Consider the following 56418-nt stretch of genomic DNA (forward strand, 5'->3'; position numbering starts at 1 on the left):
AAAGAGAGCTTCGCCGCCGTGCTGAAGCTGCGCCACTGGCTGAACCCGGTGCAGTGGGTGCCGGGCTGGCAGAGTGCCGCCGCGCCTGTGCTGTTCCGCCGTCTGGCGGTCATCGAGCTGGCGGTGCTGGTGGTGATTGTGATTTCACGAGGAGCCTGACATGAGTCTGTTACTGGCAATTCTTCAGGCGCTGGTGCTGTTCGCCGCTGCGCCGCTGCTTTCCGGGGTGAGCCGCGTGGCGCGCGCCCGGATGCACAACCGTCGCGGGCCTGGCGTGCTTCAGGAGTACCGCGATCTCTTCAAACTGCTCTCGCGTCAGAGCGTCGCCCCGGATGCTGCAGGCTGGGTCTTCCGCCTGACGCCGTTTGTGATGGTGGGCGTGATGCTGACCATCGCCACCGCGCTGCCGGTGGTGACGGTGGGCTCGCCCCTGCCTGCGCTCGGGGATCTGATTACGCTGATCTACCTCTTCGCCATCGCCCGCTTCTTCTTCGCGATTGCGGGTCTCGACACCGGGAGCCCGTTTACCGGCATCGGTGCCAGCCGCGAGGCGATGCTGGGCGTGCTGGTTGAGCCGATCCTGCTGCTGGGGCTGTGGGTCGCCGCCCAGGTCGCGGGTTCAACCCATATCAGCTTTATCACCCACACCGTTTACCACTGGCCGCTTGCCCGCTCCATTCCGCTGGTGCTGGCGCTCTGCGCCTGCGCGTTCGCCACGTTTATCGAGATGGGCAAGCTGCCGTTCGATCTGGCCGAAGCGGAGCAGGAACTGCAGGAAGGGCCGCTCACGGAATACAGCGGCTACGGCTTCGCGGTGCTGAAGTGGGGCATCAGCCTCAAACAGCTGGTAGTGCTGCAGATGTTTGTCGGCGTCTTCTTCCCGTGGGGGCAGATGACGCACTTCTCCGCGGGCAGTCTGGTACTGGCCGTGGTGGTGGCCGCCCTCAAGCTGCTGGTCGGCGTGCTGGTGATTGCCCTGTTTGAAAACAGCATGGCGCGCCTGCGTTTTGTGGAAACGTCGCGCATCACCTGGGCCGGTTTTGGTTTTGCATTTTTAGCGTTCGTCTCCTTGCTGGTGGCGTGATTAAAGAGAGTTTTTATGTCTGAAGAAAAGAAAGGTCAGCAGTATCTCGCCGCGTTGCATCAGGCTTTCCCCGGCGTGGTGCTGGAGGAGTCCTGGCAAACCAAAGACCAGATAACCATCACCGTAAAAGTGAACTCTCTGCCGGAGGTGGTGGAGTTTCTCTATTACCAGCAGGGCGGCTGGCTGTCGGTGCTGTTCGGTAACGACGAGCGTCAGCTGTGCGGCAATTACGCTGTGTACTACGTGATGTCGATGGAGCAGGGGGAGAAGTGCTGGCTCACCGTGCGCGTGGAAGTCGATCCAAATAAACCGGAATACCCGTCCGTCACCCCGCGCGTACCTGCCGCCGTCTGGGGCGAGCGCGAAGTGCGCGACATGTACGGCCTGGTGCCGGTCGGCCTGCCGGATGAGCGCCGCCTGGTGCTGCCGGACGACTGGCCGGATGAACTTTATCCCCTGCGCAAAGACAGCATGGACTACCGTCAGCGCCCGGCGCCGACCACCGACAGCGAAACCTACGAGTTTATCAACGAGCTGGGCAGCAAGAAGAACAACGTGGTGCCGATCGGCCCGCTGCACGTCACCTCCGATGAGCCGGGCCACTTCCGCCTGTTCGTTGACGGCGAAAACATTATCGACGCCGACTACCGCCTGTTCTACGTCCATCGCGGTATGGAAAAGCTGGCGGAAACCCGCATGGGCTACAACGAAGTCACGTTTCTTTCTGACCGCGTGTGCGGCATCTGCGGCTTCGCCCACAGTACCGCCTACACCACTTCGGTGGAGAACGGCATGGGGATTGTGGTGCCGGAGCGCGCGCAGATGATCCGCGCCATTCTGCTGGAGGTGGAACGCCTGCACTCCCACCTGCTGAACCTCGGCCTGGCCTGCCACTTCGTCGGCTTTGACTCCGGGTTTATGCAGTTCTTCCGCGTGCGCGAAGCGTCGATGAAGATGGCGGAGATCCTTACCGGGGCGCGTAAAACCTACGGCCTGAACCTGATCGGGGGGATCCGCCGTGACCTGCTCAAAAACGACATGATCCAGACCCGCCAGCTGGCGCAGCAGATGCGCCGGGACGTGCAGGAGCTGGTGGATATGCTGCTCAGCACGCCCAATATCGAACAGCGCACCGTGGGAATCGGCCGTCTTGACCCGGAAATTGCCCGCGATTTTAGCAACGTCGGCCCGATGGTGCGCGCCAGCGGCCACGCCCGCGATACCCGCGCCGATCACCCGTTCGTCGGCTACGGTCTGCTGCCGATGACTGTGCACAGCGAGCAGGGCTGCGACGTCATCTCCCGCCTGAAGGTGCGTATCAACGAGGTGTTTACCGCGCTGAATATGATCGACTTTGGGCTCGATAACCTGCCGGGCGGCCCGCTGCTGGTGGAGGGGTTCACCTATATTCCGAACCGCTTCGCGTTGGGCTTTGCCGAAGCGCCGCGCGGGGATGACATCCACTGGAGCATGACCGGCGACAACCAGAAACTCTACCGCTGGCGCTGTCGTGCGGCGACCTACGCCAACTGGCCAACCCTGCGCTACATGCTGCGCGGCAACACCGTTTCCGACGCGCCGCTGATCATCGGCAGCCTCGATCCATGCTACTCCTGCACCGACCGCATGACCGTGGTGGACGTGCGCAAGAAGAAAAGCCAGGTGGTGCCGTACAAAGAGCTTGAGCGCTACAGCATCGAGCGTAAGAACTCGCCGCTGAAATAAGGACTCGCCATGTTTACCTTTATCAAAAAAGTGATCAAAACCGGTGTGCAAACCAGCCGCTATCCGCTGGAGCCGATGCCGGTCGATAAAAACTTTCGCGGCAAGCCGGAGCATAACCCGCAGCAGTGCATCGGCTGCGCGGCCTGCGTCAACGCCTGTCCCTCGAATGCCTTAACGGTGGAAACGGATCTTCAAACCGGCGAGCTGGCCTGGCAGTTCAACCTCGGGCGCTGCATCTTCTGCGGCCGCTGCGAAGAGGTCTGCCCGACGGTCGCCATTCGTCTGTCGCAGGAATACGAGCTGGCGGTATGGAAGAAAGAAGATTTCCTCCAGCAGTCGCGCTTTGACCTGTGCCACTGCCGCGTCTGCAGGCGTCCGTTCGCCGTGCAAAAAGAGATCGACTACGCCATCGCGCTGCTGCAGCACAACGGTGACGCCCGCGCGGAGCATCATCGGGAAAGTTTTGAAACCTGTCCGGACTGTAAGCGGCAGAAATGCCTGCTGCCGTCCGACCGCATTGATATTACCCGCCATATGAGAGAGGCCAGCTGATGGACAATTTACTCGGCCCGCGCGACGCGAACGGCATCCCGGTGCCAATGACGGTGGACGAATCTATCGGCCTGATGAAGGCGTCGCTGCTGAAAAAAATCAAACGCTCGGCCTACGTCTACCGCGTGGACTGCGGCGGCTGCAACGGCTGCGAGATTGAGATCTTCGCCACCCTGTCACCGCTGTTTGACGCCGAGCGTTTCGGCATCAAAGTGGTGCCTTCTCCGCGTCATGCGGACATCCTGCTGTTTACCGGGGCGGTGACCCGCGCCATGCGCTCGCCGGCGCTGCGGGCCTGGCAGTCCGCGCCGGATCCGAAAATCTGCATCTCGTACGGGGCCTGCGGCAACAGCGGCGGTATCTTCCATGACCTCTACTGTGTGTGGGGCGGTACCGACAAAATCGTGCCGGTGGATGTCTACATTCCGGGCTGCCCGCCGACGCCTGCCGCAACGCTGTACGGCTTTGCGATGGCGCTTGGCCTGCTGGAGCAGAAAATCCACGCCCGCGAGCCGGGCGAGCTCGACAACCAGCCTGCGGCCATTCTGCACCCGGACATGGTGCAGCCGCTGCGGGTGAAGGTCGACCGCACGGCGCGCAGGCTGGCGGGCTATCGCTATGGCCGCCAGATTGCCGACGATTATCTGCGCCTGCTGAGCCAGGGCGAGCATCAGGTCGCACGCTGGCTGGAGGCGGAAAACGATCCGCGTCTTAATGAGATTGTGGCGAACCTGAACAGCGTAGTGGATGAGGCGCGTATCCGATGAGTGAAACGGTGGTGTTCAGTCAGCTGAGCCGTAAGTTTATTGATGAGAACGATGCCACGCCGGATGCGGCGCAGCAGGTGGTCTATTACAGCCTGGCGATTGGGCATCACCTCGGGGTGATTGACTGCCTGGAAGCGGCGCTGAGCTGCCCGTGGTCAGACTATCTGGCGTGGATTGCCACGCTGGAGGAGGGCAGTCCGGCGCGGCGCAAAATGGAAGGCGTGCCGAAGTACGGTGAGATCGTCATCGACGCCAACCACATTGCGATGCTCGCCAACGCCTTTGACGCGGCGCTGAGCAGGCAAACCCCCGGGCAGCAGGCATGGAGCAAAACGCTGCTCGGCATGCTGCATGATATTCATCAGGAGAGCGCCATCTACCTGATGGTGAGGAGATTACGTGACTGACGTTTTACTGTGTGTCGGCAACAGCATGATGGGCGACGACGGCGCGGGCCCGCTGCTGGCGGAGATGTGCGCCGCGAACCCGCAGGGCAACTGGGTGGTGATAGACGGCGGCAGCGCGCCGGAAAACGACGTGGTGGCCATTCGCGAGCTGCGCCCGGAGAGACTGTTAATCGTCGATGCCACCGATATGGGGCTCAATCCCGGCGAGATCCGCCTGATTGACCCGGACGATATCGCAGAGATGTTTATGATGACCACCCACAATATGCCGCTGAATTACCTGGTGGATCAGATCAAGGACGACGTGGGGGAGGTACTATTTCTGGGCATTCAGCCGGACATTGTCGGGTTCTATTACCCGATGACGCCGCCAGTGAAAGAGGCGGTAGACGTGGTGTATTCACGGCTTGCCGGGTGGGTGGGGAATGGTGGGTTTGAACCCCTCACCCCGGCCCTCTCCCCATAGGGGAGAGGGTGTGTTTTGTCCCCTCTCCCCTATGGGGAGAGGGTTAGGGTGAGGGGGTTATTCCAGATCCGCCCCGTTGCTCGCAATCACCTTCTTATACCACCAGAACGATTTTTTGCGCTTTCTGTCCAGCGTGCCGTTGCCGGCATCGTCGCGGTCGACGTAGACAAACCCGTAGCGCTTGCTCATCTCCCCCGTTGAGGCCGACACCAGGTCAATGCAGCCCCAGGTGGTGTAACCCATCAGCGGCACGCCGTCCTCAATCGCGTCGCCCATCGCGCGGATATGCTCGCGCAGATAGCTGATGCGGTAGTCGTCGTTAATCTCGCCGTTTTCATCAATGACGTCTTTCGCTCCGAGGCCGTTTTCCACCAGGAACAGCGGCTTCTGATAGCGGTCGTACATCATGTTCATGGTGATGCGCAGGCCGAGTGGGTCGATGCCCCAGCCCCATTCGCTCACCTCAATGTGCGGGTTGCGCAGGGATTTCACGATGTTCGCCGCGCTGGTGTTGCCCGCGTTCATGTCTGCCGACGCGCAGCGCGAGGCGTAATAGCTGAACGAGACAAAATCGACGGTGTTTTTCAGCAGTTCGTCATCGCCCGGATCTTTAACAATCACCACCCCTTTTTCGCGGAACACGCGGGCAGAGTAGGCCGGATAGCGGCCGCGCGCCTGCACGTCGATAAAGAACAGGTTCTCGCGGTCTTTCTCCAGCGCCATCCACACGTCTTCCGGCTTGCAGGAGTAAGGGTAGAAGTTCCCACCCGCCAGCATGCAGCCGACCTGGTTTTCCGGGTTCACCTCATGGGCGATTTTGGTCGCCAGCGCGCTTGCCACCAGCTCGTGGTGCGCGGCCTGGTATTTCACCTGGTCTTCGTTTTCACCTTCCTCAAACACCAGCCCCGCGCCGGAGAACGGGCTGTGCAGCATGATGTTGATTTCGTTGAAGGTCAGCCAGTATTTCACCAGCCCGTTGAACTCCTCAAAGCAGGTGCGCGCGTAGCGGGCGAAGAAATCCACCATCTTGCGGTTGCGCCAGGATCCGTACTCCGTTACCAGGTGCATCGGCACGTCGAAGTGGCAGAGTGTCACCAGCGGCTCGATGTTGTACTTTTTGCACTCTTCAAACACCGCGCGGTAGAAGGCAATGCCCTCTTTATTGGGCAGCGGTTCGTCGCCGTTCGGGTAGAGGCGGCTCCAGGCAATCGAGGTGCGGAACACCGTAAAACCCATCTCCGCCATCAGGGCGATGTCTTCTTTATAGCGATGGTAAAAATCAATCGCCTCGTGGCTCGGGTAGAACTCGTCGTCACGCAGCGAAAAACGCTTTTCCTTACCGAGCTTTACCGCCAGGCGATTCGCGCCGTGGGGGATCATATCGACCGTGGTCAGTCCCTTGCCGCCTTCACGGTAAGCCCCTTCACTCTGGTTGGCGGCAAGCGCGCCGCCCCATAAAAATCCTTGTGGAAAAACAGACATTCTTACCTCGCTTTCAATTTATGCTTTTGCTGCGTTGTTCGGTACCGGTGCGCTCTGCAGGGCACGCGCTTTTTCGGCGTCGTCTTCGACCGGGATATCCTCAAACCCTAAAAGCAGGGTCAGAACAAACGACAGCACCACTGCCAGACCCATCACGCCAAACACCCAGACGATGGTCATCGGGTTTGCCGGGTCAAAGAACTGCACGCTGGTAAACAGCCCCGGCGCGGCCATTGAGTGGCTGGCAAGCCCGGCGATACCGGCCACCGCGCCGCAGATAAAGCCGCTTATCAGGCTGGCAATCAGCGGGCGTTTCAGACGGATAGCAACGCCGTACAGGGCAGGTTCAGAGATCCCCGCCATAATGGCAGAGGCTGCCGCCGCCAGCGCCGTCTGGCGCAGTTCCGGGTTTTTAGTTTTCCACGCCACTGCCAGCGACGAACCACCGAGCGACAGGTTGGCGCCGATCTCTGACGGCATGACCATCCCTTCTTTGCCCGTTTCGGCAATGGTCTGGATGATGGTTGGGGTAAACACGCGGTGCATCCCGGTCATTACCAGCAGCGGCCACAATGCGCCCATGATCGCCACGGAGAGCCAGCCCAGGTAACCGTGAATGGTGTAGACCAGCGCGGAGATAGCGCTACCGATCCAGATCCCCAGCGGACCAATCAGCACGATGGCGAGCGGGGCGGCAATCAGCACGATCAGCATCGGCTTCAGGAAGTTTTTCGTCACCGCCGGGGTGATGCGATCCACCCAGCGTTCGATGTACGACAGGCACCAGGTCATCACCAGCGCCGGAATAACGGTGTAGGTGTATTTCACCGCGGTCACCGGAATAAAGGCGAACTCAACGTGTTCACCCTGCGCGGCTTTCGCCATCAGCTCGATAAAGCTCGGGTGGACCAGCACACCGGCAATGGCAATCGCCAGCGACATGTTGGTCTTGAATTTCACCGCTGCCGAGGCCGCCACCATCAGCGGCAGGAAGAAGAACGCGCCGTCGCCGATGACGGTCAAAATGGTGAGCGTCGGTGCGCCTTTTGGCAGCACGCCGGTCATCTCAAGGATCATCGCCAGCAGTTTAACCATCGAACCGCCGATGATCGCCGGGATCAGTGGGGACATGGTGCCGATCAGCGCGTCGAGGATCCCGGCGCCAATGCGGCGCAACGTCAACTTCTGCGGCCCTTCCGGCACCTCGGGCTGCAGGTCAGTCGGCAGCAGGCTCACCACCTCGCGATACGCCTGAGAGACGGTATTGCCAATGATCACCTGGCACTGGTTGTCGTTGCGCACGACGCCGAGCACGCCGCTGATGCTTTTCAGGCGCGCCGCGTCGATAAGGCTTTCGTCTTTCAGAACGAAGCGCAGACGCGTCATGCAGTGGGTGAGGGCGACGATGTTCTCTTTGCCGCCCAGCGCGCTGACCACGTCGTTCGCCAGCGCTGCGTAATTTTTGGCCATCGGATGAGATCCTGTTATCGTTGTGAGAAATGTAGGAAACCGGTTCCACATAATCATCATGAGTTTTTATGGATGAAACAAGATCGCTTTTTGACCATATTTTCGTTTCGTGATGCAGATCGCAATGACGTGCTGAAAGCGTGATTTTGCCGCTGCGACAATTTTTCCGCAGTGCAGTACACTGCGGTCCATCAGATTCAGACGGAATAACAACATGACCACGATGCTTGAAGTGGCGAAGCGGGCAGGCGTTTCGAAGGCCACGGTGTCCCGGGTGCTGTCGGGAAATGGCTACGTCAGCCAGGAGACCAAAAACCGGGTGTTTCAGGCCATTGAAGAGAGCGGCTATCGCCCGAATTTACTGGCGCGTAACCTGGCGACCAAACGTACCCAGACGCTGGGACTGGTGGTGACCAACACCTTGTATCACGGCGTCTACTTCAGCGAACTGCTGTTTCACGCCGCGCGCATGACGGAAGAAAAAGGGCGGCAGCTGATCCTCGCCGACGGCAAGCACAGCGCTGATGAGGAGCGCGAAGCGATCCAGTACCTGCTCGATATGCGCTGCGACGCGGTGATTATCTATCCGCGTTTCCTGAGCGTGGAAGAGATGGATGAGATCGTCGAGAAGTGCGAGCAGCCCATTATGGTGCTCAACCGCCGCCTGCGGAAAAACAGCAGCCACTGCGTCTGGTCCGATCATAAAGCCTCGAGCCAGGATGCGGTGGCGCAGCTGATTGCGAAAGGGCACCGGGAGATTGCGTTTATCACCGGCTCGCTGGACTCCCCCACCGGGGTTGAGCGTCTCTCCGGCTACAAGGACGCCCTGGCGCAGCACGGCATTCCGCTGCGCGAAGGGCTGATTGCGCAGGGTAAGTGGAACCCGGCCAGCGGCGCTGCGGCGGTGGCCGAACTGCTTGCGCGCGGAGAACGCTTTACCGCGCTGGTGGCGAGTAATGACGATATGGCAATCGGTGCCATGAAGCAGTTGCATGACAGCGGCGTTGCGACACCGGAGGCGGTGTCGGTGATCGGTTTCGACGATGTGGCGATAGCCCCTTACATCGTGCCGTCGCTCTCCAGCGTGCGCATCCCGGTGACGGAGATGATTAAAGAGACCATCAGCCGCCTGATCTTCATGCTCGACGGCGGTGAGTTTAAATATCAGCAAACCTTCTCCGGTGAGCTGGTCCTGCGTGACTCGGTTATTGACGGCCCGCATCGCTGATGTCGACAGCTGTCATCGTCACAAATGACGATGACAGCCCCAGTGTCGATTATAAAATTGCGATAAATCAAAGCTTTAATAATTGGCACGGTTTATGAATATCTCCGCGCATAACTGTAATGCTGGAGAAGCAGATGAACCGTTTTATTATGGCCGATGCCAGTAAGTGTATTGGTTGCCGTACCTGCGAAGTGGCGTGCGTGGTTTCCCATCAGGCGGATCAGGATTGCGCGTCGCTCACCCCTGAGACGTTTTTACCGCGCATCCACGTCATTAAAGGCGTGAATATTTCCACCGCCGCTATCTGCCGTCAGTGCGAAGATGCGCCGTGCGCCAACGTCTGCCCGAACGGGGCGATCGCGCGTGAAAAAGGGTTTGTGCATGTGATGCAGGAGCGCTGTATTGGCTGCAAAACCTGCGTCGTTGCCTGCCCGTATGGCGCGATGGAAGTGGTGGTTCGTCCGGTCGTGCGTAACAGCGGCATGGGGCTGAACGTGCGGGCGGAGAAAGCCGAAGCCAATAAATGTGACCTCTGCTACCACCGCGAAGCCGGCCCGGCCTGCATGGAAGCCTGCCCGACCCACGCGCTGGTCTGCGTGGATCGCGATAAGCTTGAGCAGATGAGCGCCGAGAAGCGCCGTCGCGCGGCGTTCGACACATCGTCATCGCTGTTGTTCTGAGTCGTTATGAGCGTTAACGGCATCCAGCTGCGGGTGCGTGGCAAGGTGCAGGGCGTGGGGTTCCGTCCCTTCGTCTGGCAGCTTGCGCAGGCGCTGCAGTTGACCGGCGATGTCTGCAACGACGGAGAGGGCGTGCTGGTGCGCCTCGCGGGTAATGGGGGGCATTTCACCGCGAGGCTGCGCCAGGACTGCCCGCCGCTGGCACGCATCGACAGTATCGACACGCAGCCTTTCACCTGGACGCATGTGCCGGAGGCGTTCACCATCCGCCAAAGCGCGGGTGGGACGATGGACACCCAGATTGTACCGGATGCTGCCACGTGTCCCGCCTGTCTGGCGGAGATGAACGATCCGCACGAGCGCCGTTACCGCTACCCGTTTATCAACTGTACCCACTGTGGCCCGCGTTTCACCATTATTCGCGCCATGCCCTATGACCGTCCGGCCACGGCAATGGCGCCATTCCCGCTCTGCCCGCTGTGTGAGGCGGAGTATCGCCATCCCGCGGACCGACGTTTTCACGCCCAGCCGATCGCCTGCCCGGACTGTGGTCCCGCGCTTGAGTGGCGGGCAGGGGACGTTACTGCTGTCCGCGAGGCTGCGCTGCGCGCGGCGGTGCAGATGCTGAAAAGCGGCGGTATTGTCGCCATCAAAGGTCTGGGGGGCTTTCACCTCGCCTGTGATGCACTCAACCCGCGGGCGGTGGCGAGGCTGCGGGCACGCAAACAGCGGCCAGCAAAACCGCTGGCAGTGATGATCCCGAACGCGGATGGGTTACCTGAGCCGGTTCAGACGTTGTTATGTTCACCCGCCGCACCCATCGTGCTCACGCCAACAGCATGGCTGCCCGCTTTCCCGGAAGGTATCGCGCCGGGTCTGGACACCGTGGGCATCATGCTTCCTGCGAACCCGCTGCAGCATCTTCTGATGATGGACTGCCAGCGCCCGCTGGTGATGACCTCCGGCAATCTCAGCGGCAGACCGCCTGCCCTCACCAACCAGCAGGCACTGGATGAGCTCAGCGACATCGCGGACGGCTTCCTGCTGCATAACCGTGACATCCTGCAACGGATGGACGATTCAGTGATGGATCGGGACGGTGTGATGCTGCGCCGCGCGCGTGGTTTTGTGCCCGATGCCATCACGTTACCTGCCGGGTTCGAAAATATTCCCGCCATGATATGCACCGGGGCGGATATGAAAAACACCTTCTGTCTGGTGCGCGGAAACCAGGCGGTGCTGAGCCAGCATTTTGGCGATCTCAGTGACGACGGTGTGGAAGCGCAATGGCGTTCAGCGCTGTCGGTGATGCAGGGCATTTACGCCTTTCAGCCGGAGCGCGTCGTGTGCGATGCCCATCCGGGATACCGTGCTCGCCAGTGGGCGCAAGCGCAGGCATTGCCTCTTGAAAATGTGCATCACCATCACGCCCACGCAGCGGCGTGCCTGGCCGAAAACGGCTGGCCGCTCGTTGGCGGAGACGCTATCGCCCTGACGCTGGACGGGATCGGCATGGGTGAAAACGGTGAGCTGTGGGGCGGAGAGTGCCTGCGGGTGAACTATCTTACCTGCGAACGTCTGGGGGGGCTGCCGGCCGTGGCGCTACCGGGTGGCGATCTCGCGGCCCGGCAGCCGTGGCGAAATCTCCTCGCCCACTGTCTGGCGTTTGTCCCTGACTGGCAGCATTACCCGGAAACGCGTGCGGTACAACGCCAGAACTGGCCGCTGCTGGCGAAGGCTATCCAGCGTGGCATCAATGCGCCGCAGGCGTCGTCGTGCGGTCGCCTGTTTGACGCTATCGCCTGCGCACTGGGTATCGAAACCCAATCCTGGGAAGGGGAAGCCGCCTGTCGGCTCGAAGCCCTGGCGTCGCAGTGCGAAGGCGCTGTGCATCCGGTCACGCTGTCGGTGGGTAATCTCTCCCTGTTCTGGCAGCAATGGCTGGCGTGGCAAGCGGAACCCAGCGCGCGCGCCTGGGCGTTTCACGACGCGCTGGCAAAAGGACTGGCAGAGCTCGCCGCGTTCCATGCCCGGCGCTTGTCGCTGACCACGGTGTGTTTCAGCGGCGGCGTGTTGCATAACCGTCTGCTGCGCGCGCGTCTGCGTCATTATCTTTCTGACTTTACGCTTCTTTTTCCTTCGCGCCTGCCCGCAGGTGACGGAGCGATCTCCTTCGGGCAGGCGGTGGTCGCCGCTGCCCGGTCATGTTCACAAAGGATTTAAAATGTTACGACTCTTACGCAATGAACCTCGCGCCGCGCTTCTGCTGCTGGCTCTGGTAATGGCAAACCTGCTGGCCTGGGGATGGGCATGGCACACCTTCAGCGACAGCACGGCGCTGATGGCGGCAAGCCTGCTGGCCTGGTGCTACGGACTGCGTCATGCGGTGGATGCCGACCACATTGCGGCCATTGATACCGTGACGCGTAAGATGATGCAGCAGGGAAAACGCCCGTCCGGCGTCGGGGCCTGGTTCTCGCTGGGGCACTCTACCATTGTGGTGCTGGCCTCCATTGCCATTGCCGCGACCGCCACGGCGTTTCAGAAGAATATGGCGTGGTTTCACGAGACCGGCAGCCTGATTGGCACGGCGGTGTCGGCGACCTTCCTGCTGGCAATGGCGCTGGTGAATATGGTGATCCTGCGCGGCGTGTGGCGCAGTTTCCAGGCGCTGAAAAACGGCCAGCCCGTGCAGGGGGAGATTGCCCTTCCGGCGCAGGGCGGGGTGATGAACTGGCTGTTCGGCGCGACGTTCCGCCTGGTCAACAAGAGCTGGCAGATGTACCTGGTCGGTTTTCTGTTTGGCCTGGGGTTTGATACCGCCACCGAGATTGGCGTGCTGGGTATCTCTGCCGCCAGCGCCTCAAACGGCATGTCGGTGTGGTCCATCATGGTCTTCCCGGCGCTCTTCGCCAGCGGCATGGCGCTGGTGGATACTCTCGACAATTTGCTGATGGTGGGGGCCTACGGCTGGGCGTTTAACAAGCCACAGCGCAAGCTTTACTACAACATGACCATCACCGGTACCTCCGTGGTGGTGGCGCTGTTTATCGGCGGGCTGGAAGCGCTGGGTCTGCTGATGGACAAATTCGGCCTCAGCGGCGGCGTCTGGGATGTGATTGGCGCGGTGAACGACAACCTGGGCAACGCCGGGTTTGTGGTCGTCGGGCTGTTTGTCGCCTGCTGGCTGATCTCGATGGTCAACTACCGCTGGCGCGGCTACGACGCGCTGGTGGTACGTTCCTGAGCTGGCGGCAGCCAGGCGCGGGTAAAATCGAGCCAGCCGCTGGCGGTCAGCACAATGTCCTGCACGTTTTCCAGGGTATTAAGACGATAGCGGTAGTGGAACAGCGGCGTGCAGGCGCCGCGTTCAAGTAAGGACTGGAAGAAAGACGGCAGCGCTGTTTGCAGGCTCTCCTCGCTTTCGCAATAGCGCATCAGGGTCTGCTTCGCTTTTTGCCACGGACCCTGCCCCAGGGCGGTGGCCCAGGCAGGCTCTTCAGTAAACCACTCTGCCAGCGCAAAGACCGGCAATTCCCCCGCCAGATAATCCCCCAGTAAGATATCCGCCTGCGTCAGCGCGTCGGGGACATGCCACGCCTCACGATCTTTCCTGTGGATGATCAGCTCGCAGCCGCGCTTTTTCAGGCGTGTTTGCAGCATGCTGGCAAGCTCGCACAGCTCAGGCGTGTGATAGCAAACCAGCGACAGGGTGGCGGGAAGCGCCACCCCGGACGCTTCCGGAAATACGGGGGTCGTGATGCCGGGAAGAATTTCCGTGCGGGTGTCGACATCATCCCGGTGGATGTTCTGCTGATTAATCTGCTGAATTTCCTGACGCAGCCAGGCCGCCAGCGGCTGCGGCAACCCGACGTTGAGCATCAGCCAGGCAAAACCACTGCTGATGGAGGTGACAGACTCCCGGGCGTTTTCGCCTTTCCCTACGGTGATCCAGGCGGTTTTTTCCGTCTCGCTGCGGGTTCGCCAGAACTCGATCGCATGCAGCAGCGGGTGCGCCGCAAAGTACCACGGCTGGCGCTCAAGGCGCAGGTAGTGAGAGTGATGATGGGCGATAGCAAAGGGACCTGCGCCAATACCCGGCTGTTGCGGATGCGGCAGGCGACAGGCGTGATGCGCCAGACGATGGGCCAGCATGGCATCGGGTGCGGTGAGTGCGATCTCCAGACACCAGGGGGCGACAAGCGATACCTGAGTAACGTGCGCGAGCCCTGCGCTGCGGGCCGGGTCGGCCAGCAGCTGGTGCAGCGCGCTGAGAATATCTTCATCACTGATGGCCTGCCCGTTATGCCAGTGCGCGCCGCTGCGCAGGTAGAAGCGCCAGCGCAGTTTGTCATCATCAATTTCCCAGTGGTGGGCTAAATCCGCTACCGGCTGCGTGTGGCCGGGCGCGTAGCGCGTCAGCCCCGCGTGAACCGCGCAGATAATATGCTGTTCGGCACGGCGGCGCTGAAGAGACGGATCAAGCGACGTGAGGGCGCGGTACCAGGGTATGCGCAGCGTCGGCTGATGTTTTAACCATTTGCCGCCTAAAAACGGGGTGATGATGTGATGCAGGCTGGCCGGATCACCGTCTGCCAGCTGCAGCGCGCTCTGGTAATCCCCTTTCTCCAGACAGGCGTGCATCAGTGGCGCGCTCAGTTCGCTGGTGGTCGCCAGGCAATGCAGGATGGCCCGATGCCCGCGTCCCGGCTGGGCGTTCCAGCTTAGCCAGCCGCTCTGCGCCAGCTGGCGCAGCAGGGTGCGCGCGTGGCGTTCGCTGCACACTGCCACCTCCGCCACTTCCGCGATGGTGGTCGGCTTTGGCGCAGCACCGTAATGCTGATAAAGCCGTTGATACTGACGGATTTTCTGAAGCTGGCGCATAGCGACATTCCGGTGACGATAAGGGATGTTGAGAGTGTAGGGTGTTTTGCGGAATAAATAAGGTCTGGATAGATGAAGTGTTCCGGTTTTATTCCCTCTCCTGTGTGGAGAGGGAACAGGAACGCTCAGCGTCAGGCTTCTGTCTGTGCCCGAATCTTCAGGGCAATGCTTTCAGCCTGAGGGCCGAGTATGACCTGCGCATTCTGAGTACCCATTTTCAGAATACCTTTGGCACCCAGCGCTTTCAGCGCCGGTTCATCCAGCACGCTGTTATCCACCAGCGTCAGGCGTAAGCGGGTAATGCAGGCGTCGACACTCTTCAGGTTTTCTTTACCACCCAACGCCACAATGTACCGGGCAATGGCCTCGCTTTGATCGTCAGACCCACCCGTGATGGTGTCCTCCTCCTCGCGTCCCGGCGTTTTCAGCTTAAAGACGCGGATCGCGAAGGTGAACACGACAAAATAGATCGCGAAGAACAGCACAATCAGCGGGATTAAGATCCACGGCTTCGTGGCAAGTCCCCAGTTAAGCACAAAGTCGATCAACCCGGCTGAGAAACCAAAGCCGTGCAGCACGCCGAGGCTGTTGGCGATCACCATGCTGACACCCGCAAGGACTGCATGCAGGGCATACAGGGCCGGTGCGAGGAACAGGAAGGAGAACTCAATCGGTTCGGTGATGCCGGTCAGGAAAGCCGTCAGCGCTACAGAGAGCAGCATCCCGCCTACGGCTGAACGGCGGGCTTTCGGCGCGGCAAAATACATCGCCAGCGCAGCACCCGGCAGACCGCCCATAAAGATCGGGTATGCCCAGGCCATGTAAACGCCGGCATGCGGGTCACCTGCGAAGAAGCGGTTAAGGTCGCCACGGGTCAGGTCGGTGGCAATCTGGGTGACAGAGGACCCCTCGATGCCTGGTACGGCACCGCCGACCACCAGACCTTTCACCACATCCGGTGCGAGGCAGATGTTATGTACCGCACTCGCGGCGTCATAGGTGACCTTCAGACAGTCGCCGAGGCTAAACCAGAAGACGGAGTGCAGAATGTAGTGCAGGCCAAACGGAATCAACGCGCGGTTGAGCACCCCATAGATAAACCAGCCCGGTTCGCCGCTGCGGGAAACGAGCAGGCTGAAGGTATCAATCCCGTGCTGCACGGAAGGCCAGACGTAGCCGCACACCCAGGCGATGAACAGGCAGATAAGCCCGGTCACGATCGGGACCAGCCGCTTGCCCGCAAAGAAGGCGAGGAAGTCCGGCAGTTTGGTATTCGAGAAGCGGTTATAGCAGTGGCCTGCGACCACGCCAGCAATAATCCCTGCGAAGAAGGACATGTTAATGGATGCGTTAATGACCGCCGTGGCTTTGGTCAGCACCAGGAAGCCGACGGCACCGGCAAGGGCGGCCGCGCCCGCGTTGTCTTTAGCCAGACCAATGGCGATGCCAAGGGCAAAAAGTAGCGGTAAGCTGTCGAAAATACCGCCCCCCGCACTGGCAATAAAGGGAATATTAAAAACATCGGGCTGACCGAGACGTAATAAGATCGCCGCCACTGGTAGCGTGGCGATGGGCAACATCAGGGCTTTACCCAGACGCTGCAAATAACTAAATGCATTCATGAGAGTGGGTTCCAGTAAAACTTAATTCACATCGAAAAATAACAGTTTTTATTTTAATGCGAAAGCAGGATGGATGAAATTGTGATGCAGCATAAATTAATTTAATTATATTTGTTCAGCTAATTTATATTTAAATAAACAATGATGAATTGAATTATTTGTTCCGCTTTTTGCCGGGTTGCGCTGGGCATACCCGGCCTGTAAGCTTTGGGCGCACTCATTTTTTAGGGGCGCTCACGGGCATCATCAGTTCGCGCAGACGCTCAATGCGCGCCTCCGGGCTCAGGTAGAGCCAGCGAAACAATATATGCTCTGATTTTTTAACCTGCTTAAAATAGGTTGAAAGATAGTGTAGTTCTTTAGTGAAAGTCGCCATGGGAGGTCTCCGGCTGAGTAATTAATAATCAGACTAAGCCGGAATCAGGGAATAAAACAGGTTGATGTTTTTCAGGTGTTCCGCATTTAAAAATTATGGATGTAATCAATAAGGGATTAAAAATGATGATTTATCTAATATGTATTTATTTCGTGAATAAAATGCGCAAAAAAAGCCCCGGGACATCGGGGCGGTGGACAATAAAATCCAAAGGTTAAGTCAGTGTGGCAGGAGACTACGGATTAAGCGGGCAGCGATTTCAGCAGAGCGAAAGCCTCCTTCATCCGGTCTTCACTGACGACAAAGGCGCGCATTTGACCCTCGAGATCCGCGCCTCGCGCGACCATGCCCTGCGATTCGAGGGTGATTTGCCAGTTCAGATCCTGACGCTGCGTTTCACCGGCCAGGTGCAGCGGTAATTCCGGTGTTTTAACCTTGACCAGCATGGCGGGTAATTTCAGCGGCGCGCTGCCGCCGAGCAGATTTTTCGCCAGATACATCGCACTTAACTGAATTGGCTGTAAAAAAGGCATCACCTGACCGTTAATCTCAGCACAGTCCCCCAACGCGTAAATATCGGGTTGCGTGGTTTGCAGATAACTATCGACCTTCACGCCGCGGTGTGTTTCTGCGCCAGCACGGTGAGCCAGCGCGGTTTCCGGGCGCAGTCCCGTCGCGGCAACCACGACATCCACCTCAACGCTGCGGCCGTGGTCAAGCGATGCGCGAATGACGCCTTCGGTTTTAGTGAGGCCCTGCAGCTGCGATTTGAGCAGCAGATGGACGCCCATGTCGGTCAAACGATGCTGCAGGCGGCTGCTAACCTCTGCGGGCATTAGTGCCGACAGAATGCTCGCTGTGTGGTCAACCAGGGTAACGGCCTTGCCTGCCCGGCAGAAATCCATCGCCAGCTCGGTGCCGATCAGCCCGCCGCCGACAATCATTACACGCTCTGCATCGCGCAGCAGGGTTTCGCTGGCCTGATACTCCTGCTGGCTGTTGAGCGTTATCATCAGCTCGCGGCCTTCAACCGGCGGCACGAACGCAGAGGCTCCCGTGGCCAGCACCAGCTTGTCGTACTGCCAGGTTTTCTCCTTCGCTTTCACCACGTGCGCGGTGGCGTCGATATCGGTGACCCAGGTGTACGGAAACAGACGCAGGTTAAACTGTTCCGCGAACTCCCCCGCCGTCTGGCGGGTGAGATCTTCGGCGCGCTGATTCTGACTGACGACGTGGCTTAAATCAGGTTTGTTGTACTCGTCCATGCTGTCGGCGGCAATCACCGTCAGCGGTACGTTAGCATCCTGTTTGCGGATATTTTTCACCAGCTGGCGGGCGGCAAAGCCCGAGCCGATGATGACGATGCCGTTATTCATTTTGCCTCCGTACCCAGTTCATCAAAGACGTCTTTACCGAGGGAACATTCCGGGCAGAGGAAGTTGTCCGGCACGTCACTCCACGGCGTGCCTGGCGCAACGTCCTGCAGCGGCTCGCCCAGCTCTGGGTCGTAGATCCACTGGCAGACGCTGCACTGCATGCGTGGGCCGAGATCGGCGGCGGCAGAACCACAGGCGGTCGCTTCAGGCGCTGGAGCTGCGGTAGGTGCGGCTTCCGGAAGCGGTGCAAGCGCCCACTGACGGGCAATATCGCGGCCGTGCTGACGGCAGATTTCCAGGGCGTCGATATCCGGGCGCCACTTGGCCTTCAGGCTCATGGACATCTCAAAGCCCGCATCCTGTAAGCGGGTGGAGAGACGGTCTACCGCGCCGCCGCTCCAGCCGTGAGAGCCAAAGGCGCTGGCGCGTTTGTTACGGAAGCGCAGGCCGGTCATCTCTTCTACCAGACCGGCAATTTTCGGCATCATCACGTTGTTCATGGTGGAGGTACCCACCAGCACGCCTTTAGAGCGGAAGACGTTGGTGAGGATTTCGTTTTTATCGCTGCGCGCCACGTTGAAGATCTTCACCGCCACGTTCGGATCCACTTCGTTGATGCCCTGGGCAATGGCGTCCGCCATCATGCGGGTGTTGTTGGACATGGTGTCGTAGAAAATCGTAATGCGGTCTTCCTGATAATCCGCCGCCCATTTCAGGTACAGCTCGACAATCTGGGTTGGGTTTTCACGCCACACCACGCCGTGGGAAGTGGCAATCATATCCACCGGCAGGTTAAAGCCGAGGATCTCGGTGATTTTTGGCGTGACCAGACGGCTGAACGGGGTCAGGATGTTGGCGTAGTAGCGCTGGCACTGTTCGAACAGTTCGGTCTGATCCACTTCGTCGTTGAACAGGCGCTCGTCGCAGTAGTGCTGGCCGAAGGCGTCGTTGCTGAACAGCACCGCGTCGCCGGTCATGTAGGTCATCATGCTGTCCGGCCAGTGCAGCATCGGGGTTTCCACGAAGATCAGCTGTTTGCCGTTGCCGATATCCAGGGTGTCACCGGTTTTCACGGTGTGGAAATTCCACTCCGGATGGTGGTGGTGACCGTTGATCGAGTCGATGGCGTTGGTGGTGCTGTAGATCGGCGTGTTCGGAATGTAAGACATCAGCTCGGTCAGCGCGCCGGCGTGGTCCTCTTCCGCGTGGTTGATGATGATGTAGTCGATGGCGTCGAGATCGATTTCGCTGCGCAGGTTCTGCACGAACTCGCGGCTGAATTTGTGATCGACGGTATCGATCAGCACGTTTTTACCTTCCCGGATGAGATAGCTGTTGTAGCTGCTGCCGCGCAGCGTTTTGTACTCCGTCCCGTGGAAGTCGCGTACTTCCCAGTCACGTTGACCAACCCAATGAATGTTATTTTTAACCAGAATAGACATAGCAACCTCAGCGTAAAATCGCGTTTTTCAAATAAGATGGTTTGCTTATATCAAGTTGCGTGCCAAATTTTATTTTATTGATTTTACTAGATTATTATTTTTATGACTCTTAATTGGTAGTCATTATGACTATTCATATTGCAGTCAATATGACAATGTGTATTGTCAAAATGACAGCGAGGCAGACATGAGCTTTTCCGTAGACGTGCTGGCGAAGATCGCCATTGAACTGCAAACCGGTATCGGCCATCAGGACCGCTTTCAGCGGCTGATCTCCACGCTGCGCCACGTGCTGGCGTGCGATGCCTCGGCGCTGCTCCGCTACGAGGGGCGGCAGTTTATTCCGCTGGCTATCGACGGGCTGTCCAGGGACGTTCTCGGGCGGCGTTTTACCCTTGAAGGTCATCCGCGGCTGGAGACCATCGCCCGGGCGGGGGACGTGGTGCGTTTCCCGGCGGACAGCGATTTGCCCGACCCGTACGACGGGCTTATTCCGGGCCAGGAGAGCCTGAAGGTGCACGCCTGCATCGGCCTGCCGCTGTTTGCCGGGCAAAACCTGATTGGGGCACTGACGCTCGACGGCATGTCGCCGGACCAGTTCGACACCTTCAGCGACGAAGAGCTGCGCCTGATTGCCGCGCTGGCCGCCGGGGCGCTGAACAACGCCCTGCTGATTGAACAGCTGGAGAGCCAGAATATTCTTCCCGGCAGCCCGGCGGCGTTTGAGCAGGTGGCGCACACGGAGATGATTGGCCTCTCGCCGGGCATGGCGCAGCTCAAAAAAGAGATTGAGATTGTCGCCGCCTCCGATTTGAACGTGCTGATCTTCGGTGAAACCGGCACCGGGAAAGAACTGGTGGCGAAGTCCATTCACGAATCCTCGCCGCGCGCAGTGAACCCGCTGGTGTACCTTAACTGCGCCGCGCTGCCGGAGAGCGTGGCGGAAAGCGAGCTGTTCGGTCACGTCAAAGGGGCGTTTACCGGGGCCATCAGCAACCGTAGCGGCAAGTTTGAGATGGCCGATAACGGCACGCTGTTTCTGGATGAGATTGGCGAATTATCCTTGTCACTCCAGGCCAAACTCCTGCGCGTGTTGCAGTACGGCGATATCCAGCGCGTGGGGGATGACCGCAGCTTAAGAGTGGACGTGCGCGTGCTGGCGGCGACCAACCGCGACCTGCGTGAAGCGGTGCTGGCCGGACAGTTCCGCGCCGATCTTTATCATCGCCTGAGCGTCTTTCCGCTTACCGTGCCGCCGCTGCGCGAACGCGGGGACGACGTGCTGCTGCTGGCGGGCTTTTTCTGCGAGCAGTGCCGTCTCAGGATGGGGCTTTCCCGCGTGGTGTTAAGCCCGGGGGCGAGAGCGCATCTGCTGAGCTACAGCTGGCCAGGCAACGTGCGCGAACTGGAGCATGCGATCCACCGCGCGGTGGTACTGGCGCGGGCGGCGCGTTTGGGTGATGAGGTAGTGATCCACGCGCGTCATTTTGCCCTGCAGGATGATGCCATACAGACGGTGGCGCAGCGTGTGCCAGAGAGTGTAAATGAGAACCTGCGCGAGGCGACGGAAGCGTTCCAGCGCCAGATGATTACCCGCGCGCTGGAGCAGAACAACCGCAACTGGGCAGCGTGCGCGCGGGCGCTGGAGATGGATGTCGCCAACCTGCACCGGCTGGCGAAGCGCCTCGGACTAAAGCGTTAGATAATCCCGGCCTGGTAGAAATCCTGCAGGTTGATGGCGCCACACAATTTGCCGGCGTCATCCACCACCGGCGCAGCGGTGATTTTGCGTTTCATCAGGCTCTCTTTGGCCTCAATAGCGCGGCTCTCAGCGTTCAGCGTTAGCCCGCCCTGGGTCATCGCTTCTGACACCTGCGATTCCAGCTTGCCACCACCCACCAGCCAGCGCCTAAGGTCGCCGTCGGTAAAGACGCCCTTCACAAAGCCCTCGTTGTCACACACCGCCACCAGGCCCAGGCCGGTGCGGCTGAGTTCCAGCATCGCGTCCATGACGCTGGTATCGAGCTTGACCTGCGGAATGGCATCGTCGGTGCGCATCAGATGGTGCACTTTATTGAGCAGTCGTGCGCCGAGCGCGCCCGCCGGATGCGAACGGGCAAAATCTTCTTCGTTAAAGCCGCGCGCCTGCATTACCGCCATCGCCAGCGCGTCGCCCATCATCAGCGTGTTAACGGTGCTGGAGGTGGGGGCGAGGTGCATCGGACAGGCTTCGCGCTCCACGGAAATATCCAGCGTCGCTTTGGCGGCCAGCGCCAGTGGCGAGCGGGGTTTTCCGGTCATCGCCAGCAGCGCGACCGCCTTTTCCTGCAGGCGCGGAATGATGAGATCCAGCTCTTTGGCTGAACCGGAGTAGGAGATAAACAGCATCACGTCGCGGCTTTCGATCATCCCCAGATCGCCGTGCAGCGCTTCTGCCGGATGCACGAAGAACGCCGGTGTCCCGGTGCTGGCCAGGGTCGCGGCAATTTTCTTGCCGATATGGCCGGATTTACCGATCCCGGAGACAATCACCTTTCCTTCGCACTGGATAATGGTGTTGGCCGCGCGCACAAACTCCTCGCCCAGACGCTCCGGCAGGCGGCTGGCTTCCTGCAGTTCCAGCATCAGGGTCTGGCGGCCTGCGTTTAACAGAAAATCACTCATCTTTTTCTCCGGTTACGATCACGTCGATGCCTTTCTCTTCCAGCGCTTTTTTGAACGCCGGGTCGATACCTGCGTCGGTAATCAGTTTGTCGACGCTTTCCAGGCTGCACACAATATTGGGGCTTTTACGGCCAAACTTCGACGAGTCCGCCATTAAAATCACTTCCCGCGCGGCGTTGCACATCGCTTTGCTGACGTTGAACACCTCGTTGAAGGTGGTGACGCCCGCGTTCAGGTCGATGCCGTCGGTCCCCATAAACAGTTTATCGAAGCTGAAGTGGTCGAAGGCGTTCTCGGCCAGCTGCCCGTGAAACGACGCGGATTTCTTACGGAAGGTGCCGCCGGGCATCAGGATGGTCTGCTCGCTGTCAAACTCTGACAGGGCGTTAACGATGTGCAGACTGTTAGTCATCACGGTGATGTTATTAAAGCGGCTGAGCAGGGGGATCATCTGCAGTACGGTGCTGCCTGCATCCAGAATAATAGAGTCGCCATCGTGGATAAATTTTACCGCCGCTTCGGCAATCTGCGCCTTCTGGTGGGTGTTGATCAGCGTTTTGTGATCGATGGGCGGGTCCGCTTCGTCTTTGTTGAGCACCACGCCGCCGTAGGTTCGGATGACGGCGCCAGAATTTTCGAGCAATACCAGGTCTTTGCGTATTGTCGTGCCGGTAGTGTCAAAGTAGTGGGCCAGATCGTCTACCGAGCATTTTCCCTGCTTTTGCAGATACTCGAGAATGGCCGCCTGCCGCTGACGAGGTTTCATAGGCGCTTCGTTCCTTAGGTTGCGAAATGATAATTTCGCAAGGCTATAGCTTTCACAACGAAATTATCCATGTTTCAGATTAAGCGCTAATGATAGTGCATTCTGACAGAGTGGATCATGGGGAAAGATCACATCAGGCCGCAATTCCTGCAACGAAATGCCGTTGATTGCCTGGATTTTCACCGGCCGCGCGAAGACGGTCATCCCGCGCATGATCAGGGAATCGCAGACGTTATTGTTTTCATCCAGCGCAACCGCGACGACGACCCGCGGTTTGAAACGTCCGCCGGACCGCCCGACGCCCACGCGACCTTTCTGGCACAGGGCGTCAAACGCGCGGTTAAACTGGTGGATTTGCCAGCCGCCAAACGCCATCTGGCAGATCCAGGCGAGGGCGGCGACGGTAATGAGTGCGGTGACCATATCGGCTCCTTGTTGTATTCCCTCTCCCGGGGGGAGAGGGTTAGGGCGAGGGCTTCCGCCCGCGCGATCAGAACATCACCTGTCCGCCGGTGACGTTAATCGACTGCCCGGTGCAGTACGAGGCTTTCGGGCTGGCGTAAAACAGCAGCATGTTCAGCACGTCCTGATAGTCGCACCCGCGCTTCAGCGGCACTTTATCGATGTAATACTGCTCCACCTCTTCCTCTTTGATGCCAAGCTTGGTGGCATACTGCGGCAGCAGGGACTGGAACATCGGCGATTTAAGGAGGTTGCCCAGCATCAGCGAGTGAACGGTGATCCCGTATTCGGCCAGATCCAGCGCCAGGGACTGCGTCAGCCCCACGCCGCCAAACTTCGCCGCGCTGTAGCCGGAGTTGTGCTTGCTGCCCACTTTCCCTGATTTTGAGTTGATCTGAATGATGCGCCCCTGAATGCCGTCGCGGATCATCAGACGGGAAAACTCGCGGGCGCAGAGGAAATAGCCCACCAGGTTCACCTGCAGCGAGCGGTCAAAATCCCCCAGTTCGAAATCGCTGATAAACGCGGCTTTTGCGATTCCCGCGCTGTAGACCAGCAGGTCGGTACGACCAAAAATCTCATCCACGCCGCGGGCCAGCGCCATCACGCTCTGCTCGCTGGTGGCGTCGGCACCAAAGCCGTACGCCATTCCTTCGCCAAACTCGGTATTGATGCTATCCGCCACGCGGGCAGCCTTCTCACTCTGAATGTCCACTACCGCCACGCGGTAACCTTCTGCGGCAAGCCCACGGCAGAGGAACTCGCCTAAGGTTTGTCCCCCACCAATGACAACGGCAACCTGACTCATGTCTATCTCCTTAATTACGCAACAAATTTTAACGTGCAGCCTGGGGTGACAGCCTGCGGAACCGGACCATCGACGTGAACCGTGCCGGGATACTCCGCCTGCGGCTGGCCATCAAAACGCAGGGTGATGTGGCCCAGCTCGCGCAGGTTTTGCTCAGCCACGTCGCCGACGGCGGTCACGGCATAGCGCGCCTCGCCCAGCTCCAGCTGGCTTCCGGCCTTCAGCTCACCCTTCAGCTCGCCGTGGCAGTGAATAAAACAAAACTCTTCGATATCCGCAGGCGCCCCTTCGCGGAAGGTGATCAGCATCTGGTCGCTTAATGCGTCAGCTGCGCTCTGGCCGATGCGGGTAATGGTGGTCTGGTAAATCACGGTCATGGCAAAAACCTCTTATTGATAAATAAAGCCAGAGACAAACCAGGCAATCAGCACCGTCGGGGCGCCCGTCAGGAAGCGGCTGACCAGTACGGACGGCACGCCCACGCGCACGGTGTCCTGGCGCGCTTCGGCCAGCGACAGCCCTACGGGGATGAAGTCGCACGCCGCCTGGGCGTTAATGGCAAACAGGGCGGGCAGGGCGAGGTGCGGGGGAATGTTGCCCTGCCCAATCTGTACGCCAATCAGCACGCCGATGACCTGGGCAATCACCGCGCCCGGGCCGAGGAACGGCGACAGCAGCGGGAAGGAGCAGATCAGCGCCAGCGTGACCAGCCCCAGCGGATGGCTGGCGAGCGGGGCAAGGCCGTGGGCAATCCAGTCACCCAGACCAGACGCCATGATGATGCCGATCAGCGCCGAGACGAATGCCATAAACGGCAGGATGGTTTTCAGCACCGTGTCGATGGTGTCGCGCCCGGACTGGAACAGCACCGCCACGGCGGACCCCATGCCCATCCCGACTTTTGCCAGCAGGCCATCGCTCTGCTCGGTGATCTTCTTGCTGGTGTCGTAATCGCGCGGGGCCGCTTTTTGCGGTGCGGGAGCGCCATTCACCAGAGAGATGTTGTCCTCCTTCACACCCGACACATAAATGTCTTCAAGGATGTACTGCGCCAGCGGGCCTGATTTTCCGGTGGAGTGAATGTTCACCGTTGGAATGTGACGCTTCGGGTAGATGCCGCAGCGCAGCGTGCCGCCGCAGTCGATCACCGCCACGCCGATTTCCGCTTCCGGCGGTTCGCCCTCTTTGAAGCCATCGACCGCTTCCCAGCCGGTCAGTTCTCGCAGCTTGTCGACGATCGCCGGGCGCGTGCCCGCGGTGATGTAGACGATTTTTTTGCCTTCGGTGGCGTCGAACTCCAGCGGGCCGCCCCAGCCGCCTGTGCCTTTCTCAATGCGGATCCGGTTCATGCTGTGGCTCCTGAAAGCTGGACTTTCTGTTCAAGCTGGATGCCCATTTTTTTCTCGAAAATGGCGGTGGTGAGGTCCGTCACCCAGCCGCGGAAGAAGTTGGTCACCAGACCAACCAGCAGATAGCTCACCGCCAGCGGGCCGAGCGGCAGGCCAAGGGTGGTGAGACCGCTGGCGATCCCGAGATAGACAAACAGCTCGCCGGGGTTGATGTGCGGGAACAGGCCGTTCATGGAATGGCAGCTGTAGGAAGCGGCAGCGTAATAGCTCGGCTTGTACTTTTCTGGCATAAAGCGACCGAGGCTTAAGGTCATCGGGTTACAGAACACGAAAGTGCCGATGAAAGGTAACACCAGGTAGCGGGACAGCGGGTTCCCGGCGCAGCGCTGGGCGAAACGCTCAATGCGCTGCTGGCCGATAAAGTTAATCAGCGCGTTCATGATCACCAGCAGGCTGATCAGCAGGGGCAGGATCCCGGTCACCATGCCGGTGAACACTTCTCCGCCTTTCTGAAACAGCCCGATGAACCACTCGGCGCCGTGGGTGATGGTTTCTATCATTCTTCTCTCCTCTGGGCTTTTGTTTTTGTATTACCGCGACTAATAATAATCACTTTGAAAGGTTTTAGAGTGTTAATCAGATCTCACAATGAAAGAAAAATGGATTATTTTGAAAGTTAATCGATGGGGGAATGGATTTTCGGTGGAAAAAAGGGCGGATTTGCGTGGGGGAGGTGTGTACTGCTTCCTTGAGGTGTTGCGGATGCTTTACCATACTGGGTTCTTATCGAACCCGTTAAATGGATGTCTCATGTTCAAGCGTCGTTATGCAGCGCTGTTGCCTGCGCTTATTCTGCTGTCTGCCTGTAGTAGCAAACCTAAGACCGAAGCCGTTCAGCAAACGGCGGGCGCGCCTTCCGGAGGATTCCTGCTGGAGCCGCAGCACAATATGATGCAGATGGGCGGCGACTTCGCGAACAACCCGGCGGCCGAGCAGTTCATCGATAAAATGGTGAGCAAACACGGCTTTGACAGACAGCAGCTGCACGAAATTTTGTCACAGGCGAAACGTCTGGACTACGTGCTGCGCCTGATGGACAGGCAGGCACCGACGGCCCAGGTGCCGAGCGGGCCAAACGGTGCGTGGCTGCGCTATCGCAAACAGTTTATTACCCCGGACAACGTGCAAAACGGCGTGGTGTTCTGGAATCAGTATGAAGATGCGCTCAACCGCGCCTGGCAGGTGTACGGCGTACCGCCTGAAATCATCGTCGGGATTATCGGCGTGGAAACCCGCTGGGGCCGCGTGATGGGGAAAACCCGCATTCTGGATGCGCTGGCGACGCTCTCCTTTAACTATCCGCGCCGTGCGGAGTATTTCTCTTCCGAGCTGGAAACCTTCCTGCTGATGGCGCGCAACGAACAGGATGATCCGCTCGAACTGAAAGGATCGTTTGCCGGTGCGATGGGCTACGGCCAGTTTATGCCGTCCTCCTATAAACAGTATGCCGTCGACTTTAACGGGGATGGTCATATCAACCTGTGGGATCCGGTGGATGCCATCGGCAGCGTGGCGAATTACTTCAAAGCGCATGGCTGGACGCCGGGTGGTCAGGTTGCTGTACAGGCAAACGGCGAGGCGTTTGGTCTGGAAAACGGCTTCAAAACCAAATACAGCGTCGCACAGCTGGCGGCGGCGGGCTTAACGCCAACGCAGCCGCTGGGCAATGTTGATCAGGTGAGTCTGCTGCGCCTGGATGTGGGAACGGGCTATCAGTACTGGTACGGCATGCCGAACTTCTACACCATTACCCGCTATAACCACAGCACCCACTATGCGATGGCCGTATGGCAGCTGGGTCTGGCGGTATCGCAGGCCCGCGTGCCGGCAGCGTCGCCGTTTAGTCAGTAGATCGCTCTGACGGGTAGGCCGGGTAAGGCAACGCCGCTACCCGGCATGGTTGCGCGCACGGTGCGACCTGATGCCCTCACCCTGACCCTCTCCCACGGGAGAGGGTCATTTTGCAGAAACATTTCGCCACATTCCCGTTTCAAACGCGCCATTTACATCTCAGTCACCTTTTATTATTGTTATGTTATAACATTAATTATGGTGTCGAGATGTCAACGTCCCTTTTCTCTCTCTCTGCGCCGGTTCGGCTTTTGCTGGCGCTGGTGCTTGTTCTCTTTATCGGTCTGGCTGTGCGCTGGGCGGTGGCATTGCCATGATTGTGATGGATGAACTGATTGCGGGTTATGACCGTATACCCGTCACGCGTGCGCTATCCGGCTTGATTGAGCGGGGAAGCATGACCGCCATTATCGGCGCTAACGGCTGCGGGAAATCCACGCTGCTGAAAACGCTCGCCGGGTTTATCCCCCCCGTAAACGGCAGCTTCCGCTGGCAGGGAAAGCGCCCGGTCATTGGCTGGCTGGCGCAGCGTCACGCGCTGGAAGCGCAATTTCCCGTGACCGTACAGGATGTCGTCAGCATGGGCTGCTGGCCGGGTATTTCGCTATTTTCCGCTCTCCGTCGGGAAACACGCTTGCGTATTGCCCGCGCGCTGGAACGCGTGGGGCTCGAATCCATGGCGTTATCCACTATCGATGGGCTCTCCGGCGGTCAGTTTCAGCGCATGCTGTTTGCCCGCATCCTGGTACAGCAGGCACCGCTGGTGATGCTCGATGAGCCCTTTACCGGGGTCGATGAAGTCACCTGCAATGTACTGATGGATCTGATGCTGGAGATGTATATGCAGGGTCAAACGCTGCTTGCGGTACTGCACGACAGCGAGCGCGTGTCGCGCCACTTCCCGCAGACGTTACGGCTGGACGCTGACATTCCCCAATGGAAGACCGAGCGGGTGAGGGTGGCATGATCTGGCATCTCTTTTTTCAGCCGTTTATCGAGTACGGCTTTATGCGTCGCGCGCTGGTGGTTTGCCTGGCGCTTTCTGTCAGTACCACCGCGCTCGGCGTGTTTCTGCAGCTGCGCCGGATGAGCCTGATGGGCGATGCCCTTTCACACGCCATATTGCCCGGCGTTGCCGTGGGATATCTGCTGAACGGCATGTCACTGCTGGCAATGAGTATCGGCGGATTTATTGCCGGGATTGTCGTCGCGCTGGTGGCCGGGCTGGTTAGTCGTCGTACGCCGCTTAAAGAGGATGCCAGCTTTGCCGGTTTCTATCTTGGCTCGCTGGCGCTGGGCGTGACGCTGGTATCGCTGCGAGGCTCGAATGTCGATCTGCTGCACCTGCTGTTTGGCTCCATTCTGGCAGTGGATAACGATGCCGCGCTGTTTGTGGCAGGCGTTTGCATGTTCACGCTGCTGGCGCTGGCGGTTTTCTATCGCGGGCTGGTGTCCGAGGCGTTTGATACCGCCTGGCTACAGGTGAACGCCCGCTGGCTGCCAGGCCTGCTGCACGGACTGTTTCTGGCGCTGCTGGTGCTTAATCTGGTGGCCGGATTCCAGGTGCTTGGCACGCTGATGGCAGTCGGGCTGATGATGCTGCCGGCGGTGGCGGCGCGCTGCTGGGTGCGCACGTTGCCAGGGCTACTCCTGATGGCGGGCATTAGCGGCATTTTTTGCGCGTGGCTGGGGCTAAGCCTCTCCTGGGCGGTGAGTCTGCCCGCCGGGCCGTCCATCGTGCTGACGGCCAGCGCACTGTTCCTGGTTTCTGTCTTATTTGGTACGCGAAGCAGGCTCGCGGGCAGCCTGCGTACGCTTTTTTAACGCAAGGGGAAATGATGAAACGTACAGGATTAATTGTGGCGCTCGTGCTGGGGATGATGTCGCAGGGGGCGATGGCGAAAACCCTGAATGTAGTCACCAGCTTTTCGATACTGGGGGATATCACGCAGGAGGTGGGCGGCGATCGGGTGAATGTGACCACGCTGGTTGGGCCTGACGGCGATCCGCATACCTTCGAACCCTCACCGAAAGACAGCGCGGCGCTGAGCAAGGCGGATGTGGTGGTGGTGAACGGTCTGGGTCTGGAGGGCTGGATTGACCGTCTGGTGAAGGCCTCCGGATTTAAGGGCCAACTGGTGGTGGCGTCAGCTGGTGTCAAAACACACACCCTGGAAGAAGAGGGCAAAACCGTGACCGATCCGCATGCGTGGAACAGCGCGGCGAATGGCGCACTGTATGCGCAAAATATTCTGAACGGGCTGGTAAACGCCGATCCGCAAGACAAAGCCGCGCTGGAAGCGTCCGGAAAAAGGTATATCGCGCAGCTTAACCAACTGGACAGCTGGGCCAAAGCGCAGTTCAGCCAGATTCCACAGGCGAAGCGTAAGGTGCTGACCAGCCACGACGCTTTTGGTTATTTTGGCCGCGCCTACGGCGTGACGTTTATGGCACCGCAGGGGCTCTCCTCTGAGAGTGAAGCGAGCGCGGCGCAGGTTGCGGAAATTATCAACCAGATCAAAGCCGACGGGGTGAAGACCTGGTTTATGGAAAACCAGCTTGACCCGCGGCTGGTGAAGCAGATTGCGTCGGCGACAGGGGCACAGCCGGGGGGCGAACTTTACCCGGAAGCGCTGTCGTCCAAAGGCGGCGTGGCGGATACCTACGTTAAGGCGTTTCGCCACAATGTGAATATCCTCGCCATCAGCATGAAATAATCTTTCGCTTGCCGGTGCGCCCGCACCGGCTATTTTCTGAAGCCCCCTCGTAAAACCGGAAGTGCATCCCCATATCTGACGAGAAAGTGCTATCTTGTGCAGCACGTTTTTCTGATGCCTGGAGCGAGAATGACTGACCATGAATTGATGCAGCTGAGCGAGATAGTGGGCCTGGCGCTTAAGCAACGTGGGGCGACCGTCACCACCGCTGAGTCCTGTACGGGCGGCTGGGTTGCCAAAGCGATTACCGATATTGCCGGCAGTTCCGCCTGGTTTGAACGTGGCTTTGTGACCTACAGTAACGAAGCAAAAGCACAGATGATTGGCGTGCGGGAATCCACCCTTGAACAGCATGGCGCGGTCAGCGAACCGGTGGTGATCGAGATGGCCATTGGCGCGCTCAAAGAGGCACGGGCCGATTACGCGATCTCCATTAGCGGCATCGCGGGTCCGGACGGCGGCAGCGACGTGAAGCCTGTCGGCACTGTCTGGTTTGGGTTTGCCAGCGCCAAAGGCGAAGGGATCACCCGCCGGGAGTGCTTTAGCGGCGATCGCGAAAGCGTGCGTCGTCAGGCCACCGTTTATGCGTTAAAAACGCTCTGGCAACAATTTCTACAAAACACTTGATACTGTATGACCATACAGTATAATTGCACCAACAGAACAGAAATCCACGGTGAAGCACAGTCGCTTCTCCCGGCATGACAGGAGTAATAATGGCTATCGACGAAAACAAACAGAAAGCGTTGGCGGCAGCACTGGGCCAGATCGAAAAGCAATTCGGTAAAGGCTCCATCATGCGCCTGGGTGAAGACCGTACCATGGATGTGGAAACGATCTCCACCGGTTCGCTTTCTCTGGATATCGCGCTGGGCGCGGGCGGCCTGCCAATGGGCCGTATCGTAGAAATCTACGGGCCAGAATCCTCCGGTAAAACCACCCTGACGCTGCAGGTCATTGCCGCCGCTCAGCGCGAAGGTAAAACCTGTGCGTTCATCGATGCCGAGCACGCGCTGGATCCGGTTTATGCACGTAAGCTGGGCGTGGATATCGACAACCTGCTCTGTTCTCAGCCGGACACCGGTGAACAGGCGCTGGAAATTTGTGACGCGCTGGCGCGCTCCGGTGCGGTTGACGTTATCGTGGTCGACTCCGTGGCAGCACTGACGCCAAAAGCGGAAATCGAAGGCGAAATCGGCGACTCTCACATGGGCCTCGCGGCACGTATGATGAGCCAGGCGATGCGTAAGCTGGCCGGTAACCTGAAGCAGTCCAATACGCTGCTGATCTTCATCAACCAGATCCGTATGAAAATTGGTGTGATGTTCGGTAACCCGGAAACCACCACCGGTGGTAACGCCCTGAAATTCTACGCCTCTGTCCGTCTGGATATCCGCCGTATCGGTGCGGTGAAAGAGGGCGAGAACGTGGTCGGGAGCGAAACCCGCGTGAAGGTTGTGAAGAACAAAATTGCAGCGCCGTTCAAACAGGCTGAATTCCAGATCCTCTACGGTGAAGGGATTAACTTCTTCGGCGAGCTGGTTGACCTGGGTGTGAAAGAGAAGCTGATCGAAAAAGCAGGTGCCTGGTACAGCTACAACGGTGACAAAATTGGTCAGGGTAAAGCGAATGCGATCGCCTGGCTGAAAGAGAACCCGGCTGCGGCGAAAGAGATTGAGAAGAAAGTGCGTGAGCTTCTGCTGAATAATCAGGATGCTACTCCAGACTTCGCGGTGGATAGCGCGGATGCTGAAGAAACCAACGAAGACTTTTAATTCTTTCGTTTAACCATGAAGGGCTGCTGATGCGGCCCTTTTTGCATTTCTGAATCAGCAGGTTTTTTATGAGTGAACCGACGACCCGCCGACCCGCATATGCACGCTTACTGGACCGTGCGGTACGCATTCTTGCTGTCCGTGACCACAGTGAACAGGAGCTGCGGCGAAAACTGTCGGCGCCGGTGATGGGTAAAAACGGGCCGGAAGAGATTGATGCCACCGCGGAAGATTATGACCGGGTGATTGCCTGGTGTTACGAGTACCGCTATCTGGATGATGATCGTTTCGCTTCCCGGTTTCTCGCCAGCCGAGGCCGCAAAGGATATGGACCGGCGCGCATTCGCCAGGAGCTAAATCAGAAAGGCGTTTCCCGTGAGTCCATTGAAAAAGCGATGCGTGAATGCGACACCGACTGGTGTGCGCTGGCAAAAGAGCAGGCGATCCGCAAGTACGGTGAACCCCTGCCGCACGGGTTTTCAGAAAAAGTTAAAATCCAGCGCTTTTTGCTCTACCGCGGCTTCCTGATGGAAGATATTCAGGATATCTGGCGTAATTTTGCCGATTGAACGCATGCGGGATTTTACTTCCCACTAAAGAAAACTTATCTTATTCCCACTTTTTCCAGTAGCTGGCCTGTCCAGGGGTTTACCGATACAGACCTGCTACGACATTTCGTTAGCTTGATTTCAGGATAATTATGAGCAAGAGCACCGCTGAGATCCGTCAGGCGTTTCTCGATTTTTTCCATAGTAAGGGACACCAGGTTGTTGCCAGCAGCTCCCTGGTACCGAACAACGATCCGACTCTGCTGTTTACCAACGCCGGGATGAACCAGTTCAAGGATGTGTTCCTTGGTCTCGACAAGCGTAATTATTCCCGCGCCACAACCTCACAGCGTTGCGTGCGTGCGGGCGGTAAACACAACGACCTGGAAAACGTCGGTTACACCGCGCGTCACCACACGTTCTTCGAAATGCTGGGTAACTTCAGCTTCGGCGACTACTTCAAACACGATGCCATTCAATACGCGTGGGAACTGCTGACCGGTGAAAACTGGTTCAACCTGCCGAAAGAGCGTCTGTGGGTTACCGTCTATGAAACCGATGACGAAGCCTACGAAATCTGGGAAAAAGAAGTCGGGATCCCGCGCGAGCGTATTATTCGCATCGGTGATAACAAAGGCGCGCCATACGCGTCGGACAACTTCTGGCAGATGGGTGATACCGGTCCTTGCGGTCCGTGCACCGAGATCTTCTACGATCACGGCGACCACATCTGGGGCGGTCCTCCAGGCAGCCCGGAAGAAGACGGCGATCGCTACATTGAGATCTGGAACATCGTCTTCATGCAGTTCAACCGTCAGGCCGACGGTACCATGGAGCCGCTGCCGAAGCCTTCCGTTGATACCGGTATGGGCCTGGAGCGTATTGCCGCGGTTCTGCAGCACGTTAACTCCAACTACGAGATTGACCTGTTCAGCACTCTGATCAAAGCCGTTGCGGACGTCACCGGCGCGACCGATCTGAACAACAAATCGTTGCGCGTTATCGCCGACCATATCCGTTCCTGTGCGTTCCTGATCGCCGACGGTGTTATCCCGTCGAATGAAAACCGTGGCTACGTGCTGCGTCGTATCATTCGTCGCGCCATCCGTCACGGCAACATGCTGGGCGCGAAGGACACCTTCTTCTATAAACTCGTTGGGCCACTGATTGGCGTGATGGGTGCTGCCGGTGATGAGCTGAAACGCCAGCAGGCACAGGTAGAGCAGGTTCTGAAAACCGAAGAAGAGCAGTTTGCGCGTACACTGGAGCGCGGTCTGGCGCTGCTGGACGACGAGCTGGCGAAACTGAAGGGCGACACGCTGGATGGCGAAACCGCTTTCCGTCTGTACGACACCTATGGCTTCCCGGTTGACCTGACGGCAGACGTTTGCCGCGAGCGCAACATCAAAGTTGACGAAGCGGGCTTCGAAGCGGCGATGGAAGAGCAGCGTCGTCGCGCGCGTGAGTCCAGCGGTTTCGGTGCAGACTACAACGCAATGATCCGCGTTGATAGCGCGTCTGAATTCAAAGGTTACGACGCGCTGGAACTGACCGGTAAAGTGACCGCCCTGTTTGTTGACGGCAAAGCCGTAGACAGCATCAGCGCAGGTCAGGATGCGGTTGTCATTCTGGACAAAACCCCGTTCTATGCGGAATCCGGCGGTCAGGTTGGCGATAAAGGCGAACTGAAAGGCAACGGTTTCAGCTTCAGCGTGAGCGACACCCAGAAATACGGCCAGGCGATTGGTCACCAGGGCAAACTGGTTTCCGGTTCTCTGAAAGTGGGCGAGGGCGTACAGGCTAACGTTGATGAAGCTCGCCGCGCGCGCATTCGTCTCAACCACTCTGCCACCCACCTGATGCACGCTGCACTGCGCGAGGTGCTGGGTACCCACGTTGCACAGAAAGGTTCTCTGGTTAACGACAAAGTGCTGCGTTTCGACTTCTCGCATTTTGAAGCGATGAAACCGTCTGAAATCCGTGCGGTGGAAGATCTGGTGAACGCGCAGATCCGTCGTAACCTGCCTATCGAAACCCATATCATGGATCTCGAGGCGGCGAAGAAAAAAGGCGCGATGGCGCTGTTTGGTGAGAAATATGACGACCGTGTTCGCGTGTTGAGCATGGGCGACTTCTCTACCGAGCTGTGCGGTGGTACTCACGCCTCCCGCACCGGTGACATTGGCCTGTTCCGCATTGTTTCCGAGTCGGGGACGGCGGCAGGTGTGCGTCGTATTGAAGCGGTGACCGGTGAAGGGGCAATTGCCAGCCTGCATGCGCAGAGCGATCAGCTGCACGACATCGCGCAGCTGCTGAAAGGTGATAGCCAGAACCTGGGCGAGAAAGTGCGCGTTGCACTGGATCGCACGCGTCAGCTGGAAAAAGAGCTGCAGCAGCTGAAAGAGCAGGCTGCGGCGCAGGAGAGTGCAAACCTCTCCAGCAAGGCTGTAGACATTAAGGGCGTTAAACTGCTGGTCAGCGATCTGGCGGGGGTTGAGCCTAAGATGCTGCGTACTATGGTCGACGATCTCAAGAACCAGCTTGGTTCTACCGTTATCGTGCTGGCGACAGTGGCAGAAGGTAAGGTTTCTCTGATTGCGGGCGTCTCTAAGGATGTGACCGACCGCGTAAAAGCAGGGGAGCTGATTGGTATGGTCGCTCAGCAGGTGGGCGGCAAAGGTGGCGGTCGTCCGGACATGGCGCAAGCCGGTGGTACGGATGCGGCGGCACTTCCGCAAGCTTTGGCCAGCGTTGAAAGCTGGGTAAGCGCGAAACTGTAATAACTACAAAGCACAAGCAGACGCCATAGCGGTAACGTTATGGCGTCTTGTTCACTGTGCTATCGATAACGATAAAGTCAGGTTGAGTTTGTGTATATCGGCTAAACTTACGTTTAACAGAATGTGATGCCGTGACTGCTTACACTTTACGTGTTTGTCATCGCTTACTTTTTGGCGTTATATGATGGATAATGCCGGGATACAAGAGACCCGACTCTTTTAATCTTTCAAGGAGCAAAGAATGCTGATTCTGACTCGTCGAGTTGGTGAGACCCTCATGATTGGGGATGAGGTCACCGTGACAGTTTTAGGGGTAAAGGGTAACCAGGTACGTATTGGTGTTAACGCTCCTAAAGAAGTATCTGTCCACCGTGAAGAGATCTACCAGCGTATCCAGGCTGAAAAATCCCAGCAGTCCAGTTACTGATATTGTCGCGTCTCGCTGTCGGGCGAGACGCAACCCTCCTGTCATTTTTCCTGCTCAAAGTTACCGTTTAATTTCAACCGCTCTCTTTTTAACCACTCCGTTACCCTTTACTCGTCTCTGCACTGCCTTTTCTGCCACAGTTTTATGTGAAGATGCCTGCAAAATCCGCTTATAAAACACCCTCTTTGCGGCTTTTACATGCGAATTGCCTGTGATTTGTGCAAACGATAAAAGCTTTTGGAAAATTGTTTGACTTATAAGTCCCAGAAAGTAATATATGCGCCACGCAGCGACGAGAAGCTCTTAACGAGTCACTCGAAGCACTCGAAAGAGGCGTTGTGTGGTGAGGTGGCCGAGAGGCTGAAGGCGCTCCCCTGCTAAGGGAGTATGCGGTCAAAAGCTGCATCCGGGGTTCGAATCCCCGCCTCACCGCCATTTTGCATCCGTAGCTCAGCTGGATAGAGTACTCGGCTACGAACCGAGCGGTCGGAGGTTCGAATCCTCCCGGATGCACCATCTATTACTTCATATTGCTTTAGAAGTGATATGAATATCGAGCAGTACAGTAGTAAATCCCGATGCATCCGTAGCTCAGCTGGATAGAGTACTCGGCTACGAACCGAGCGGTCGGAGGTTCGAATCCTCCCGGATGCACCATTTACTATTTCTGAAAGCAGTTCCCTGATGCATCCGTAGCTCAGCTGGATAGAGTACTCGGCTACGAACCGAGCGGTCGGAGGTTCGAATCCTCCCGGATGCACCATTTACTGTTTCTAAAAGCATTTCCCCGATGCATCCGTAGCTCAGCTGGATAGAGTACTCGGCTACGAACCGAGCGGTCGGAGGTTCGAATCCTCCCGGATGCACCATATTCTCCTGGATAACAGCAATGCTGTTGTTTTTAGGTCTGCGAGTTAATCGCAAGCACCAGGGAGGATAACGTTGCTTTAGCAACGGCCCGCAGGGTGAGGCGTAGCCGAGTAATCCTCCCGGATGCACCATCTTCTCCTTCTTTGTTTATTCCTTCGACGTTCCGTCAGCAATCACACTCTCAGTCAGCGACAAAAAACACCTTTTACGATAAAGTAATGCTTTGTTAATCGTTTAGCGAGAGCACGATGTACGCACAGTATGACGGTTTGATCTTCGATATGGATGGCACTCTCCTGGATACCGAACCTACGCATCGTCAAGCCTGGACTGACGTCCTGGGCCGCTACGGCATGCGTTTCGATCTTCAGGCGATGATTGCCCTTAACGGATCGCCCACCTGGCGTATTGCGCAGGCCGTGATTGAACTGAATCAGGCCGATCTCGACCCGCACCTGCTCGCGCGCGAAAAAACCGATGCGGTAAAAGCCATGCTTTTAGATACTGTCCGCCCGCTGCCGCTGGTTGACGTGGTAAAAGCGTGGCACGGACGTCGCCCAATGTCGGTCGGCACGGGCAGCGAAAGCGCGATTGCAGAAGCTTTACTCAATCATCTTGGCCTGCGCCACTATTTTTCTGCCGTGGTCGCCGCCGATCATGTTAAACACCACAAGCCCGCACCGGACACCTTCCTGCTTTGCGCAGAATTAATGGGCGTCCCGGCGGCAAAATGCGTCGTGTTTGAAGATGCCGATTTCGGTATTCAGGCCGCGCGTGATGCCGGCATGGCCGCGGTGGATGTGCGCTTACTGTGAGTGACGCACTGTCACTTGCCTCATTATTCGCCAGCAGTTTCTTAAGCGCCACGCTGTTACCGGGCAATTCGGAAGTGGTGCTGGTGGCGATGCTGTTGTCCGGCGTGAGTCAGCCCTGGCTGCTGGTGTTAATAGCAACAATGGGTAATAGCCTTGGAGGGCTGACTAACGTTATTCTTGGGCGTTTCTTTCCGCTGCGTGAGACATCGCGCTGGCAGGAAAAGGCAGTCGGCTGGCTAAAACGCTATGGCGCTGCCACGCTGTTATTAAGCTGGATGCCTGTAATAGGCGATTTACTGTGTCTGCTGGCGGGATGGATGCGCATCTCCTGGGGACCAGTGCTCTTTTTTTTGTGCCTTGGCAAAGCGGTGCGTTATGTCCTTGTGGCATGGGCAACGCTGCAGGGTATGACGTGGTGGCACTAATTGGTGGAATGAATACGCGACCTTCAATCGTCAACCATTACAATTATGCTGAGTAACATTACTTTGACAGGCGGGAGGTCAATTTGATCCCGGACGTATCTCAGGCGCTGGCCTGGCTGGAAAACCACCCTCAGGCATTGAAGGGTATTCAGCGTGGTCTTGAGCGTGAAACGCTGCGCGTTAACGCAGACGGTAGTTTAGCGACGACGGGTCACCCGAAGGCGTTAGGCTCGGCGCTGACACATAAATGGATCACAACCGATTTCGCTGAAGCACTGCTGGAGTTTATCACCCCGGTAGAAGGCGATATTGATCATATGCTGACGATCATGCGCGATATCCATCGCTACACGGCGCGTAATCTGGGCGACGAGCGTATGTGGCCTCTCAGCATGCCGTGTTATATCGAGCAGGGCCAGGAGATTGAGCTGGCACAGTACGGCACATCGAATATCGGCCGGCTGAAAACGCTCTACCGTGAAGGGCTGAAAAACCGCTACGGCGCGTTGATGCAGACCATTTCGGGCGTGCACTACAATTTCTCGCTGCCAATGGCTTTCTGGCAGGCGAAATGCGGTGAAACGGATAAGGACGCGATCTCCGCGGGCTATTTCCGCCTGATCCGCAACTATTACCGCTTCGGCTGGGTTATTCCTTATCTGTTCGGTGCGTCGCCGGCCATCTGCTCGTCGTTCCTGCAGGGGAAACCGACGACGCTGCCGTTCGAGAAGACCGAGTGTGGAATGTACTATCTCCCATATGCCACCTCTCTGCGCCTGAGCGATCTGGGTTATACCAATAAATCGCAAAGCAATCTCGGTATTACGTTTAACGAATTGCACGAATATGTGGCAGGATTGAAGCGGGCGATCAAAACCCCGTCGGAAGAGTACGAAAAAATCGGCCTCGAAAAAGACGGTAAGCGCCTGCAGATCAACAGCAACGTCCTGCAGATTGAAAACGAGCTGTATGCGCCAATTCGTCCTAAGCGCGTGACGCGCAGCGGTGAAACCCCGTCGGATGCGCTGCAGCGCGGTGGGATTGAATACATTGAAGTGCGCTCGCTGGATATCAACCCGTTCTCACCGATTGGCGTTGATGAACAGCAGGTTCGCTTCCTGGACCTGTTTATGGTCTGGTGCGTGCTGGCGGATGCGCCGGAAATGAGTTCAGACGAACTGCTCTGTACCCGTACAAACTGGAACCGCGTGATTCTGGAAGGGCGTAAACCAGGCCTGACGCTGGGTATCGGCTGTGAAACCGCACAGTTCCCGCTGACGAAAGTCGGTAAAGATCTGTTCCGTGACCTGAAGCGTGTTGCCCGGACGATGGACAGCATGGAGGGCGGCGACGCGTATCAACAGATTTGCGACCAGCTGGTGGAATGCTTTGATAACCCGGAGCTGACGTTCTCAGCACGCATTCTGCGTTCTATGATTGATCAGGGCATCGGCGGTACCGGGCGTTCGCTTGCGGCGGAATACCGTGAGATGCTGTTGCAAGAGCCATTAGAAGTCCTGAGCGAAGCGGATTTTGTTGCGGAACGCGATGCGTCCGTGGTGCGTCAGAAAGAGGTTGAAGCGGCGGATACTGAGTCGTTTGAGGCGTTTCTGGCGAAGCAGGCTTAAGCAGAAAAGAAAAAGGCCACATCGCTGTGGCCAAAATATACATCTCTGAATTCAGGGATGATGATAACAAATGCGCGTCTTTCATATACTCAGACGCGCATTCTGTAGAAGAGTTCAGTTTATTTTAAAAAAAATCACTACCGGAGGTGACGTATGCCGTTATTAGATAGCTTTACTGTCGACCATACCCGTATGGAAGCACCTGCAGTCCGCGTGGCGAAGACCATGCACACCCCGCACGGCGACACGATCACCGTCTTCGATCTGCGTTTCTGCGTGCCAAACAAAGAAGTGATGCCGGAGAAAGGCATTCATACGCTGGAACACCTGTTCGCTGGTTTCATGCGTGACCACCTGAACGGCAACGGCGTTGAGATCATCGATATCTCTCCAATGGGCTGCCGTACCGGCTTCTACATGAGCCTGATTGGCCAGCCTGAAGAGAAACGTGTGGCAGATGCCTGGAAAGCGGCCATGCAGGACGTGCTGAAGGTAAAAGAGCAGAGCCAGATCCCTGAGCTGAACGTTTACCAGTGTGGGACTTACCAGATGCACTCTCTGGAAGAAGCGCAGGAGATTGCGCGTCACATCATCGAGCGTGATGTCCGCGTGAACAGCAACGAAGAGCTGGCCCTGCCAAAAGAAAAACTGCAGGAACTGCACATCTAGTGCACCTTTTCCCTCTCCCTGTGGGAGAGGGTAGGGTGAGGGTGGTTTAATCCCATGACCACAACCTTAACCTTCTCCTTTACCCATCGTCCCCTTGTGCCGTTTGCCCATGATTACGTTCATGGTGACAACGAGCCGTGGCATGAGCATGACTGCGCGCAACTGCTGCATACCCTGAGCGGCGTGGTGCGGGTGGATACCGCATCCGGCTGCTGGGTTGTCCCTCCGGGCCGCGGTGTCTGGCTACCGGCGGGTACCCGTCACTCGCTGCGTATTACCGGCAACGTGGCGGCGCGCACGCTGTTTATCGATCCGCTGGCGCGGGCCGATCTCCCGGCCACCTGCCAGATCGTGCAGATCTCCCCGCTGCTGCGGGAACTGATCCTCGCTGCGCTCTCGCTTCCCGAGTCTTACGCACCGGGGAGCCGAGACGAACGCGTGTATGAACTCATTCTGGATGAAATTCGCCTTATGCCGGTACTGCCGTTTCATCTCCCGGAGCCGGAAAGTGAACCGCTACGCCGTCTTTGCCAGCAGATCCGCCAGACCGCCGGGGAGAGCTGGAGCAGTGCACAAGCCGCGGGCCTGCTAGGCATGAGCGAGCGCACAATGAACCGCCATTTTCAGCAGCAGACGGGATTAAGCTACGGTGAGTGGCTGAGACGGGCGCGCCTGCTGGAGGCGCTGGTACGGCTGGCTCAGGGCCAGCCGGTGCTTCGGGTGGCGCTGGAGCTGGGTTACGGCAGTCACAGCGCCTTTACGGCCATGTTCCGCCGGGTGATGGGCATTTCACCCAGCGACTACTTCAAAGACAGCTAACCGCATTAAAAAGTGCCTGAAGCGAGGCGCGCGAGACGTCGCTGTCAATTCCCACGCCCCAGCGGCTGCTGCCGTCCTGAAACAGGCAGCGAATGTACGCCACCGAACGGCTGTCGCTGCGTTCGCCTAACGAATGTTCGTGATAATCCTTAATCACGAACGGCGCGTTGACCCAGCGGCTTAACCCTTGAGCGGCGGCGGACAGCAGGCCGTTACCCTGACCTTCGAGCTGGCGCGTTCCCCCCTGCGTACAGATGCTTGCCGTCAAACGCAGCTGACCGTCCTGCTGGCCATCGCTGCGATAGGATTGCAGCGCTAACGGCGGCGTTGCCACCAGACCGTAGCGGGTGCGGAACAGCTGCCACAGCGCGTTTTGCGTCATCTCTTTTCCGTGGCGGTCGGTTTCCTGCTGTACATGCTGGCTGAAATCCTGCTGCAGGGCGCGGGGTAATTTCAGACCATGATTCTGCTCGATAAGCCACGCGCTGCCGCTTTTCCCTGACTGGCTGTTCACGCGGATCACCGCTTCGTAGGTGCAGCCGATATCCTGCGGGTCCACGGGCAGGTAAGGCATCTCCCAGCGGTCGCCTGGCCTGCGGGCATCAAAGCCTTTTTTGATGGCGTCCTGGTGCGAGCCGGAGAAGGCGGTATAGGCCAGCCGTCCGGCCCACGGATGGCGCGGATGCACCGGCAGCTGGTTGCAGGTTTCCACCACTTCCACCACCCGGTTCATATCGCTAAAGTCCAGATTCGGGCTAATACCCTGGCTGTAAAGGTTCATCGCCAGCGTCACCAGGCAGACGTTGCCTGTACGTTCCCCGTTCCCGAACAGGCAGCCCTCCACGCGGTCAGCGCCCGCCATCACGGCCAGCTCGGCGCTGGCAACGCCGGTACCGCGGTCGTTATGCGGATGCACGCTGATGCAGACATCGCGGCGGCGGCTAAAGTGGCGACAGAAATACTCGATCTGATCGGCATAGACGTTCGGCGTGCTCACTTCGACGGTCGCGGGTAAGTTGATCACCATCGGGCGTTCGTCGCACGGTTGCCAGATCTCCGCCACGGCTTCACAAATCTCCAGCGCAAATTCCGGCTCGGTAAAGCAGAAGGTCTCCGGAGAGTATTCATACTGCCAGCGGGTGTCGGGATTTTCCTCGCACAGCTTACGGATGAGCCGCGTGGCGCGCGTCGCCAGCTCAACAATTTGCCCTTTCTCCATGCCGAATACCAGGCGGCGGAACAGCGGAGCGGTGGCGTTATACAGATGGACGGTGGCCTGCTTCGCGCCGCGCAGGGATTCAAAAGTACGATGGATGAGATCTTCCCGCGCCTGAGTGAGCACCTGAATCGTGACGTCATCCGGAATGCGGTTCTCTTCAATCAGCTGGCGGACAAAGTTGAAATCCGTCTGCGAGGCGGAGGGAAAAGCGACCTCGATCTCTTTAAACCCGCAGCTCAGCAGCAGATCCCAGAACTGCAGCTTGCGCGCGCTGTCCATCGGCTCGGCCAGGGCCTGGTTGCCGTCGCGTAAGTCGGTGGAGAGCCAGCGCGGCGCGCGGGTAATGCGTTGCTCCGGCCAGCGGCGGTCGGGAAGAGAAATAGCGGGATAAGGCTGGTACTTGTCGGCGGGTGTGTTCAGCATGATGCGCTCCTGTTGTCTTTTCACTATCGTGAAGGGATTTCAGGCGCGCTGCTTTATCGGAGGTGACAATTGCTGTCGCGTTTTGGACAGGGAGGTGATGGTTGCCGGGTGGCGGCTACGCCTTACCCGGCCTACAGGATTATTTGTAGGCCGGGTAAGGCGTAGCCGCCACCCGGCAACCCGCGCAGAGGACTAATGCGCGCCGCCACCCCCGCCACCGGCACCAAACGGCGGTCTGGCAAACCACACCAGCCCCAGCAGGACGATAAAGATCCCTGCCGAAATCCAGAAAATCTCGTTAGCCGAGATAATCAGCCCCTGGTTGGTGATCTGCTGGGCAATCCAGCCGGACGCCTGCTGCTCCGTCATGCCCATTCCCTGAAGCTGGCTATACATCTGCTGCGCATTCGGGTTGTAGGGATTCACCGCTTCGGTCAGCTGCGCGTGGTGCATCGATTCACGGTTTGTCCACAGGGTGGTGGTGATCGACGTCCCGATGGAGCCCGCCAGCGTACGGGTGAAGTTCGACAGGCTCGACGCGGCCGCCAGACGCTCAGGCGGCAGGCCGGAGAGCGTGATGGTGGTCAGCGGCATAAAGAAGCACGCAACCGCGAAGCCCTGAATAAACTGCGGCCACGCAGAGGCGCCAAAGTCCATTCCCGGCTCAAAGGTATACGCGCGCCAGTAGAAGCACACCGCATACATAATGAAGCTGAAGGTCACCAGCCGACGCATGTCGAGCTTGTGGGCAAAGCGGCCAATAATCGGCGACAGCAGGACCGGGATCACCCCGACCGGCGCGGACGCCAGACCCGCCCAGGTTGCGGTATAGCCATACACCTCCTGCAACAGCTGCGGCAGCAAAACAATCGCGCCGAAGTAGAGCATATAGGCGAGGCTGATACACAGACAGCCGATGGTGAAGTTTCGCGACTTAAACAGTGAGAGATCGACTATCGGGTTTTCGTCCGTCAGCTCCCAGACAATCAGGAAGCTCAGCGACACCACCGCGACAATGGTCAGGATGATAATTTCCTGCGAGTTGAACCAGTCGAGCTCTTTACCGCGGTCGAGCATGATCTGCAGACTGCCGATGCCGAGGATCAGCAGCGCCAGCCCGATGCTGTCGATACGCCGCTGCTCGGTACGCGTTTCACGGCCGCGCAGGGATTGCAGCGTCATCAGCACCACGACGGCACCAATCGGGACGTTGATAAAGAAGATCCAGCCCCAGTGGTAGTTATCGCTGATGTAGCCACCCAGAATCGGTCCGCAGATAGGCGCGACGATAACGGTCATCGACCACAGCGCCAGCGCGACGGAGCGTTTTGCGGGAGGGTAGTTGCTCAACAGCAAACTCTGGGAGAGCGGGATCAGCGGCCCCGCGACTATCCCCTGAATGACGCGGAAGAAAATCAGCATCGTCAGGCTGCTGGACATGCCGCAGGCCCAGGAGGCCAGCACAAACGCCACCGTGGACCAGAGGAACAGCTTCACTTCCCCGACGCGCTTCGCCAGCCAGCCGGTAATCGGAATGGAGATGGCGTTCGCCACCCCAAACGAGGTGATGACCCAGGTTCCCTGGCTCAGGGACGAGCCAAGGTTACCGGCGATGGTCGGGATGGCCACGTTTGCGATGGTGGAGTCCAGCACCTGCATGAATGTCGCCAGCGACAGTGCAATGGTCATAATGACCAGCTGCGCGCCCTCCAGCGGTTTTTGCGGCTTTTGCTGTTGCATAACGCTCACCTTCGGATTAACCGGCGTTTGCCTTCACGATGTCATCGATCAGCTTGTTGACCGGATCGAGGCTAATTTCACGGGCGTTACTCTCATACGCCGGGCTGCTACGCACCTGGCTTGCCAGGATCTGACCGTCGCGGTTGGCGGTGTCGACCGTCACCAGCGTAGAGAGGCCGATACGCAGCGGGTGATCCGCCAGCTGTTTGGCATCCAGTTCAATACGTACAGGCAGACGCTGGACCACTTTGATCCAGTTACCGGTGGCGTTCTGCGCGGGCAGCAGGGAGAAGGCGCTGCCGGTCCCCATATCCAGACCAACCACTTTCCCGGTGTACTTCACGTCATCGCCGTAGATGTCGCTGATAACCGTCGCGGTCTGGCCGATACGCATATGGGCGAGCTGCGTCTCTTTAAAGTTGGCATCAACCCACAGATTGTCCGCCGGCACGACCGCCATCAGCGGGGTGGTAGGGCTAATCTGCGCCCCTGGCTGGACGGAACGGCGGGAGACATAGCCGGTCATCGGGCTGACGATTTTGGTACGCTGCAGGGCAAGCCATGCGTTGCGCACTTCAGTCGCGGCCTGCTGTACGGCTGGCTGGTTTTCGAGGCTGGTGCCCAGCACCATCGCCTGGTTGGCGTTGTACTGTTGAATGGCGACATCCAGCTGTGCCTGAGCGCTGGCAACGGCGTCACGCGCGTGCTGCAGCTCTTCACGGCCAATCAGGTTGGCGCTGCCGAGCGGTACGCGGCGGTTCAGGTCGCTCTGCGCCTGGGCGAGTGCGGTTTTCTGCACGTCGATGTTGGCCTGCAGCTGTTTGCTGTTGATCATCAGCTGGCGGGTCTGACGGACGCTGGAGGCCAGCGCGGTCTTCGCTTTCTCAAATGCCTGCTGGGCGTCGGTCGGATCGAGGGTCACCAACACATCGCCTTTTTGCACAAAGTCGGTATTGTCAGCCCAGACTTTCGTCACGCTGCCCGACACCTGCGCCATAATTTGTACCTGGTTCCCTGCCACGTACGCGTCGTCTGTTTCCTCAGCATGACGCAGTACTAAAAACCAATAGATCCCATATGCCACGGCAATAATGATAAAGAGCAAGGTCAACAGAAGAAGGGCGCTCTTACGTTTGCCTTTCTTATTGGCCGGTTGCTGCGGGGTAGTGCTCTCCGCATTTGCGCTCATTGTTGTTCTCCACGATCTTCTTATTTTCACATCGGCTGAGCCGACCTGTTGTCAGAAAGGCCAGCAGTGTGACGTGCTGGCCTGTCGGTTTTCTTATGAATCTGGATGGTTGAGCGTGTCGTCGCGTTAGCGCAGCGCCTCAAGAACGGCGCCGTCTTCATCCATCTGGTCCAGACGGGTGAGCAGCTTGCGAGTGATGTGCTCAAGCTGGTCGCGCTCGGCAGCGCTGAGGGCGGACCACAGTTTGTGCAGGCAATTGTGCTGAGGTGGCAGCACCTCACGCAGGAACTGGTGACCTTTGTCGGTCAGTTGCAGATGCAGGCAGCGGCGATCGTTGTCGCTTTCACGGCGTTCAATCCAGCCACGCTTTTCAAGCTCATCGGCAATACGGGTCGCATTGGTACGGGAGGAGCCCAGCGCGCAGCTCAATTCGGAAGGCTGAATGCTATGGTTTTCCTGAGACTCCAGCGTAATCAACGCCATAAACAACGTCTCGTTAATCCCTTGAGCTTTCAGCATTTTATTACGGTTTTCCAGTAGCTTACCCTGCATGTGCATGCACAGGCGAGTCAGCAGGATCTCCTGGTACGGGAAGTCCTCATGGCGACTGGCGCGGAATTTAAGCATTTGTTCAATGGGCGTAAACGAACTATCCATTTGGGCATAACCTCATTAATTACAGCCGATATAGTAACGACGGTGACAAATAATGTAAATGAATTATTTGTGCGGTTATATCCGCCAAATTAATGTCACCATCAGAAAGCGCCGGGTAAGTCCGTGACCCGGTGAGCACAGAAAGGGTAGGGTGTGAACCCGCTGAAGAGAGGATGTGAGGACGGGGGTCTGAACTGTTCATGCCGATTGTAAATATGTCACCCACATTAAAATTTCTGGGATAAATGATTACGTTTACATTAACAGACTGAGGGGCCTCTTTACACCCTAAGAGGCCCAACGCAATGTAAAACTTAATGAATTGCCTCCTGGCGATGGTAGCCGCGCCACCATACCACCAGGTTGAGTGCGGCAACGATGGCGCCAATCCCACACACGCCGGACCAGCCGGCATGCTGCCACGCCGAGGCGGAAATGAGCGAACCCGCTGCGCCGCCAATAAAGTAGCTGGTCATGTATCCGGCCGTGAGGCGGTTACGCGCCTCTGGCTTCACGCGGTAAATCACGGTCTGATTGGTGATATGAACGCCCTGCACGGTGAGATCGAGCACCAGAATACCGACGATCAGCGCCAGCACCGACACATGCCCGTACCAGATTGCCGCCCAGGAGAGCAGGAGTAAAATCAGCCCTGCGGAGGTGGTCAGGTGAGATTTGCCCTTGTCGGCCAGCCCGCCCGCGGGACGCGCGCCCAGTGCGCCAGCGGCACCGGCCAGACCGAACAGACCAATCACCCCTTCGGAATAATTGAACGGCGGGGCGGCAAGCAGAAACGCCATCGACGTCCACAGAATGCTGAAGTTAGCGAAGGTGAAACAGCCGAGCAGAGCGCGGGTGCGCAGAAGTTTATCCTGCGTGAACAGGCTAAACACGGAGGCCAGCAGCTGCGGATAGTTCAGGTGGTTCTCCTGCTTCACCTTCGGCAGCCCGCGCCACAGCGCCAGTGCCATAACGACCATCAGGACGCTCGCCACCCAGTAAACGGTGCGCCAGCCGCCGAGGCTTGCCAGCAGTCCTGCAACGGTACGCGCCAGCAAAATCCCCAGCAGCAGGCCGCTCATAATGGTACCCACCACCTTGCCGCGTTTTTCCGGGGAGGCGAGGGTCGCCGCGAGAGGCACCAGAATTTGTGCCACCACGGAGAACAGCCCCGTAAGCGCGGTACCGACGATCATCATCGTCAGCGACTGGCTGCTGGCGGTGATCAACATGCCGCCGGCGGCCAGCAGGGTCATTGAGACAATCAGCATCCGGCGTTCAAACATATCGCCCAGCGGCACCAGGAACAGCAGCCCGGCGGCATAGCCAAGCTGCGCGGCCGTAACAATAAAGCCTGCGGAGCTGGCAGAGAGGTTGAACGCGCGGGCGATGGTGTCGAGAAGAGGTTGCGCGTAGTAGTTGCTGGCGACCGCCAGACCCGTTGCCACGGACATTAAAAGGATGAGTGTGGGGCTAAGCCCTTGAGTTGTTTTGGTCATTAGTTTCAGGAATCGTTAGTGAAGTGATTATTTTTCCGGAAACCATAATAGCTAATGATTGTGAATAGTGGGGGATTGTTACGTGATGGATTGTGCGGTTTGGGCCCCTCACCCCGGCCCTCTCCCCTTTGGGGAGAGGGCCGGGGTGAGGGGTGTATTTTTACTTCTGCGCCGCAAGCGCCTCTTTCACCCAGCCGTCAAACTGCTGCTGGTGGGCTTTGATCCAGCCATCCACATGACCTTTCACATCCGCCTCAGAGGATTTGCCCGCATGCATCATTGCGTTCTGGGCGTTAATGTCCGCCAGCGGCAGCTTCATCACCGAGAACAGCTTCGCCGCCGCCGGGTTTTTCTCTGCCCAGGCTTTGTTGGCGACGATGTGCATGGTGTTCACCGGGAAACCGTAGTTCATGCCGTTCGGCAGTTTAGTGTCGATATCCTTTTGCTCGCCCGGCAGGGAGGAGAACGGCACCTGCAGCCACACCACGTCTTTACCCGGCTTCAGCACGTCGCTCACCCAGTATGGCGTCCAGGTGTAATAGATCACCGGTTTGCCCTCTTTGAAGCGGGCGATGGTGTCGGCCATCATTGCCGAATAGTTGCCGTGGCTCACCTCGACCGTTTTCGCCAGATCAAACGCTTTGTTCTGGTGGTTAATCACCGCTTCACAACCCCAGCCCGGCGAGCAGCCCATCATGTCGGCTTTACCATCGCCGTTGGTGTCGAACAGCTTCGCGATCTGCGGATCTTTCAGCTGCGCAATATTGGTGATGTGATACTGGTCGGCGGTTTTCTTGTCGATCAGATACCCCTGGGCCGCACCGGTTACAAAGGTGCCTTCGCGGTAGAATTTCTTATCGCCGCCGGCGGCGGCATACATATCGTCGTGCAGCGGCTGCCAGTTTACGGCGGTAAAGGTGGCATCACCGGAGGCAATCGAGGCGTAGCCGACGTTGTAATCCACTTCGCTCGGCGTGTTAACCGTGTAGCCCAGCTTCTCCAGCGCGCGGCTGACCAGCAGGGTCTGGAAGCTCTCTTCCGAAATGGTGCTCTGCACCGGCTGCACGGTAATGCCTTTGCCCGGCAGGTCAGCGGCGAATGCGCTGGTGGAGACAAGGGTGGCAAACGCTGTGGCAAAAAGTACGCTCTGTCGCATCGTTGTTCCTTATTTAATGAATGGGCGGGTGAGTAACCCGACGGGGCCGGTGGTGTACCAGCGACGGTTGCCGCGACTGCGTGAATCACGACCGACGGCCTGGGTCAGGCGGTCAAGAATAATGGCGAGGATCACAATCCCTACGCCGCCAACGGTAGCCAGCCCCATGTCGAGACGGCCAATGCCGCGCAGCACCATCTGACCGAGACCGCCTACGGCAATCATCGAGGCAATCACCACCATCGACAGCGCCAGCATCAGCGTCTGGTTAACGCCTGCCATGATGGTCGGCATTGCCAGCGGGAGCTGAACCTTAAACAGCATCTGACGCGGGCTGGCGCCAAACGAGCGTGACGCTTCGATCAGATCCGCAGGGACCTGGTTAATGCCCAGAATGGTCAGACGAATAATCGGCGGCAGGGCGAAGATAATGGTCACCACGACCCCCGGCACGTTGCCGATGCCGAACAGCATGACGATAGGTACCAGATAGACGAACGCCGGTGTGGTTTGCATCGCATCCAGCAGGGGACGAATGATCTTCGCCGCCCTCGGGCTGCGCGCCAGCCAGATCCCCATCGGCAGGCCGATAACAATGCAGAAGAGCAGGGCGGTCAGCACCAGCGCCAGGGTGATCATCGCCTGCGACCAGGCTCCGATGGCACCGATCGCAATCAATGAGATCAGCGTGGCGATCCCCATCCCCGCGCTGCCAAACTGCCAGGCGATCAGGGAAAACAGCACAATCGCCACCGGCGCCGGCATGCCCAGCATCAGCTGCTGAAAGCCGTTAAGGATGTAATCCACCGGGATGCGGATCCCCTGGAAGAGCGGGCGGAAGTGAGTGACCACCCAGTCGATCCCCTCCGTGACCCAGCTGTCCAGCGGGATCAGCGTCTTGTGGAACGGATCCATAATATTGAAATGCTCTGGCGCAGGCGCGGGCGCGCTGTTCAGCCAGTCTGCCGCACCCCCACCGTCGGCAGGAGCTGGCGTGGAGCCCCACGCATCGGCAGATTGCGCCGCGCTGTCCGCGGCTTCAGTGGTACCCCACGGGTTAGATTGATCGGTCATTGTTTGCCCCCTCGCGATCTAAAGCCTGCAGCAACATACGTTTTGAGATGATGCCGACGTACTGTTGTTCCTCATCCACGACCGGCACGGCGCATGGCGCCTGGCCGACGTGAGAGAGCAACTCGCTGAGCGGCGTTTCGGCGTCCACGGCAAGCGGAGCGTCAATTAACGCCGCATCGATTCCCTGGTTTTCGCCAAGGGCGGTTTTCAGAGAGTCGATGGAGACAACGCCAACAAATTTATTGCCGCGTTCAACCAGATAACCGTATTCACGGTCTTCGTCCTGCAGCAGCTTGAGGGCCGAGCGCGGGCCAAAACCGGGCGTTTTACGGATAATGCCGTTGGGCGTTCTGCGGGCAATATCTTTGGCGCTAAAGACCTGGCTAATATCCACGCCACGGAAGAAGGTGCGCACATAATCATTGGCCGGATTATTGAGAATTTCATCCGGCGTGCCGACCTGCACCACTTCACCATTTTGCATAATGGCAATACGGTCGCCAATTCGCATGGCTTCATCCAGATCGTGAGAAATAAAAACAATGGTGCGCTGATGTTTCGCCTGTAATTTTACCAGCTCATCCTGCATCTCGGTGCGAATTAATGGGTCGAGGGCCGAGAAGGCTTCATCCATTAATAAAATATCCGGATTAATGGCTAATGCGCGGGCTAATCCCACGCGCTGGCGCATACCGCCGGAAAGTTCATCCGGGTACGCATGGGCATAATTTTCCAGCCCGACCTGACGCAGCGCATCAAGGGCTTTTTCCTGACGTTCCTGAGCGGGCGTACCGGCCAATTCCATGCCAAAGGCGGTATTATCCAGCACCGTCATGTGCGGCATCAGCGCGAATGACTGGAACACCATCGCAATCTTCTTTCTGCGCACCTCGCGAAGCTCAGCGTCGGATATTCTGGCGATATCCACGCCGTCAATCAGCACCTGCCCGCGGGTGGGTTCAATCAGGCGATTGAGAAGGCGAACCATAGTGGATTTACCCGAACCGGATAATCCCATGATGACAAAAATCTCGCCTTCTTCAATGGCCAGACTGGCGTTTTTCACGCCAAGCGATAGCCCGGTTTTTTCCAGAATTTGCTCTTTCGAAAGGCCTTTCTCAATATATTTGAATGCGCGCTGTGGATGCTCGCCAAATACCTTATAAAGATTTTTCACTTCTAATTTAATTGCCATGCAATAGAGAGTGTCCTGTTATTTGTTTATGTCGATATGATTACCATGGTAAATTGTTAACGGGCATAACCCTAACATACTCAGAATCTGAGACAACCCTGTGTTTGCTTATGACGTGAATTTTCAGGTAAGCGAAACGGCTGAATTTCCCATGAGTAAAGGGCTGAGCGTGGTTTGAATTTTTCTCAATTTTTTGCTGTGGCATCAGGGAATTTCGCCTGAACATGACGATTCAGGCGAATATGACGTGGAAATGACAGTGTAGTCGCTTTGTAAATATTCGAGAGAAAAATGTTGGGTTTATATTAAATTAACGAACGTTAGCGTTCATTAAAAATCCCAGTCTTCGTCCTCCGTTTCCACCGCTTTACCCATCACGTACGACGACCCCGAGCCCGAGAAAAAATCGTGGTTTTCGTCGGCGTTGGGCGACAGCGCGGACAGAATCGCCGGGTTGACCTCCGCCATCTCCGGCGGGAACATCGCGTCGTACCCCAGGTTCATCAGCGCCTTGTTGGCGTTGTAGCAGAGGAAGGCCTTCACGTCCTCCTCCCAGCCGGTACCGGCGTACAGTTCCTCGGTATAGCTCAGCTCGTTGTCGTACAGATCCATCAGCAAATCGAGCGCAAACCCTTTGAGCTCCTCACGCTTCGTCTCGCTGACTTTCTCAAGTCCTTTCTGATATTTATAGCCGATGTAATACCCGTGTACCGCTTCATCGCGGATGATAAGGCGAATCAAATCGGCGGTGTTGGTCAGCTTGCCGCGGCTCGACCAGTACATTGGCAGCCAGAAGCCGGAATAGAAGAGGAAAGATTCCAGGAACACGCTGGCGATTTTCTTCTTCAGCGGCTCATCAGCCTGATAATAGTCCAGCACCAGGCGGGCCTTGCGCTGCAATGACTCGCTCTCCTCACTCCAGCGGTACGCTGCATCCACATCTTTGGTCTGGCACAGCGTGGAGAATATCGAGCTGTAGGAACGGGCGTGCACCGCCTCCATAAAGCTGATGTTGGACATCACCGCCTCTTCGTGAGGCGTCAGCGCATCATGCATCAGGGCGGGTGCGCCGACGGTATTCTGGATGGTGTCCAGCAGCGTCAGACCGGTAAAGACGCGGATCGTCAGCTGCTGTTCGGCGTGGCTGAGCGTTTGCCAGGCCGGAATATCGTTGGAGAGCGGGACTTTTTCCGGCAGCCAGAAGTTGCTGGTCAGCCGGTTCCACACTTCCAGATCTTTGTCGTCCTGGATTTTGTTCCAGTTAACGGCGCTCACGCGTGACAGTTTCATCCTTTCTCCTTACAGCGCGCAGGACACGCAGCCTTCAATTTCGGTGCCTTCCAGCGCAAGCTGGCGCAGGCGAATGTAGTAGAGCGTTTTAATGCCTTTTTTCCAGGCGTAGATCTGCGCTTTATTGATATCCCGCGTGGTGGCGGTGTCGGGGAAGAAGAGCGTCAGCGACAGCCCCTGATCCACATGTTTTGTCGCCTCGGCGTAGGTATCGATGATTTTCTCCGGGCCGATCTCGTACGCGTCCTGATACAGCGCCAGGTTCTCATTGGTCATAAACGGGGCAGGGTAGTAAACGCGCCCGGTTTTGCCTTCCTTACGGATCTCTATTTTTGACACAATCGGGTGAATGCTCGACGTGGCGTGGTTGATGTAGGAGATTGACCCGGTTGGCGGCACCGCCTGTAGGTTCTGGTTATAGATGCCGTAACGCATCACGTCATCTCGCAACTGCTGCCACATCTCGCGCGTCGGCAGAACGATCCCGGCGCGGGCAAACAGCTCACGCACTCGCGCTGTTTTCGGCTGCCAGTCGCCTTCCAGGTATTGGCTGAAATACTCTCCGCTGGCGTAGCGGGAGTGCTCAAAGCCCGCGAAGCGCTGGTTACGCTCGCGCGCCAGCATCATCGAGGTGTGCAGCGCATGCCAGGTGATGGTGTAAAAATAGAGATTGGTGAAATCCAGCCCTTCCGGGCTGCCGTAGGCAATGCCTTCCCGCGCCAGATAGCCGTGCAGGTTCATCTGCCCAAGCCCGATAGCGTGCGACGCGGCGTTACCTGCTTCAATGGACGGCACGCTGCGGATGTGGCTCATGTCCGACACCGCCGTCAGGCCGCGAATGGCCGTCTCCACCGTGCGGCCAAAGTCGGGGGAATCCATGGTATGGGCAATATTCAGCGACCCGAGGTTGCACGAGATATCCTTGCCGATCTCCGCGTAGTCGAGGTTCTCGTCATAGCGGGACGCGCTGTTGACCTGCAAAATCTCCGAGCACAGGTTGCTCATGTTGATGCGCCCGGCAATCGGGTTGGCGCGGTTCACCGTGTCCTCGTACATGATGTACGGATAGCCGGACTCAAACTGAATTTCGGCCAGCGTCTGGAAGAAATCGCGGGCGTTGATATATTTTTTGCGAATACGATCGTCGGCCACCAGTTCGTCGTAGCGCTCGCTGATGGCCACATCGCCAAAGGCTTTGCCGTAAATTCGCTCGATGTCATACGGCGAGAAGAGCGCCATCTCAGCATTCTCTTTGGCAAGCCGGAAGGTAATATCCGGGATCACCACCCCCAGCGACAGGGTTTTGATACGGATTTTTTCGTCGGCGTTTTCGCGTTTGGTATCCAGAAACCGCAGAATATCCGGATGGTGCGCATGCAGGTAAACAGCGCCTGCACCCTGACGCGCGCCAAGCTGGTTGGCATAGGAGAAGGCATCTTCCAGCATCTTCATCACCGGGATCACCCCGGAGGACTGGTTTTCGATGCGCTTGATCGGCGCCCCGGCTTCACGCAGGTTAGAGAGCAAAAACGCCACGCCGCCGCCACGTTTGGAAAGCTGTAGCGCTGAATTCACCGCGCGGCCAATTGACTCCATATTGTCTTCAATACGCAGCAGGAAGCAGGAGACCAGCTCGCCGCGCTGGGCCTTGCCGCAGTTGAGGAAGGTTGGCGTGGCGGGCTGGAAGCGCCCGGAGAGGATCTCATCGCTTAGCCGTTGCGCCAGCGCTTCATCACCCTGCGCCAGCGTCAACGCCACCATCACTACGCGATCTTCAAAGCTTTCCAGGTAGCGTTTACCGTCAAAGGTTTTCAGGGTGTAGCTGGTGTAGTACTTCCATGCGCCAAGGAAGGTCTGGAAACGAAAACCGCTGGCGTGCGCGCGTTCAAAAAGCTTCACAACGAAGGGGCGTTGATAGCGGGACAGGACGCGTGCGTCGTAGTAGCCCTCTTTGATCAGATAGTCGAGGCGCTCATTCTGGCTCGCAAAGATCACGCTGTTGGGTCGCACATGGGCGGCAAAAAAGGCGTCCACCGCCTCGCGATCTTTCCCGAACTGAATGCGCCCCTGACGATCGTAGAGGTTAAGCATTGCGTTTAATGCGTGGTAATCCGGCGTCGCCTGAATTACCCGTTCTGCGGTTGTCGTTGCCAAAATTCGTTCACTCCTTTACGCACGTTTTCGACGTCCTGTTGTGTCCCCATGAGCTCGAAGCGATAGAGATACGGCACGCCGCATTTTTGAGAGATGACATCCCCGGCGCGGCCAAAGGCATCGCCGAAATTGCGATTGCCCGCCGCAATCACGCCGCGGATCAGCTCGCGGTTATGAGGATCGTTGAGAAAGCGGATCACCTGACGGGGAACGGCCCCCGCCGTGCCGCCGCCGCCATAGCTCGGCACTACCAGAATGTACGGTTCCTCTACCCGGATGCGCTCCCGCTCGTTAAGCGGAATGCGCACCGCTGGCAGCCCGACGCGCTCAATAAAACGAAGCGTGTTTTCCGAGCTGCTGGAGAAGAAAACCAGCCCACTCATGCCCGGACGGCCTGCGCGCTCAGGCGGTTGATCATGTCCGGGCGGAAACCAGACCAGCTAAGCTCCCCGGCGACAACGACCGGAAGCTGACGGAATCCCTGCGCGCGCAGGGTGTCGGCGGCCTCGGGCTGCTGGTCAATATTCACCATCTCAAAAGCCACACCACGGCTTTCCATCGCACGTTTTGTGGCGTGGCACTGAACACAATCGTTACGTGTGTAAATAATAATGCTCATGATTCGTATTTCCATTTAAAATGAGGGAGCGGCGCGAATCATCGCGTCAGGTTGTGTGTCTCTTGCTAAAAGGAATACTAGATGTAGTTGTCTTAACTTTCAACCATACAAGATATGGGAAATTTAGATTGATATCGCCCCTGTGATGAGCACAGCGGGGCAGGGCGGGCTGTACGGGTTTTTCAGGCATTCGGGCAAAGAAAAGCCCCGGTAGCCGCTGGCCACCGGGGCAGAAAAACATCTCACAAGGCGTTATTTACGCAGGCTAAGCAGGGCTCCGACGAAAATCCCGACTGCCGCTACCGTGCCCAGCGTGCAGAGCGGTTTTTCGCGCACGAAGGTGGTTGCGCAGCTGACCGCATCGCAGGCCGCCTGAGTCGTACGGGTACGTCCGTTCAGACGCGCACGGGTTTCACGGAGCAGAGACTGAGCCTTACGTTTAGCCGCATCCGCTTCGTCCTTCGCGCCACTTCCCCAGGATTTCAGCACCTCTTCCAGCGAATCCGCTAATTGGCTGACATCATTACGAATATCCTGCGCGTCGTCATTAATATCGTTTCGGTTCGGTCTGTTAAACATACGTTCCTCCGTAATCTTGTGTTCCCGTTCAGTTTAGTTCAGAAATTTAATATCTGAAGCGCATCACGCGTTATCCGGCAGTTTATGGACTATTCTGAAAGCCCTGCTAATGCTGAATACTGTAAGGTTGCCGGGCAGGAAAAGATAACGAGGAAAAGATATGTATTTACGACCTGATGAGGTGGCGCGCGTTCTTGAAAAAGAGGGATTCACCATGGATGAGGTGACACCAAAAGCGTATGGTTATCGCCGTGGCGAGAATTACGTTTACGTTAATCGTGAAGCAAGAATGGGACGTACCGCTCTCATTATTCACCCGACGCTGAAAGACAGAAGTTTGTCATTTGCTGAGCCAGCCTCGGATATTAAAACCTGCGATCATTATCAGCAATTCCCGCTCTATTTAGGCGGCGAGACGCATGAGCATTATGGTATTCCGCATGGCTTCAGCTCGCGTATGGCGCTGGAACGGTTTTTGAAAGGCCTGTTTGGCGACGTACAGTAAACTTGCGACTGGCGTTCGCCAGTCGCTTCACATTACGCTTTTGCCTGGCTGTACTGGCTGACCCTGAACAGGCGGCGACAGTAGTCGAGGAAATAGCCATACACCGCCCCCATCAGCATTGAAAT

55 protein-coding genes and 5 tRNA genes (2 of these 60 only partly in view) are annotated in these 56418 nt (G+C 57.8%); 32 read left to right on the forward strand and 28 right to left on the reverse strand.

Annotated elements, in window-relative coordinates:
* The 7 genes in view from hycC to hycI are tightly spaced (at most 15 nt apart) and all read left to right on the forward strand, a layout consistent with a single transcriptional unit that may run on beyond the window.
* Positions 1 to 159, forward strand: the final stretch of a protein-coding gene (hycC, locus tag EKN83_RS07715) for a formate hydrogenlyase subunit 3 (RefSeq protein WP_126800624.1). Its footprint begins 1656 nt before the window's first position; the window shows 159 of its 1815 coding nt (coding positions 1657–1815); its start codon lies off the left edge, out of view; it ends in the stop codon at positions 157 to 159.
* Between the two features lies 1 nt (position 160).
* Positions 161 to 1084: a respiratory chain complex I subunit 1 family protein gene (locus EKN83_RS07720; protein WP_095452119.1), complete on the forward strand. Its 924-nt coding sequence runs from the start codon at positions 161 to 163 to the stop codon at positions 1082 to 1084.
* Between the two features lie 15 nt (positions 1085 to 1099).
* On the forward strand, positions 1100 to 2809 hold the full coding sequence (locus EKN83_RS07725) for an NADH-quinone oxidoreductase subunit C (RefSeq protein ID WP_126800625.1): 1710 nt from the start codon (positions 1100 to 1102) through the stop codon (positions 2807 to 2809).
* Between the two features lie 9 nt (positions 2810 to 2818).
* The gene (locus tag EKN83_RS07730; RefSeq protein ID WP_126800626.1) at positions 2819 to 3361 is read left to right on the forward strand and encodes a formate hydrogenlyase complex iron-sulfur subunit; all 543 of its coding nucleotides are present in this window, start codon (positions 2819 to 2821) and stop codon (positions 3359 to 3361) included.
* Positions 3361 to 4128, forward strand: coding sequence for an NADH-quinone oxidoreductase subunit B family protein (locus EKN83_RS07735; RefSeq protein ID WP_095452122.1), 768 nt, complete (start codon positions 3361 to 3363; stop codon positions 4126 to 4128). Before EKN83_RS07730 ends, EKN83_RS07735 begins: the two co-directional genes overlap by 1 nt.
* Positions 4125 to 4535, forward strand: coding sequence for a formate hydrogenlyase maturation HycH family protein (locus EKN83_RS07740; protein WP_047959335.1), 411 nt, complete (start codon positions 4125 to 4127; stop codon positions 4533 to 4535). The genes EKN83_RS07735 and EKN83_RS07740 overlap by 4 nt, the downstream gene beginning before the upstream one ends.
* Entirely contained in the window at positions 4528 to 5001 is a 474-nt protein-coding gene (hycI, locus tag EKN83_RS07745) for a hydrogenase maturation peptidase HycI (RefSeq protein WP_094918873.1), read from the forward strand. The genes EKN83_RS07740 and hycI overlap by 8 nt, the downstream gene beginning before the upstream one ends.
* A gap of 57 nt (positions 5002 to 5058) precedes the next feature.
* Here hycI and EKN83_RS07750 read toward each other — a convergent pair whose 3' ends face one another.
* Entirely contained in the window at positions 5059 to 6483 is a 1425-nt protein-coding gene (locus tag EKN83_RS07750) for a 6-phospho-beta-glucosidase (protein WP_095449247.1), read from the reverse strand.
* Between the two features lie 18 nt (positions 6484 to 6501).
* Complete coding sequence (gene ascF / locus EKN83_RS07755; protein WP_025757102.1) at positions 6502 to 7953, reverse strand: PTS cellobiose/arbutin/salicin transporter subunit IIBC; 1452 nt, start codon at positions 7951 to 7953, stop codon at positions 6502 to 6504.
* 214 nt (positions 7954 to 8167) lie between these two features.
* On the opposite strand from ascF, the gene EKN83_RS07760 reads away from it, so the two are divergent.
* The 4 genes from EKN83_RS07760 (at position 8168) to EKN83_RS07775 (ending at position 13108) form a co-directional block, all read left to right on the forward strand.
* A complete protein-coding gene (locus EKN83_RS07760) occupies positions 8168 to 9181 on the forward strand; it encodes a LacI family DNA-binding transcriptional regulator (RefSeq protein ID WP_126800627.1) in 1014 nt (337 codons plus the stop codon).
* Positions 9182 to 9315: 134 nt separating this feature from the next.
* Entirely contained in the window at positions 9316 to 9861 is a 546-nt protein-coding gene (hydN, locus tag EKN83_RS07765; RefSeq protein ID WP_025757104.1) for an electron transport protein HydN, read from the forward strand.
* Positions 9862 to 9867: 6 nt separating this feature from the next.
* On the forward strand, positions 9868 to 12084 hold the full coding sequence (gene hypF / locus EKN83_RS07770) for a carbamoyltransferase HypF (protein WP_126800628.1): 2217 nt from the start codon (positions 9868 to 9870) through the stop codon (positions 12082 to 12084).
* 1 nt (position 12085) lies between these two features.
* On the forward strand, positions 12086 to 13108 hold the full coding sequence (locus tag EKN83_RS07775; protein WP_025757106.1) for a HoxN/HupN/NixA family nickel/cobalt transporter: 1023 nt from the start codon (positions 12086 to 12088) through the stop codon (positions 13106 to 13108).
* Here EKN83_RS07775 and EKN83_RS07780 read toward each other — a convergent pair.
* The 5 genes from EKN83_RS07780 to norV all read right to left on the reverse strand — a co-directional run bounded on the left by EKN83_RS07780 (position 13081) and on the right by norV (position 19561).
* Entirely contained in the window at positions 13081 to 14745 is a 1665-nt protein-coding gene (locus tag EKN83_RS07780) for an SgrR family transcriptional regulator (protein ID WP_126800629.1), read from the reverse strand. The two genes, EKN83_RS07775 and EKN83_RS07780, sit on opposite strands and share 28 nt — an antisense overlap.
* 131 nt (positions 14746 to 14876) lie before the next feature.
* On the reverse strand, positions 14877 to 16367 hold the full coding sequence (gene nagE / locus EKN83_RS07785; protein WP_094918867.1) for an N-acetylglucosamine-specific PTS transporter subunit IIBC: 1491 nt from the start codon (positions 16365 to 16367) through the stop codon (positions 14877 to 14879).
* 217 nt (positions 16368 to 16584) lie between these two features.
* Positions 16585 to 16743, reverse strand: a complete 159-nt coding sequence (locus tag EKN83_RS23330) for a hypothetical protein (protein ID WP_164881264.1) — start codon at positions 16741 to 16743, stop codon at positions 16585 to 16587.
* Positions 16744 to 16985: 242 nt separating this feature from the next.
* Positions 16986 to 18119, reverse strand: a complete 1134-nt coding sequence (norW, locus tag EKN83_RS07790; protein ID WP_088244343.1) for an NADH:flavorubredoxin reductase NorW — start codon at positions 18117 to 18119, stop codon at positions 16986 to 16988.
* A complete protein-coding gene (gene norV / locus EKN83_RS07795) occupies positions 18116 to 19561 on the reverse strand; it encodes an anaerobic nitric oxide reductase flavorubredoxin (RefSeq protein WP_025757110.1) in 1446 nt (481 codons plus the stop codon). Before norV ends, norW begins: the two co-directional genes overlap by 4 nt.
* A 187-nt stretch (positions 19562 to 19748) precedes the next feature.
* On the opposite strand from norV, the gene norR reads away from it, so the two are divergent.
* Positions 19749 to 21263 (forward strand): nitric oxide reductase transcriptional regulator NorR, encoded by a 1515-nt coding sequence (norR, locus tag EKN83_RS07800; RefSeq protein WP_025757111.1) that lies wholly within the window; start codon positions 19749 to 19751, stop codon positions 21261 to 21263.
* Here norR and gutQ read toward each other — a convergent pair.
* From gutQ to srlA, 7 genes are all read right to left on the reverse strand, one after another.
* Complete coding sequence (gutQ, locus tag EKN83_RS07805; protein ID WP_126800630.1) at positions 21260 to 22225, reverse strand: arabinose-5-phosphate isomerase GutQ; 966 nt, start codon at positions 22223 to 22225, stop codon at positions 21260 to 21262. The two genes, norR and gutQ, sit on opposite strands and share 4 nt — an antisense overlap.
* Entirely contained in the window at positions 22218 to 22991 is a 774-nt protein-coding gene (locus EKN83_RS07810) for a DNA-binding transcriptional repressor (protein ID WP_025757113.1), read from the reverse strand. Before EKN83_RS07810 ends, gutQ begins: the two co-directional genes overlap by 8 nt.
* 63 nt (positions 22992 to 23054) lie before the next feature.
* Positions 23055 to 23414 (reverse strand): transcriptional regulator GutM, encoded by a 360-nt coding sequence (gene gutM, locus EKN83_RS07815; protein WP_045286053.1) that lies wholly within the window; start codon positions 23412 to 23414, stop codon positions 23055 to 23057.
* Positions 23415 to 23481: 67 nt separating this feature from the next.
* Positions 23482 to 24261: a sorbitol-6-phosphate dehydrogenase gene (gene srlD, locus EKN83_RS07820; protein ID WP_047959322.1), complete on the reverse strand. Its 780-nt coding sequence runs from the start codon at positions 24259 to 24261 to the stop codon at positions 23482 to 23484.
* A gap of 14 nt (positions 24262 to 24275) precedes the next feature.
* Positions 24276 to 24638, reverse strand: a complete 363-nt coding sequence (gene srlB / locus EKN83_RS07825) for a PTS glucitol/sorbitol transporter subunit IIA (protein ID WP_024907705.1) — start codon at positions 24636 to 24638, stop codon at positions 24276 to 24278.
* A gap of 12 nt (positions 24639 to 24650) precedes the next feature.
* Positions 24651 to 25610, reverse strand: coding sequence for a PTS glucitol/sorbitol transporter subunit IIB (locus EKN83_RS07830; RefSeq protein WP_126800631.1), 960 nt, complete (start codon positions 25608 to 25610; stop codon positions 24651 to 24653).
* The gene (gene srlA, locus EKN83_RS07835) at positions 25607 to 26170 is read right to left on the reverse strand and encodes a PTS glucitol/sorbitol transporter subunit IIC (protein WP_025757117.1); all 564 of its coding nucleotides are present in this window, start codon (positions 26168 to 26170) and stop codon (positions 25607 to 25609) included. The genes EKN83_RS07830 and srlA overlap by 4 nt, the downstream gene beginning before the upstream one ends.
* A gap of 250 nt (positions 26171 to 26420) precedes the next feature.
* On the opposite strand from srlA, the gene mltB reads away from it, so the two are divergent.
* The 19 genes from mltB to EKN83_RS07930 all read left to right on the forward strand — a co-directional run bounded on the left by mltB (position 26421) and on the right by EKN83_RS07930 (position 40994).
* Positions 26421 to 27521 carry a lytic murein transglycosylase B gene (gene mltB, locus EKN83_RS07840; RefSeq protein WP_025757118.1) on the forward strand — a complete coding sequence of 367 codons (1101 nt, stop codon included), beginning with the start codon at positions 26421 to 26423 and terminating at the stop codon, positions 27519 to 27521.
* A gap of 313 nt (positions 27522 to 27834) precedes the next feature.
* The gene (locus EKN83_RS07845; protein WP_126800632.1) at positions 27835 to 28488 is read left to right on the forward strand and encodes a metal ABC transporter ATP-binding protein; all 654 of its coding nucleotides are present in this window, start codon (positions 27835 to 27837) and stop codon (positions 28486 to 28488) included.
* The gene (locus EKN83_RS07850) at positions 28485 to 29345 is read left to right on the forward strand and encodes a metal ABC transporter permease (RefSeq protein WP_059386979.1); all 861 of its coding nucleotides are present in this window, start codon (positions 28485 to 28487) and stop codon (positions 29343 to 29345) included. The genes EKN83_RS07845 and EKN83_RS07850 overlap by 4 nt, the downstream gene beginning before the upstream one ends.
* Before the next feature lie 14 nt (positions 29346 to 29359).
* Positions 29360 to 30238: a metal ABC transporter substrate-binding protein gene (locus tag EKN83_RS07855; RefSeq protein ID WP_126800667.1), complete on the forward strand. Its 879-nt coding sequence runs from the start codon at positions 29360 to 29362 to the stop codon at positions 30236 to 30238.
* Positions 30239 to 30367: 129 nt separating this feature from the next.
* Positions 30368 to 30865, forward strand: coding sequence for a nicotinamide-nucleotide amidase (gene pncC / locus EKN83_RS07860; protein ID WP_025757122.1), 498 nt, complete (start codon positions 30368 to 30370; stop codon positions 30863 to 30865).
* 89 nt (positions 30866 to 30954) lie between these two features.
* Positions 30955 to 32013, forward strand: coding sequence for a recombinase RecA (gene recA / locus EKN83_RS07865; protein WP_025757123.1), 1059 nt, complete (start codon positions 30955 to 30957; stop codon positions 32011 to 32013).
* 68 nt (positions 32014 to 32081) lie between these two features.
* Positions 32082 to 32582 carry a recombination regulator RecX gene (gene recX / locus EKN83_RS07870; protein ID WP_095449259.1) on the forward strand — a complete coding sequence of 167 codons (501 nt, stop codon included), beginning with the start codon at positions 32082 to 32084 and terminating at the stop codon, positions 32580 to 32582.
* 131 nt (positions 32583 to 32713) lie between these two features.
* Positions 32714 to 35341 carry an alanine--tRNA ligase gene (gene alaS, locus EKN83_RS07875; RefSeq protein WP_045286060.1) on the forward strand — a complete coding sequence of 876 codons (2628 nt, stop codon included), beginning with the start codon at positions 32714 to 32716 and terminating at the stop codon, positions 35339 to 35341.
* Positions 35342 to 35582: 241 nt separating this feature from the next.
* Positions 35583 to 35768 (forward strand): carbon storage regulator CsrA, encoded by a 186-nt coding sequence (gene csrA, locus EKN83_RS07880; RefSeq protein WP_000906486.1) that lies wholly within the window; start codon positions 35583 to 35585, stop codon positions 35766 to 35768.
* 342 nt (positions 35769 to 36110) lie between these two features.
* Positions 36111 to 36203: transfer RNA gene (locus EKN83_RS07885), tRNA-Ser, on the forward strand.
* Positions 36204 to 36207: 4 nt separating this feature from the next.
* A tRNA-Arg gene (locus EKN83_RS07890) sits at positions 36208 to 36284 on the forward strand.
* Positions 36285 to 36348: 64 nt separating this feature from the next.
* Positions 36349 to 36425, forward strand: a tRNA-Arg gene (locus tag EKN83_RS07895).
* A 29-nt stretch (positions 36426 to 36454) separates the two neighbouring features.
* Positions 36455 to 36531: transfer RNA gene (locus EKN83_RS07900), tRNA-Arg, on the forward strand.
* A gap of 29 nt (positions 36532 to 36560) precedes the next feature.
* Positions 36561 to 36637, forward strand: a tRNA-Arg gene (locus tag EKN83_RS07905).
* A 249-nt stretch (positions 36638 to 36886) separates the two neighbouring features.
* Positions 36887 to 37453: a fructose-1-phosphate/6-phosphogluconate phosphatase gene (gene yqaB, locus EKN83_RS07910; protein ID WP_025757126.1), complete on the forward strand. Its 567-nt coding sequence runs from the start codon at positions 36887 to 36889 to the stop codon at positions 37451 to 37453.
* The gene (locus EKN83_RS07915; protein WP_025757127.1) at positions 37450 to 37878 is read left to right on the forward strand and encodes a YqaA family protein; all 429 of its coding nucleotides are present in this window, start codon (positions 37450 to 37452) and stop codon (positions 37876 to 37878) included. The genes yqaB and EKN83_RS07915 overlap by 4 nt, the downstream gene beginning before the upstream one ends.
* An 83-nt stretch (positions 37879 to 37961) precedes the next feature.
* On the forward strand, positions 37962 to 39506 hold the full coding sequence (gene gshA, locus EKN83_RS07920) for a glutamate--cysteine ligase (RefSeq protein WP_047959315.1): 1545 nt from the start codon (positions 37962 to 37964) through the stop codon (positions 39504 to 39506).
* A gap of 153 nt (positions 39507 to 39659) precedes the next feature.
* Positions 39660 to 40175 carry an S-ribosylhomocysteine lyase gene (gene luxS, locus EKN83_RS07925; RefSeq protein WP_025757129.1) on the forward strand — a complete coding sequence of 172 codons (516 nt, stop codon included), beginning with the start codon at positions 39660 to 39662 and terminating at the stop codon, positions 40173 to 40175.
* A gap of 54 nt (positions 40176 to 40229) precedes the next feature.
* Positions 40230 to 40994 carry an AraC family transcriptional regulator gene (locus EKN83_RS07930; RefSeq protein WP_095449261.1) on the forward strand — a complete coding sequence of 255 codons (765 nt, stop codon included), beginning with the start codon at positions 40230 to 40232 and terminating at the stop codon, positions 40992 to 40994.
* On the opposite strand, the gene leuA is transcribed toward EKN83_RS07930, so the two are convergent.
* The 13 genes from leuA to EKN83_RS07995 form a co-directional block, all read right to left on the reverse strand.
* Positions 40981 to 42636, reverse strand: a complete 1656-nt coding sequence (leuA, locus tag EKN83_RS07935) for a 2-isopropylmalate synthase (protein WP_095452134.1) — start codon at positions 42634 to 42636, stop codon at positions 40981 to 40983. The two genes, EKN83_RS07930 and leuA, sit on opposite strands and share 14 nt — an antisense overlap.
* A 192-nt stretch (positions 42637 to 42828) precedes the next feature.
* Complete coding sequence (gene emrB, locus EKN83_RS07940; protein WP_025757132.1) at positions 42829 to 44376, reverse strand: multidrug efflux MFS transporter permease subunit EmrB; 1548 nt, start codon at positions 44374 to 44376, stop codon at positions 42829 to 42831.
* Positions 44377 to 44392: 16 nt separating this feature from the next.
* Positions 44393 to 45565 (reverse strand): multidrug efflux MFS transporter periplasmic adaptor subunit EmrA, encoded by a 1173-nt coding sequence (gene emrA / locus EKN83_RS07945; RefSeq protein WP_126800633.1) that lies wholly within the window; start codon positions 45563 to 45565, stop codon positions 44393 to 44395.
* A gap of 126 nt (positions 45566 to 45691) precedes the next feature.
* Positions 45692 to 46222, reverse strand: coding sequence for a transcriptional repressor MprA (mprA, locus tag EKN83_RS07950; protein ID WP_047959312.1), 531 nt, complete (start codon positions 46220 to 46222; stop codon positions 45692 to 45694).
* 314 nt (positions 46223 to 46536) lie between these two features.
* Positions 46537 to 47721: an MFS transporter gene (locus EKN83_RS07955; RefSeq protein WP_045286066.1), complete on the reverse strand. Its 1185-nt coding sequence runs from the start codon at positions 47719 to 47721 to the stop codon at positions 46537 to 46539.
* 160 nt (positions 47722 to 47881) lie between these two features.
* Positions 47882 to 48877: a glycine betaine/L-proline ABC transporter substrate-binding protein ProX gene (gene proX, locus EKN83_RS07960; RefSeq protein ID WP_126800634.1), complete on the reverse strand. Its 996-nt coding sequence runs from the start codon at positions 48875 to 48877 to the stop codon at positions 47882 to 47884.
* Between the two features lie 9 nt (positions 48878 to 48886).
* The gene (gene proW / locus EKN83_RS07965) at positions 48887 to 49951 is read right to left on the reverse strand and encodes a glycine betaine/L-proline ABC transporter permease ProW (protein ID WP_045286364.1); all 1065 of its coding nucleotides are present in this window, start codon (positions 49949 to 49951) and stop codon (positions 48887 to 48889) included.
* Entirely contained in the window at positions 49935 to 51146 is a 1212-nt protein-coding gene (gene proV, locus EKN83_RS07970) for a glycine betaine/L-proline ABC transporter ATP-binding protein ProV (protein ID WP_095450528.1), read from the reverse strand. The genes proW and proV overlap by 17 nt, the downstream gene beginning before the upstream one ends.
* Positions 51147 to 51476: 330 nt before the next feature.
* Complete coding sequence (nrdF, locus tag EKN83_RS07975; RefSeq protein ID WP_045286361.1) at positions 51477 to 52436, reverse strand: class 1b ribonucleoside-diphosphate reductase subunit beta; 960 nt, start codon at positions 52434 to 52436, stop codon at positions 51477 to 51479.
* 9 nt (positions 52437 to 52445) lie between these two features.
* On the reverse strand, positions 52446 to 54590 hold the full coding sequence (nrdE, locus tag EKN83_RS07980) for a class 1b ribonucleoside-diphosphate reductase subunit alpha (RefSeq protein WP_126800635.1): 2145 nt from the start codon (positions 54588 to 54590) through the stop codon (positions 52446 to 52448).
* The gene (nrdI, locus tag EKN83_RS07985; protein WP_032647987.1) at positions 54563 to 54973 is read right to left on the reverse strand and encodes a class Ib ribonucleoside-diphosphate reductase assembly flavoprotein NrdI; all 411 of its coding nucleotides are present in this window, start codon (positions 54971 to 54973) and stop codon (positions 54563 to 54565) included. The genes nrdE and nrdI overlap by 28 nt, the downstream gene beginning before the upstream one ends.
* A complete protein-coding gene (gene nrdH, locus EKN83_RS07990; protein WP_047959307.1) occupies positions 54970 to 55209 on the reverse strand; it encodes a glutaredoxin-like protein NrdH in 240 nt (79 codons plus the stop codon). Before nrdH ends, nrdI begins: the two co-directional genes overlap by 4 nt.
* 252 nt (positions 55210 to 55461) lie before the next feature.
* Positions 55462 to 55788 (reverse strand): DUF883 domain-containing protein, encoded by a 327-nt coding sequence (locus EKN83_RS07995; RefSeq protein ID WP_025759729.1) that lies wholly within the window; start codon positions 55786 to 55788, stop codon positions 55462 to 55464.
* 160 nt (positions 55789 to 55948) lie between these two features.
* Between EKN83_RS07995 and EKN83_RS08000 the strand changes: the two genes are divergently transcribed.
* Positions 55949 to 56293, forward strand: a complete 345-nt coding sequence (locus tag EKN83_RS08000) for a DUF2002 family protein (RefSeq protein ID WP_008502568.1) — start codon at positions 55949 to 55951, stop codon at positions 56291 to 56293.
* A 32-nt stretch (positions 56294 to 56325) separates the two neighbouring features.
* Here the strand turns inward: EKN83_RS08000 and alaE are convergent, their stop codons facing one another.
* On the reverse strand, positions 56326 to 56418 hold the 3' end of the coding sequence (alaE, locus tag EKN83_RS08005; RefSeq protein ID WP_025759727.1) for an L-alanine exporter AlaE. 357 nt of this gene lie beyond the right edge of the window; the window shows 93 of its 450 coding nt (coding positions 358–450); the start codon falls outside the window, past its right edge — the gene reads right to left on this strand; it ends in the stop codon at positions 56326 to 56328.

Origin of the sequence: Enterobacter sp. WCHEn090032, from assembly GCF_003986875.1 — a bacterium.
GTDB lineage: Bacteria > Pseudomonadota > Gammaproteobacteria > Enterobacterales > Enterobacteriaceae > Enterobacter > Enterobacter sichuanensis.

What these genes read in the sequence shown, in the direction of transcription:
- EKN83_RS07720 (WP_095452119.1), top strand. Translation starts at nt 161, where the DNA reads ATGAGTCTGTTACTGGCAATTCTTCAGGCGCTGGTGCTGTTCGCCGCT.
- EKN83_RS07725 (WP_126800625.1), top strand. Translation starts at nt 1,100, where the DNA reads ATGTCTGAAGAAAAGAAAGGTCAGCAGTATCTCGCCGCGTTGCATCAG.
- EKN83_RS07730 (WP_126800626.1), top strand. Translation starts at nt 2,819, where the DNA reads ATGTTTACCTTTATCAAAAAAGTGATCAAAACCGGTGTGCAAACCAGC.
- EKN83_RS07735 (WP_095452122.1), top strand. Translation starts at nt 3,361, where the DNA reads ATGGACAATTTACTCGGCCCGCGCGACGCGAACGGCATCCCGGTGCCA.
- EKN83_RS07740 (WP_047959335.1), top strand. Translation starts at nt 4,125, where the DNA reads ATGAGTGAAACGGTGGTGTTCAGTCAGCTGAGCCGTAAGTTTATTGAT.
- EKN83_RS07750 (WP_095449247.1), bottom strand. Translation starts at nt 6,483, where the DNA reads ATGTCTGTTTTTCCACAAGGATTTTTATGGGGCGGCGCGCTTGCCGCC.
- ascF (WP_025757102.1), bottom strand. Translation starts at nt 7,953, where the DNA reads ATGGCCAAAAATTACGCAGCGCTGGCGAACGACGTGGTCAGCGCGCTG.
- EKN83_RS07760 (WP_126800627.1), top strand. Translation starts at nt 8,168, where the DNA reads ATGACCACGATGCTTGAAGTGGCGAAGCGGGCAGGCGTTTCGAAGGCC.
- hydN (WP_025757104.1), top strand. Translation starts at nt 9,316, where the DNA reads ATGAACCGTTTTATTATGGCCGATGCCAGTAAGTGTATTGGTTGCCGT.
- hypF (WP_126800628.1), top strand. Translation starts at nt 9,868, where the DNA reads ATGAGCGTTAACGGCATCCAGCTGCGGGTGCGTGGCAAGGTGCAGGGC.
- EKN83_RS07775 (WP_025757106.1), top strand. Translation starts at nt 12,086, where the DNA reads ATGTTACGACTCTTACGCAATGAACCTCGCGCCGCGCTTCTGCTGCTG.
- EKN83_RS07780 (WP_126800629.1), bottom strand. Translation starts at nt 14,745, where the DNA reads ATGCGCCAGCTTCAGAAAATCCGTCAGTATCAACGGCTTTATCAGCAT.
- nagE (WP_094918867.1), bottom strand. Translation starts at nt 16,367, where the DNA reads ATGAATGCATTTAGTTATTTGCAGCGTCTGGGTAAAGCCCTGATGTTG.
- EKN83_RS23330 (WP_164881264.1), bottom strand. Translation starts at nt 16,743, where the DNA reads ATGGCGACTTTCACTAAAGAACTACACTATCTTTCAACCTATTTTAAG.
- norW (WP_088244343.1), bottom strand. Translation starts at nt 18,119, where the DNA reads ATGAATAACGGCATCGTCATCATCGGCTCGGGCTTTGCCGCCCGCCAG.
- norV (WP_025757110.1), bottom strand. Translation starts at nt 19,561, where the DNA reads ATGTCTATTCTGGTTAAAAATAACATTCATTGGGTTGGTCAACGTGAC.
- norR (WP_025757111.1), top strand. Translation starts at nt 19,749, where the DNA reads ATGAGCTTTTCCGTAGACGTGCTGGCGAAGATCGCCATTGAACTGCAA.
- gutQ (WP_126800630.1), bottom strand. Translation starts at nt 22,225, where the DNA reads ATGAGTGATTTTCTGTTAAACGCAGGCCGCCAGACCCTGATGCTGGAA.
- EKN83_RS07810 (WP_025757113.1), bottom strand. Translation starts at nt 22,991, where the DNA reads ATGAAACCTCGTCAGCGGCAGGCGGCCATTCTCGAGTATCTGCAAAAG.
- gutM (WP_045286053.1), bottom strand. Translation starts at nt 23,414, where the DNA reads ATGGTCACCGCACTCATTACCGTCGCCGCCCTCGCCTGGATCTGCCAG.
- srlD (WP_047959322.1), bottom strand. Translation starts at nt 24,261, where the DNA reads ATGAGTCAGGTTGCCGTTGTCATTGGTGGGGGACAAACCTTAGGCGAG.
- srlB (WP_024907705.1), bottom strand. Translation starts at nt 24,638, where the DNA reads ATGACCGTGATTTACCAGACCACCATTACCCGCATCGGCCAGAGCGCA.
- EKN83_RS07830 (WP_126800631.1), bottom strand. Translation starts at nt 25,610, where the DNA reads ATGAACCGGATCCGCATTGAGAAAGGCACAGGCGGCTGGGGCGGCCCG.
- srlA (WP_025757117.1), bottom strand. Translation starts at nt 26,170, where the DNA reads ATGATAGAAACCATCACCCACGGCGCCGAGTGGTTCATCGGGCTGTTT.
- mltB (WP_025757118.1), top strand. Translation starts at nt 26,421, where the DNA reads ATGTTCAAGCGTCGTTATGCAGCGCTGTTGCCTGCGCTTATTCTGCTG.
- EKN83_RS07845 (WP_126800632.1), top strand. Translation starts at nt 27,835, where the DNA reads ATGATTGTGATGGATGAACTGATTGCGGGTTATGACCGTATACCCGTC.
- EKN83_RS07850 (WP_059386979.1), top strand. Translation starts at nt 28,485, where the DNA reads ATGATCTGGCATCTCTTTTTTCAGCCGTTTATCGAGTACGGCTTTATG.
- EKN83_RS07855 (WP_126800667.1), top strand. Translation starts at nt 29,360, where the DNA reads ATGAAACGTACAGGATTAATTGTGGCGCTCGTGCTGGGGATGATGTCG.
- pncC (WP_025757122.1), top strand. Translation starts at nt 30,368, where the DNA reads ATGACTGACCATGAATTGATGCAGCTGAGCGAGATAGTGGGCCTGGCG.
- recA (WP_025757123.1), top strand. Translation starts at nt 30,955, where the DNA reads ATGGCTATCGACGAAAACAAACAGAAAGCGTTGGCGGCAGCACTGGGC.
- recX (WP_095449259.1), top strand. Translation starts at nt 32,082, where the DNA reads ATGAGTGAACCGACGACCCGCCGACCCGCATATGCACGCTTACTGGAC.
- alaS (WP_045286060.1), top strand. Translation starts at nt 32,714, where the DNA reads ATGAGCAAGAGCACCGCTGAGATCCGTCAGGCGTTTCTCGATTTTTTC.
- csrA (WP_000906486.1), top strand. Translation starts at nt 35,583, where the DNA reads ATGCTGATTCTGACTCGTCGAGTTGGTGAGACCCTCATGATTGGGGAT.
- yqaB (WP_025757126.1), top strand. Translation starts at nt 36,887, where the DNA reads ATGTACGCACAGTATGACGGTTTGATCTTCGATATGGATGGCACTCTC.
- luxS (WP_025757129.1), top strand. Translation starts at nt 39,660, where the DNA reads ATGCCGTTATTAGATAGCTTTACTGTCGACCATACCCGTATGGAAGCA.
- EKN83_RS07930 (WP_095449261.1), top strand. Translation starts at nt 40,230, where the DNA reads ATGACCACAACCTTAACCTTCTCCTTTACCCATCGTCCCCTTGTGCCG.
- leuA (WP_095452134.1), bottom strand. Translation starts at nt 42,636, where the DNA reads ATGCTGAACACACCCGCCGACAAGTACCAGCCTTATCCCGCTATTTCT.
- emrB (WP_025757132.1), bottom strand. Translation starts at nt 44,376, where the DNA reads ATGCAACAGCAAAAGCCGCAAAAACCGCTGGAGGGCGCGCAGCTGGTC.
- emrA (WP_126800633.1), bottom strand. Translation starts at nt 45,565, where the DNA reads ATGAGCGCAAATGCGGAGAGCACTACCCCGCAGCAACCGGCCAATAAG.
- mprA (WP_047959312.1), bottom strand. Translation starts at nt 46,222, where the DNA reads ATGGATAGTTCGTTTACGCCCATTGAACAAATGCTTAAATTCCGCGCC.
- EKN83_RS07955 (WP_045286066.1), bottom strand. Translation starts at nt 47,721, where the DNA reads ATGACCAAAACAACTCAAGGGCTTAGCCCCACACTCATCCTTTTAATG.
- proX (WP_126800634.1), bottom strand. Translation starts at nt 48,877, where the DNA reads ATGCGACAGAGCGTACTTTTTGCCACAGCGTTTGCCACCCTTGTCTCC.
- proW (WP_045286364.1), bottom strand. Translation starts at nt 49,951, where the DNA reads ATGACCGATCAATCTAACCCGTGGGGTACCACTGAAGCCGCGGACAGC.
- proV (WP_095450528.1), bottom strand. Translation starts at nt 51,146, where the DNA reads ATGGCAATTAAATTAGAAGTGAAAAATCTTTATAAGGTATTTGGCGAG.
- nrdF (WP_045286361.1), bottom strand. Translation starts at nt 52,436, where the DNA reads ATGAAACTGTCACGCGTGAGCGCCGTTAACTGGAACAAAATCCAGGAC.
- nrdI (WP_032647987.1), bottom strand. Translation starts at nt 54,973, where the DNA reads ATGAGTGGGCTGGTTTTCTTCTCCAGCAGCTCGGAAAACACGCTTCGT.
- nrdH (WP_047959307.1), bottom strand. Translation starts at nt 55,209, where the DNA reads ATGAGCATTATTATTTACACACGTAACGATTGTGTTCAGTGCCACGCC.
- EKN83_RS07995 (WP_025759729.1), bottom strand. Translation starts at nt 55,788, where the DNA reads ATGTTTAACAGACCGAACCGAAACGATATTAATGACGACGCGCAGGAT.
- EKN83_RS08000 (WP_008502568.1), top strand. Translation starts at nt 55,949, where the DNA reads ATGTATTTACGACCTGATGAGGTGGCGCGCGTTCTTGAAAAAGAGGGA.